The organism is Nocardia carnea (assembly GCF_029868325.1).
Lineage (GTDB): Bacteria > Actinomycetota > Actinomycetes > Mycobacteriales > Mycobacteriaceae > Nocardia > Nocardia carnea_C.
Genome location: NZ_JARWNW010000273.1, coordinates 1 through 57,671, shown reverse-complemented (window position 1 = coordinate 57,671; position 57,671 = coordinate 1). Strand labels below are relative to the sequence as shown.

General features: G+C 66.6%; 45 protein-coding genes and 3 tRNA genes (1 of these 48 running past the window's edge). 20 read left to right on the top strand and 28 right to left on the bottom strand.

The annotated features are described in order from the left end of the window. The 6 genes from rsmG to rpmH all read right to left on the bottom strand — a co-directional run. A protein-coding gene (gene rsmG / locus QH196_RS26820; protein ID WP_432279564.1) for a 16S rRNA (guanine(527)-N(7))-methyltransferase RsmG crosses the window boundary here: on the bottom strand, positions 1 to 714 show its 5' portion. Its footprint begins 36 nt before the window's first position; only the first 714 of its 750 coding nucleotides appear in the window; the start codon lies at positions 712 to 714; its stop codon lies off the left edge, out of view. 182 nt (positions 715 to 896) lie between these two features. Further along, entirely contained in the window at positions 897 to 1,448 is a 552-nt protein-coding gene (locus QH196_RS26815) for a protein jag (RefSeq protein ID WP_280418615.1), read from the bottom strand. An 80-nt stretch (positions 1,449 to 1,528) separates the two neighbouring features. Then, entirely contained in the window at positions 1,529 to 2,623 is a 1,095-nt protein-coding gene (gene yidC / locus QH196_RS26810; RefSeq protein ID WP_280418622.1) for a membrane protein insertase YidC, read from the bottom strand. Between the two features lie 4 nt (positions 2,624 to 2,627). Continuing rightward, positions 2,628 to 2,975 carry a membrane protein insertion efficiency factor YidD gene (gene yidD, locus QH196_RS26805; RefSeq protein WP_280418614.1) on the bottom strand — a complete coding sequence of 116 codons (348 nt, stop codon included), beginning with the start codon at positions 2,973 to 2,975 and terminating at the stop codon, positions 2,628 to 2,630. Further along, the gene (gene rnpA, locus QH196_RS26800) at positions 2,972 to 3,367 is read right to left on the bottom strand and encodes a ribonuclease P protein component (RefSeq protein WP_280418613.1); all 396 of its coding nucleotides are present in this window, start codon (positions 3,365 to 3,367) and stop codon (positions 2,972 to 2,974) included. Before rnpA ends, yidD begins: the two co-directional genes overlap by 4 nt. Positions 3,368 to 3,472: 105 nt before the next feature. Further along, on the bottom strand, positions 3,473 to 3,616 hold the full coding sequence (gene rpmH / locus QH196_RS26795; protein WP_084492389.1) for a 50S ribosomal protein L34: 144 nt from the start codon (positions 3,614 to 3,616) through the stop codon (positions 3,473 to 3,475). Between the two features lie 567 nt (positions 3,617 to 4,183). Between rpmH and dnaA the strand changes: the two genes are divergently transcribed. The 8 genes from dnaA (at position 4,184) to QH196_RS26755 (ending at position 17,916) form a co-directional block, all read left to right on the top strand. Then, the gene (dnaA, locus tag QH196_RS26790) at positions 4,184 to 6,451 is read left to right on the top strand and encodes a chromosomal replication initiator protein DnaA (protein ID WP_280418612.1); all 2,268 of its coding nucleotides are present in this window, start codon (positions 4,184 to 4,186) and stop codon (positions 6,449 to 6,451) included. A 1,686-nt stretch (positions 6,452 to 8,137) separates the two neighbouring features. Beyond that, positions 8,138 to 9,313 (top strand): DNA polymerase III subunit beta, encoded by a 1,176-nt coding sequence (gene dnaN, locus QH196_RS26785; protein WP_280418611.1) that lies wholly within the window; start codon positions 8,138 to 8,140, stop codon positions 9,311 to 9,313. Between the two features lie 187 nt (positions 9,314 to 9,500). Next, complete coding sequence (gene recF, locus QH196_RS26780; protein ID WP_280418610.1) at positions 9,501 to 10,733, top strand: DNA replication/repair protein RecF; 1,233 nt, start codon at positions 9,501 to 9,503, stop codon at positions 10,731 to 10,733. A gap of 343 nt (positions 10,734 to 11,076) precedes the next feature. Further along, positions 11,077 to 11,643, top strand: coding sequence for a DUF721 family protein (locus QH196_RS26775; protein WP_280418609.1), 567 nt, complete (start codon positions 11,077 to 11,079; stop codon positions 11,641 to 11,643). A 305-nt stretch (positions 11,644 to 11,948) separates the two neighbouring features. Next, positions 11,949 to 13,994, top strand: a complete 2,046-nt coding sequence (gyrB, locus tag QH196_RS26770) for a DNA topoisomerase (ATP-hydrolyzing) subunit B (RefSeq protein WP_280418608.1) — start codon at positions 11,949 to 11,951, stop codon at positions 13,992 to 13,994. 72 nt (positions 13,995 to 14,066) lie between these two features. After that, a complete protein-coding gene (gyrA, locus tag QH196_RS26765) occupies positions 14,067 to 16,568 on the top strand; it encodes a DNA gyrase subunit A (protein ID WP_280418607.1) in 2,502 nt (833 codons plus the stop codon). Positions 16,569 to 16,607: 39 nt separating this feature from the next. Next, positions 16,608 to 17,669, top strand: a complete 1,062-nt coding sequence (locus QH196_RS26760) for a DUF3566 domain-containing protein (protein WP_280418606.1) — start codon at positions 16,608 to 16,610, stop codon at positions 17,667 to 17,669. A 173-nt stretch (positions 17,670 to 17,842) separates the two neighbouring features. Next, a tRNA-Ile gene (locus QH196_RS26755) sits at positions 17,843 to 17,916 on the top strand. A 282-nt stretch (positions 17,917 to 18,198) separates the two neighbouring features. On the opposite strand, the gene QH196_RS26750 is transcribed toward QH196_RS26755, so the two are convergent. After that, entirely contained in the window at positions 18,199 to 18,870 is a 672-nt protein-coding gene (locus QH196_RS26750; RefSeq protein WP_280418605.1) for a TetR/AcrR family transcriptional regulator, read from the bottom strand. Positions 18,871 to 19,111: 241 nt separating this feature from the next. Between QH196_RS26750 and QH196_RS26745 the strand changes: the two genes are divergently transcribed. Further along, positions 19,112 to 20,389, top strand: a complete 1,278-nt coding sequence (locus QH196_RS26745) for an oxygenase MpaB family protein (protein WP_280418604.1) — start codon at positions 19,112 to 19,114, stop codon at positions 20,387 to 20,389. Between the two features lie 93 nt (positions 20,390 to 20,482). After that, positions 20,483 to 20,555 (top strand) — tRNA-Ala (locus QH196_RS26740). Positions 20,556 to 20,684: 129 nt separating this feature from the next. Here the strand turns inward: QH196_RS26740 and QH196_RS26735 are convergent. Continuing rightward, positions 20,685 to 20,990, bottom strand: a complete 306-nt coding sequence (locus QH196_RS26735) for a winged helix-turn-helix transcriptional regulator (protein WP_280418621.1) — start codon at positions 20,988 to 20,990, stop codon at positions 20,685 to 20,687. A 178-nt stretch (positions 20,991 to 21,168) separates the two neighbouring features. Between QH196_RS26735 and QH196_RS26730 the strand changes: the two genes are divergently transcribed. Beyond that, complete coding sequence (locus tag QH196_RS26730; RefSeq protein WP_280418603.1) at positions 21,169 to 22,047, top strand: NAD(P)-dependent oxidoreductase; 879 nt, start codon at positions 21,169 to 21,171, stop codon at positions 22,045 to 22,047. Between the two features lie 65 nt (positions 22,048 to 22,112). Here the strand turns inward: QH196_RS26730 and QH196_RS26725 are convergent, their stop codons facing one another. Together QH196_RS26725 and QH196_RS26720 are read right to left on the bottom strand one after the other, a co-directional pair. Next, the gene (locus QH196_RS26725; protein ID WP_280418602.1) at positions 22,113 to 22,634 is read right to left on the bottom strand and encodes a helix-turn-helix domain-containing protein; all 522 of its coding nucleotides are present in this window, start codon (positions 22,632 to 22,634) and stop codon (positions 22,113 to 22,115) included. A 154-nt stretch (positions 22,635 to 22,788) separates the two neighbouring features. Further along, positions 22,789 to 23,430, bottom strand: coding sequence for a class I SAM-dependent methyltransferase (locus QH196_RS26720; RefSeq protein WP_280418601.1), 642 nt, complete (start codon positions 23,428 to 23,430; stop codon positions 22,789 to 22,791). Positions 23,431 to 23,447: 17 nt separating this feature from the next. Between QH196_RS26720 and QH196_RS26715 the strand changes: the two genes are divergently transcribed. Next, the gene (locus QH196_RS26715) at positions 23,448 to 23,825 is read left to right on the top strand and encodes a cold-shock protein (protein WP_280418600.1); all 378 of its coding nucleotides are present in this window, start codon (positions 23,448 to 23,450) and stop codon (positions 23,823 to 23,825) included. Between the two features lie 16 nt (positions 23,826 to 23,841). On the opposite strand, the gene QH196_RS26710 is transcribed toward QH196_RS26715, so the two are convergent. Next, the gene (locus QH196_RS26710) at positions 23,842 to 24,354 is read right to left on the bottom strand and encodes a thioesterase family protein (protein ID WP_280418599.1); all 513 of its coding nucleotides are present in this window, start codon (positions 24,352 to 24,354) and stop codon (positions 23,842 to 23,844) included. 97 nt (positions 24,355 to 24,451) lie between these two features. Next, positions 24,452 to 25,363, bottom strand: coding sequence for an oxygenase MpaB family protein (locus QH196_RS26705; protein WP_280418598.1), 912 nt, complete (start codon positions 25,361 to 25,363; stop codon positions 24,452 to 24,454). Between the two features lie 910 nt (positions 25,364 to 26,273). Between QH196_RS26705 and QH196_RS26700 the strand changes: the two genes are divergently transcribed. Together QH196_RS26700 and QH196_RS26695 are read left to right on the top strand one after the other, a co-directional pair. Further along, positions 26,274 to 27,338 (top strand): ATP-binding cassette domain-containing protein, encoded by a 1,065-nt coding sequence (locus QH196_RS26700; protein WP_280418597.1) that lies wholly within the window; start codon positions 26,274 to 26,276, stop codon positions 27,336 to 27,338. Between the two features lie 41 nt (positions 27,339 to 27,379). After that, on the top strand, positions 27,380 to 28,192 hold the full coding sequence (locus QH196_RS26695; RefSeq protein ID WP_280418620.1) for an ABC transporter permease: 813 nt from the start codon (positions 27,380 to 27,382) through the stop codon (positions 28,190 to 28,192). Between the two features lie 9 nt (positions 28,193 to 28,201). On the opposite strand, the gene QH196_RS26690 is transcribed toward QH196_RS26695, so the two are convergent. After that, positions 28,202 to 28,414 carry a hypothetical protein gene (locus tag QH196_RS26690; RefSeq protein ID WP_280418596.1) on the bottom strand — a complete coding sequence of 71 codons (213 nt, stop codon included), beginning with the start codon at positions 28,412 to 28,414 and terminating at the stop codon, positions 28,202 to 28,204. Between the two features lie 193 nt (positions 28,415 to 28,607). Between QH196_RS26690 and QH196_RS26685 the strand changes: the two genes are divergently transcribed. Beyond that, positions 28,608 to 29,486: a rhomboid family intramembrane serine protease gene (locus tag QH196_RS26685; RefSeq protein ID WP_280418595.1), complete on the top strand. Its 879-nt coding sequence runs from the start codon at positions 28,608 to 28,610 to the stop codon at positions 29,484 to 29,486. 117 nt (positions 29,487 to 29,603) lie between these two features. Here QH196_RS26685 and QH196_RS26680 read toward each other — a convergent pair whose 3' ends face one another. Further along, positions 29,604 to 30,065 (bottom strand): PH domain-containing protein, encoded by a 462-nt coding sequence (locus tag QH196_RS26680; protein WP_280418594.1) that lies wholly within the window; start codon positions 30,063 to 30,065, stop codon positions 29,604 to 29,606. Between the two features lie 82 nt (positions 30,066 to 30,147). Further along, on the bottom strand, positions 30,148 to 30,414 hold the full coding sequence (gene crgA, locus QH196_RS26675) for a cell division protein CrgA (protein WP_280418593.1): 267 nt from the start codon (positions 30,412 to 30,414) through the stop codon (positions 30,148 to 30,150). Between the two features lie 103 nt (positions 30,415 to 30,517). Here crgA and QH196_RS26670 point away from each other — a divergent pair, with 103 nt between their 5' ends. Further along, positions 30,518 to 31,162, top strand: a complete 645-nt coding sequence (locus QH196_RS26670) for an aminodeoxychorismate/anthranilate synthase component II (RefSeq protein ID WP_280418592.1) — start codon at positions 30,518 to 30,520, stop codon at positions 31,160 to 31,162. 324 nt (positions 31,163 to 31,486) lie between these two features. Here QH196_RS26670 and pknB read toward each other — a convergent pair whose 3' ends face one another. The 7 genes from pknB to QH196_RS26635 form a co-directional block, all read right to left on the bottom strand. Beyond that, a complete protein-coding gene (gene pknB, locus QH196_RS26665; protein ID WP_280418591.1) occupies positions 31,487 to 33,385 on the bottom strand; it encodes a Stk1 family PASTA domain-containing Ser/Thr kinase in 1,899 nt (632 codons plus the stop codon). Continuing rightward, entirely contained in the window at positions 33,382 to 34,881 is a 1,500-nt protein-coding gene (locus QH196_RS26660) for a protein kinase domain-containing protein (RefSeq protein WP_280418590.1), read from the bottom strand. The genes pknB and QH196_RS26660 overlap by 4 nt, the downstream gene beginning before the upstream one ends. Positions 34,882 to 34,918: 37 nt before the next feature. Next, on the bottom strand, positions 34,919 to 36,385 hold the full coding sequence (locus tag QH196_RS26655) for a peptidoglycan D,D-transpeptidase FtsI family protein (protein WP_280418589.1): 1,467 nt from the start codon (positions 36,383 to 36,385) through the stop codon (positions 34,919 to 34,921). Continuing rightward, positions 36,382 to 37,860, bottom strand: coding sequence for an FtsW/RodA/SpoVE family cell cycle protein (locus QH196_RS26650; RefSeq protein WP_280418588.1), 1,479 nt, complete (start codon positions 37,858 to 37,860; stop codon positions 36,382 to 36,384). Before QH196_RS26650 ends, QH196_RS26655 begins: the two co-directional genes overlap by 4 nt. Beyond that, entirely contained in the window at positions 37,860 to 39,350 is a 1,491-nt protein-coding gene (locus tag QH196_RS26645; RefSeq protein ID WP_280418587.1) for a PP2C family protein-serine/threonine phosphatase, read from the bottom strand. Before QH196_RS26645 ends, QH196_RS26650 begins: the two co-directional genes overlap by 1 nt. Then, positions 39,347 to 39,814, bottom strand: coding sequence for an FHA domain-containing protein FhaB/FipA (locus tag QH196_RS26640; RefSeq protein WP_033243787.1), 468 nt, complete (start codon positions 39,812 to 39,814; stop codon positions 39,347 to 39,349). Before QH196_RS26640 ends, QH196_RS26645 begins: the two co-directional genes overlap by 4 nt. A gap of 200 nt (positions 39,815 to 40,014) precedes the next feature. Then, positions 40,015 to 41,382, bottom strand: a complete 1,368-nt coding sequence (locus QH196_RS26635) for an FhaA domain-containing protein (protein WP_280418586.1) — start codon at positions 41,380 to 41,382, stop codon at positions 40,015 to 40,017. Between the two features lie 249 nt (positions 41,383 to 41,631). On the opposite strand from QH196_RS26635, the gene QH196_RS26630 reads away from it, so the two are divergent. Then, positions 41,632 to 41,714, top strand: a tRNA-Leu gene (locus QH196_RS26630). Positions 41,715 to 42,525: 811 nt separating this feature from the next. On the opposite strand, the gene QH196_RS26625 is transcribed toward QH196_RS26630, so the two are convergent. Beyond that, positions 42,526 to 43,521: a stage II sporulation protein M gene (locus QH196_RS26625; RefSeq protein ID WP_280418585.1), complete on the bottom strand. Its 996-nt coding sequence runs from the start codon at positions 43,519 to 43,521 to the stop codon at positions 42,526 to 42,528. A gap of 106 nt (positions 43,522 to 43,627) precedes the next feature. Here QH196_RS26625 and QH196_RS26620 point away from each other — a divergent pair, with 106 nt between their 5' ends. Next, entirely contained in the window at positions 43,628 to 44,398 is a 771-nt protein-coding gene (locus tag QH196_RS26620; protein ID WP_280418584.1) for an RDD family protein, read from the top strand. Here QH196_RS26620 and QH196_RS26615 read toward each other — a convergent pair. From QH196_RS26615 to QH196_RS26595, 5 genes are all read right to left on the bottom strand, one after another. Next, positions 44,376 to 45,671 (bottom strand): DUF58 domain-containing protein, encoded by a 1,296-nt coding sequence (locus QH196_RS26615; protein WP_280418583.1) that lies wholly within the window; start codon positions 45,669 to 45,671, stop codon positions 44,376 to 44,378. The two genes, QH196_RS26620 and QH196_RS26615, sit on opposite strands and share 23 nt — an antisense overlap. A gap of 3 nt (positions 45,672 to 45,674) precedes the next feature. Further along, positions 45,675 to 46,679: an AAA family ATPase gene (locus tag QH196_RS26610; protein WP_280418582.1), complete on the bottom strand. Its 1,005-nt coding sequence runs from the start codon at positions 46,677 to 46,679 to the stop codon at positions 45,675 to 45,677. Continuing rightward, positions 46,676 to 47,701 carry a DUF4129 domain-containing protein gene (locus QH196_RS26605; protein WP_280418581.1) on the bottom strand — a complete coding sequence of 342 codons (1,026 nt, stop codon included), beginning with the start codon at positions 47,699 to 47,701 and terminating at the stop codon, positions 46,676 to 46,678. The genes QH196_RS26610 and QH196_RS26605 overlap by 4 nt, the downstream gene beginning before the upstream one ends. After that, the gene (locus tag QH196_RS26600) at positions 47,698 to 48,534 is read right to left on the bottom strand and encodes a hypothetical protein (RefSeq protein ID WP_280418580.1); all 837 of its coding nucleotides are present in this window, start codon (positions 48,532 to 48,534) and stop codon (positions 47,698 to 47,700) included. The genes QH196_RS26605 and QH196_RS26600 overlap by 4 nt, the downstream gene beginning before the upstream one ends. Positions 48,535 to 48,798: 264 nt before the next feature. After that, positions 48,799 to 50,472: a DUF4407 domain-containing protein gene (locus QH196_RS26595; protein ID WP_280418579.1), complete on the bottom strand. Its 1,674-nt coding sequence runs from the start codon at positions 50,470 to 50,472 to the stop codon at positions 48,799 to 48,801. A gap of 923 nt (positions 50,473 to 51,395) precedes the next feature. Here QH196_RS26595 and gltB point away from each other — a divergent pair. Both gltB and QH196_RS26585 read left to right on the top strand, forming a co-directional pair. Beyond that, positions 51,396 to 56,048 (top strand): glutamate synthase large subunit, encoded by a 4,653-nt coding sequence (gene gltB, locus QH196_RS26590; protein WP_280418578.1) that lies wholly within the window; start codon positions 51,396 to 51,398, stop codon positions 56,046 to 56,048. Next, on the top strand, positions 56,041 to 57,510 hold the full coding sequence (locus tag QH196_RS26585; protein ID WP_280418577.1) for a glutamate synthase subunit beta: 1,470 nt from the start codon (positions 56,041 to 56,043) through the stop codon (positions 57,508 to 57,510). Before gltB ends, QH196_RS26585 begins: the two co-directional genes overlap by 8 nt. Positions 57,511 to 57,671 lie beyond the last annotated feature (161 nt).

Genomic DNA, 57,671 nt, shown 5'->3' with positions numbered 1-57,671 from the left:
GGTGCGTCTCTTCGGCCGCTTGGAGGGCCGCTCCGAACGCCGCAGGCGTTCGGCGGAGAGAACGACTGTGGGGGGATCGATGATCCCGGCACCGCATTCCAGCACGGCGAAGTTACCGGCCCCCACTCGTTCCACTGCCGCGCGATCGCGTTCCAGCTCTTCGGCGACACTCGATCCCTTGAGCGCGAGCATATGTCCGTGCTCATGCAGTAGCGGGACCGACCACTCCGCCAGCTTCGCCAACGGCGCGACGGCTCGGGAGGTCACGACATCGGCTCCGCCCGCTTCTTGGATCACCCCGGGCTGCTCCGCGCGACCCCGCACCACAGTGATATCGAGTCCCGCCGCGTCGATGAATTCCTTGAGGAAAACCGTTCGGCGCAGTAGCGGCTCCACGAGGGTGATCCGAAGGTCCGGCCGAGCGAGGGCCAGTGGGATTCCGGGCAACCCCGCACCGCTACCGATATCGACCACCGAGGCTCCCTCGCCGATCAGCTCGCCGACGACCGCGCAGTTGAGGATATGCCGTTCCCAGAGGCGGGGCACTTCTCGCGGGCCGATCAGTCCGCGCTCCACGCCGGCGGTGGCGAGAGCGGTCCAGTAGTCACACGCCGATCCCACGCGCTCGCCGAAGACGGATTCCGCTTCCGCCGGCGGCAGCGACTGCGACACCACGGCCGCCGAATCGCCGGGTTCTGGTTCCACGTGAAACACCCTTCTGTTCGATCGTGATCGACGAGCTCGAGCGGATAGACCCACTTCGTTCTCTCACCGTAGCCCCCTACCACCGGACCGTTCTCGACCAGCCGGACCTGGACACACGAAGGGCCCGAGTGCCTGCGACTCGGGCCCTTCGTATCCGCCGCTCTTTCGGCTACTCGGCCGGTGCGGGGGACTCAGTCCGGTATGACGACAACGCGCCGGTTCGGCTCCACGCCCTCGCTCTCGCTGGCGACCCCGTCGATCGCGGCGACCGCGTCGTGCACGATCTTGCGTTCGAACGGAGTCATCGGGGCGAGCTGCTCCGGCGAGCCGGTGTCCAGGACACGCTGCGCGGCCGCCGCGCCCAGTGCGCTCAGGTCCGCGCGCCGCTTCGCTCGCCAGCCCGCCACATCGAGCATCAACCGGCTACGCACGCCGGTCGCCTGTTGCACGGCGAGCCGGGTCAGTTCCTGGAGCGCGTCGAGTACCTCACCGCTGTGCCCGACCAGTTTCGACAGATCCTTACCGCCATCGATACTGACCACCGCGCGATCACCTTCGACGTCGAGGTCGATATCACCGTCGAAGTCGAGCACATCGAGAAGTTGTTCGAGATAGTCGCCCGCGATCTCGCCCTCTTCGATGAGCGCTTCCTCGGCGTCGCCCGCGGAATCCACGGCGTCCGGCTCGACCACGGTCGAGGATGCGCTGGCGGTGGTGTCGCCACCTTCGGTCTCGAGTGTCATATGTTTCCTTTATCTGCTCGCCGGGACACCGACCACCCGTCGGCCGCATGTCCCGATCACAAGGGGGCTGCGGGGAAGGGTCAGCGACGCCGCTTCTGGTTGGCGCGGCCCCGGTTGCCGGACCGCTTCTGACCACCCGGGCGGCGCTGGCCCGACTGTTTGGGTTTGGCGTTCGTCTTGGCAGGACTCGAACCGTTCGCCTCGGCCGTACCGTCGGCGGCCGCATCCACAGAACCTTCTGCCGGTTTGGCCGGCTGCTTCTTCCGGGTGTCGACAGGCTTCGCGCCGGGCTTGGGGGCGTTCTGCGCCTGCTTCTCCATTTTCGCCTGCTTCTTGGCCTCTTCTTCCTTGGCCATCCGGCCGAAGACGAGATGCTGCTGGCCGTAGGTCCAGATGTTGTTGGACACCCAGTACAGCAGGACGGCGATAGGCAGGAACGGACCACCGATCAGGACACCGAACGGGAAAACCCACAGCGCCAGCTTGTTCATGATGGCGGCCTGCGGGTTGGCCGCCGCCTCGGCGCTCTGCCGGGCGACCGACGCGCGTGCGTTGAAATGAGTCGCGACCGCGGCGATCACCATGAGCGGGATCGCGACCGCGGCGATACTGACCCGGCTCGGGGTACCGCCGTAATCGGCGAAAGCCTGCAACTCTTCATACGGTGCGGTGATGAACGCGGAGATCGGTGCACCGAAGATACGGGCGCTCAGGAACGACTGGACATCGTCGACATTGAAGACGTAGTTCGGCGTATGTGCGTTGGTGTACGGATCCATACCGAGCTGGCCGAACCCGGTGCCGGTGCGGTTGAACGAACGCAATACGTGGAACAGACCGAGGAAGACCGGCACCTGAGCCAGGATCGGCAGGCAGCCCATGAGCGGGTTGAAGCCGTGGTCCTTCTGGAGCTTCTGCATCTCCAGCGCCATCTTCTGGCGGTCGTTCTTGTACTTCTTCTGCAGCTCCTTGATCTGCGGCTGCAGTTCCTGCATCTGTTTGGTGGTACGGACCTGCCTCACGAACGGCTTGTAGAGCACCAGACGCAGCGTGAAGACGAGGAAAACCACGGACAGCGCCCAGGACAGGCCGTTATCGGCCCCGAACGCGAAGCCGAATACCCGATGCCAGAACCAGAGGATCCAGGACACCGGGTAGTAGATGAAATCGAGCACGGCTCTATGCACTCCCGTCGGTAGTGTCACCGATCACCGCGTGCGGTGATCGCTTACAAGCTTCGGTCCGCGGGTCGTCGTGGCCGACACTGCGCTGCCGCTCCGGCACGGGATCCCATCCACCAGGGTGCCAGGGCGCGCATTTGGCCAATCGCACGACCGTCAGTCCGACGCCGACAATGAGTCCACGGGTGCGCAGGGCGGTCACCGCGTACTCGCTACAGGTGGGGGTGAACCGGCAGACCGGCATCCGGGTGGGGGAGACGTAGGTCCGGTACAGCTCGATCGAGAAGATCAGAATATTTGCCGGCCATCGGGCGACGGCGGCCATCGGTGAGGTACGGGCGCTCATAGCGGGGTGCCCGCATCGGCCGCCGCCGGGAGGTCGAGCCTGCGTAATCCGCTACGCAGCTGGCGGCGTAGCTCATCGCTGTCGGCGCCGGCGGCGCCGGGGAGAGCGCGAATCACGATATCCACCTCGGCGGAGATATCCGCGGTCAGTTCGGCACAGATATGACGCAGGCGGCGGGCCACGCGGTGCCGGACAACCGCGGGACCCACCGCCTTGCTGACGATCAGCCCGAATCGCGGGCCACCGAACCGGACCCGGACGCCGGAATCTCCCGGATCCGGGTGGTCCACCAGAACATGGACGACCAGGTCACGCTTTCCCGCGCGCCGACCGCGCCGTACCGTCCGGGAGAAATCGGCACGCTGATGCAGCCGATGCGGCTCAGGAAGCACCCGGGCACCCGGACATCATCGAAGCCGCCGGACCGGCAGCGTTACCGGCGGCGTAGGCCACGGGATTCGGCGGACCGGCCATCGGGCACCGAGCTCGGTCGGAAATCAGGCGGTGAGGCTGGCGCGGCCCTTACGGCGCCGCCCGGAGACGATGGCGCGGCCCGCACGGGTCCGCATCCGGAGACGGAAACCGTGGACCCGCGCCCGACGACGGTTGTTCGGCTGGAACGTCCGCTTGCCCTTGGCCACGGTCAACACTCCTCGAATTGGTGGGCACCCGACGGCGCCCGAAGCTTTCGGAATTCTCTCGATGTCGGTTCGGCGTCACCGCCCTGGAAGGTGGTCAGCACAGGACGGTCACCACGCCGAGGGTGACTGTACGAGGGTACTTATCCAGTTCTACCGGGTCAAACTCACCCCCCAGGGGGCGATCGCCGGCGCGCGCGACCATCCGACCGGCGACCGTCGGCGGTGGCGATAGTCACCCTCGGGCCCTGTGCCCGGAGACGGGCCGCAGGTCGAGCACCCGCACCCGGTCCGGCGCAGCGCGCGACCGCAACGGCGGTCCCGGGAGATTGTCCACATCTGTGGATAATTGTGTGGAAATACCCTGTGAATGGCATATTCGTAGGGCCGACGGTGCCACGCCGCAGCCGGAAGAGGGGGTTCCGGGCCGCGCCCCGGGCGCCGTATCCGTCGGATGCGGCAGCTCCGGTGAGCGACGTATGCGGTGTCACTGGAACGAACCAGTACAGTAGACGCACCGCGAGCCCCGGACGTCTGCGCCGAGCAACCGACTCCCGGGGAGGACACTGGATGGACGACGAGCAGAACGTACTGGCCACCGTGTGGCCGGAGGTGGTCACCGAGTTGACCACCGGTTCGCCCGACGGTGCCATCGGCGCGGTGACCCGAGCCCAGCAGGCCTGGCTCAAATTGGTGAAACCGCTGATGGTGGTCCAGGGTTTCGCCCTGCTCTCGGTTCCGTCCTCGATCGCCCAGGAAGCCATCGAGCGCGATCTGCGTGAACCCATCCTGCGCTCGCTGGGCCGCCGGCTCGGTCCCCAGGTGGAGGGTCTCGGCGTTCGGATCGCCGCACCGTTACCCACCGCCGGATCCGAACCCGGGCCGCCGCGGCATGCCCGGATGACCAGCCGCCCCGAGCCCGTCAACCCCCGGCCGGAGACGTTCGGCGGTAACGGGCCGGGGCGGGCGCCCACCGGTTTCACCCCCGCGGCGACCGAACCTCCGTGGCGGCCCGAACCGATCCGGGATCCCGAGGCCGGCACTTATCCCGCGCGCGGGCTCGTGCGCGGTCACGGTCCCGATTTCCCGGGTGGGCCGAGGCAGCCCGACGAGCCACGCCTGCAGGCCGCGGATTTCTCACACGAAGCCGAATTACCGTTGACCGGCGAACTGCCCCGTAACCCCGCCCGCCCGCGCGGCACGGAACCGGCCGGCGCCGATCCGGTGCGGCGCTCGACCCTGCCCGAGTTGCCGCACGGCGCGGAATCCGTTCCGGGCACCGAGTTCCGCACGCACGACAACGACTTCGCGCGCGCCGAATCACATGAGACCGACCCGCCGACCGTGGAAACCTATGCCACGCCCCGGGCCTATCCCCGCGACTATCCACCGGCGGCCGAGTACACCCGGGAACCGGAGTACGACCGGGACCGCGAGTATCCGCGCGCCGACTATCCCGACAGCTACCCGCCCGGCCGCACCGACCTCGGCGAAACGGTGGGCAACGGCCGCGAACCGGGCGTTGTGGCCCGGGAGCCGGTCGCCGATCTCGACCCGAACCTGCCGCCACGCCGGACCGCCCGCCCGGCCCAGGAAACACTTTTCGCACCCGATATTCCGGCTGCCGATACCGCGCCGCGGGATCCGCTGCGCGACCCCGACCGGGACAGTCTGCGCGAAAGCGTCCGCGATTCGGGTATCGATCCGGCACCGGACAGCCACCGCGACGACGAGACTGTGGTCAACGTCCGGGATTCCTGGCCGACCTTCTTCGCCAAGAGCTCCGATTCCGGTGATACGGCCAAACCGTCGGCGAGCCTGAACGCCAAGTACACCTTCGAAACCTTCGTCATCGGTGCGTCGAACCGCTTCGCCCACGCCGCGGCGGTTGCCATCGCCGAGGCGCCCGCCCGCGCCTACAACCCGTTGTTCGTCTGGGGTGCCTCCGGCTTGGGTAAGACCCACCTGCTGCATGCCGCCGGCCACTACGCACAGCGGTTGTTCCCGGGGATGCGGGTCAAGTACGTCTCCACCGAGGAATTCACCAACGACTTCATCAACAGTCTCCGTGACGACCGGAAGGTGGCGTTCAAACGCCGCTACCGCGAAACCGACATCCTGCTGGTCGACGATATCCAGTTCATCGAGGGCAAGGAAGGTATACAGGAGGAGTTCTTCCATACCTTCAACACGCTGCACAACGCGAACAAGCAGATCGTGGTGTCCTCGGATCGGCCGCCGAAGCAGCTGGCCACCCTGGAGGAGCGGCTGCGGACCCGGTTCGAATGGGGGCTGATCACCGATGTGCAGCCACCGGAGCTGGAAACCCGGATCGCGATCCTGCGCAAGAAGGCGCGGATGGATCGCCTGGATGTACCGCACGATGTGCTGGAGTTGATCGCCAGCCGGGTGGAGCGCAATATCCGCGAACTCGAGGGCGCGTTGATCCGGGTCACCGCGTTCGCGTCGTTGAACGGCCAGCCGCTGGATCAGTCGGTGGCCGAGGTGGTGCTGCGCGACCTGATGCCCGAATCGCAGGACGTCGAGATCACCGCGTCGACGATCATGGGCGTCACCGCCGAGTACTTCAATACGTCGATGGAGGAGCTGACCGGGCCGGGTAAGGCTCGTCCGCTGGCTCAGGCCCGCCAGATCGCCATGTATCTGTGCCGGGAACTCACCGATCTCTCGCTGCCGAAGATCGGTCAGGCGTTCGGCCGTGACCATACAACGGTCATGTACGCGGAGAAGAAGGTCCGCAAGGAGATGTCGGAGCGGCGCCGGGTCTACGACCAGGTTCAGGAACTCACCGCCCGTATCAAACAGCGCTCCCGCTGATTCTCCGGCCGGGGCGGTAAGCGAGTCCATCCGCCCGCACACAGGTACCCGACAGATCACACCTGTCCGAATGCGCTGTGGCGCTACCGCCCGGTTCGCCGGGCCCCGAAACCACAACGCTTTCCCATAGGCCAGGACGACCGGCATCGTCGCCATCGTGGCGCCGAACCACCGGCCCGCCCGGTGAGCATCGACGAACCCGAGCCTGTGCCCGCCGGTGCTGTTCCGCGGCATTGCGGATGGAAGTGGCGTGGTCGCCGGTCGGTGTAGCCAAGAACTGAGTCCAGCCCTCTGCAGGCGGAAATGAGCGGCATGTCGAGGCGACGCCCCAGACATCGGCCGACTCGGCCCGGGACTGCGCCACCGGAGCCTTCCTCCGGGGCGCGCGATCCCCCCGGCGGCGACCTCGGTGAGCATCCGGTATGTGGCTCTGGCCGAGCCGCATACCCATCCCCGCCCTCGGTTGCCGACCGCCGTGGGAGGCGGCGGTGGAAGTTCTGCTGCCGCAAGTGGCTTCGCGAAGTCGTGCCGGGAGCGTCCGCCGGTGCTGCGGTGACGGTACGTGCGCATCGTGGGCGTGTCGGAAGTATTCACAGGTGTGTCGCTAACACCCTGTTAAGGCTTTGACCAGGCATTTTGGGATGCACTCGGCTGTGGAATCCACAGGTTATCCACCAGTCCATCCACAGCTTCGGGACGCTCGGGCGCGCAGGTTGTCCACAGCCTGTTTATCCACAGTTTCCACAGGCGATTTCATCCACACCCACTGAGCTGCGCACTTCCGGTCAGAGGCCTGGGGACAGCCTGTGGATTCCTCGAGGAATCCTCGAGGAATCCACAGGTTATCCACCGATTCGTACACAGTGTGCACAACTGCCCGGATTCTGGGGACCAACGTGGGGATGAACTGTGGATGCTGTGTGGACAACAAAACCTGTCCACAGGCTGCCCCGATTCATCCTCGAGTTATCCCACGCCAGTCCACAGGCGGACACGCCGTACGAACTGGGGAAATAGCGGAAATCCACAGTTTCCACAGGGCCTATTACTACCCCTGTTCTTCATCTAGAAAATTTCTCTTGAAAACAGGCTGTGTGGACAAGTCTCGAACGCACCGCACGAAGCGAAGAGGCCCGGGAACCACACAAGGACGGGCGGACGCAGACTTCGCGGACACCCGCCGCGTCCGTCGCAGCCTCCACGCGGCCCGTGACCGTCGCGGTCTGAAAGGCACTCGGGTCCGAGGACAGAGCTGCACGGACCGGTCGCCCCGTGGCAGGTCCGCACGCGCCCATCACGCACCCCGTCCATCTCCGTCAGCCGTGGGCAGACCGCATGCTCCAGAGTTGTTCACAGCTTTCTTCCGGGATACCTGTGGACGGACCCTCGCCTCGCCGATCCGCGGACTGCCCACAGATAGGCACCGCACGCCCGCGAGCTACCCGGGACCTTTGTGTGGGCTGGTCCGGCGCCGGTGCGACGACGTATCCTCCACACGGAGGGGCGGCCGATCCGGTGCGGCGAAACGGGGTACGGTCTTAGGTCGGTCGCTGTGCCAGAATTCTTCGGCGGTCGGCCGGCGCCGCGGCCGCCGTAACATCGCCGTGCGGCGGAATCGGCGCGGCGGGATATGCGGGGGCAGCACAGCCACCGATCCACACTGAACGGGAGAGGACACCTCGGGCGATGGACCTTGCAGGCATGAAGTTTCGGGTCGCGCGTGAGGATTTCGCGGAATCGGTCGCCTGGGTGGCGCGCAGTCTGCCGTCTCGCCCGCCGGTCCCGGTTCTCGGCGGAGTCCTGCTGGTCGCGGACGACGACGGGCTGACCGTCTCCGGATTCGACTACGAGGTATCGGCTCAGATGCGGGTGGCCGCCGAGGTCGCCGGACCGGGCAAGGTGCTGGTCTCCGGCAAGCTGCTGGCCGATATCACCAAGGCACTGTCGAACAAGCCGGTGGACGTCTCCGTCGACGGCAGCCGCGTGCTGATCCAGTGCGGTAGCGCCAAGTTCTCCCTGCCGACGATGCCGGTCGAGGATTATCCCCAGTTGCCCGAGGTTCCGCAGTCCAGCGGGCAGCTCGTTGTGGATGTGTTCGCCGAGGCCGTGGGCCAGGTCGCCGTCGCGGCCGGGCGCGACGATACGTTGCCCATGCTGACCGGTATCCGGGTGGAGATCGAGGGCCCGCAGGTGGTGCTGGCGGCGACCGACCGGTTCCGGCTCGCCGTACGCCATATCCAGTGGCAGCCCGCACGTACCGATATCGAAACCGCGGTGCTGATCCCCGCCCGCACCCTCTCCGAATCCGCCAAGACGCTCGGCGCCTCGGACCAGCCCGTCCAGCTCTCGCTCGGCTCCGGTGCGGGCGCAGACGGCCTCCTGGGCATCGTCAACGGCGGCCGCCGGACCACCACCCGGCTGCTCGATGCCGAGTTCCCGAAGTTCCGGCAGCTGCTGCCCAAGGAGCACACATCGATCGCCACCTTGGAGGTGGCCACGCTCACCGAGGCGATCAAACGTGTCGCGCTGGTGGCCGAGCGCGGCGCCCAGGTGCGGCTGGAGTTCTCCGCCGAGGGATTGCAGCTGTCGGCGGGTGGCGACGATGCCGGGCGCGCCGAGGAGTGGCTGACCGCCGACTTCCGGGGTGAGCCGTTGACCATCGCGTTCAACCCCGGATATCTCATCGACGGTCTGTCCGCGTTGCATTCGGACCGGGTCACCTTCGGGTTCACCACGCCGAGCCGTCCCGCTGTGCTGCTCCCGGCCGGCGAGGAAGAGCCGGAACCGCTCGAGAGTGGTGCGTATCCGGCCCTGGACAGCGACTACATCTACCTGCTGATGCCGGTCCGGCTGCCGGGCTGAGCGGGCGTGGGTTCGGTAGCGCTGTGCCGGCGCCGATCCACGCCGGCCGCCGGGGTTCCCGTTGCCACCGTGACAGCGGGACCCGGACAGAGCGATATCTCCGCAAACCCGCGCCGCGACCTGCGCCGACGTAAGTTATCCACAGCTGTGGATAACTTCGCGGACGGCTGTTGGACGGTGTGAATCGGTGCATATTCGTGCTCTGACCTTGCATGATTTCCGTTCCTGGGAACGCGCTGAGATCGAGTTATCCACAGGGCCTACGGTTTTCCTGGGGGCGAACGGTAACGGCAAGACCAACCTCCTGGAGGCCCTCGGCTATCTGTCGACGCTCGGCTCCCACCGCGTCTCCGCCGATACCCCGCTCATCCGAACCGGTGCCGAACGGGCCCGGATCGGGGCCAATGTGATCAACCTGGGCCGTGAGCTCCGTATCGATGTGGAACTCAACCGCGGCGCCGCGAACCGGGCGCAGATCAACCGGTCACCGGTGCGCCGGCCACGCGAAATCCTCGGAATCCTGCATACGGTGCTGTTCGCGCCCGAGGACCTGGCGCTGGTGCGCGGCGACCCGGGGGAGCGGCGCCGCTTCCTCGACGAGTTGTGCACCGCCCGCCGCCCCGGCCTGGCCGGTGTCCGCGCCGATTACGACCGGGTGCTACGGCAACGGTCGGCGTTGCTGAAGACCGCGGGCCGGTCCGGGCGGGCCGATCTCGGCACACTCGATGTGTGGGACGGCCACCTGGCCGGTCATGCCTCGGTTCTGCTCGCCGAACGGCTGCGCCTGGTGCACGACCTGCACCCGTACGTCACTCGCGCCTATGCCGCACTGGCCCCCGAATCGCGCCCGGCGACCGTGGGGTACCGCAGTGCCGCGCTGCCGGCCGAACTCCTCGATCCGGAGCGTGAACCGCGCTCGGATGATCCCGCGGCACTCGAACAGGTGCTGCTCTCCGAGATCGCCCGGGCACGTCCCAAAGAACTCGACCGAGGCGTCTGCCTGGTCGGCCCGCACCGCGACGACCTGGACCTCATGCTCGGGGAGACCGCGGCCAAGGGATTCGCCAGTCACGGAGAGTCCTGGTCTTTCGCGCTGGCTCTGCGCCTTGCGGCGTTCGAACTGCTGCGGGCCGGTGGATCCGAACCCGTCCTGCTGCTCGACGACGTCTTCGCCGAACTCGACCGCCGCCGCCGGACCGCCCTCGCCGCGGTCGCGGCCGATGCGGAGCAGGTACTGATCACCGCCGCCGTGCCCGAGGATGTGCCCGGCGAGCTGGCGGGGACCACCCTGCGGGTGACAACCACCGGTGACCCCGAACACCGGGTCTCCGCGCTCGCCGGGGAGCCGTCGGCGGAATCTGCGCAGCCTGGCGGGGAGAACCCGCCGCAGCCCATTGCCGGCGAACGGTCAGCAGGGTGAACACGCAGCGGCCGGTACCTTGCACCCGGGCCGCGGCATTCGTAGAGTGAGCCGATGCGCCGGGCCTTATCCCCCGTCCGGCTCCCCGTGCACAGTTATCCACAGCCTGTGGATAACTTATCGGCCCAGGTCGTCGGCCCGCACCCGGGTATTGACCCGGTGCGATCGGTGGCAACCTGCGCCGGCAGCCGAAATATCTGCCCTGAACAGGGGTTATTCCCTGAAGTGGGGTGTACGTCCGATGATGGATAGTCGATCCCGAGATATCACCTCCGGATGTGTACAACTCGAACAGATGCCGGCCGACCCTGGGGATAACTCGGCTGGTGAGCGGAGCGCGACGATGACCGATCGGCCCGGAACACCCGGTGGCGCCGTACCGCCGGGCGAACCGGAGTTACGCGGAATCGACCTGGCCCGCCGCGCACTCGAAGAGGCACGCGCGGCCGCGCGAGCGAGCGGCAAATCCGTGGGTCAGGGGCGATCGTCCCCCCGCCGGAGCTCCCGGAGCGGAGCCCGCCGGCGGAGTGGTTGGTCGGGGCCGCGACCCGACGAGCGCGATCCGCAGCCGCTGTCCAAGCTCGCCACTTCCATCGCGCGTAGCCGTGGCTGGTCCACCAAGGTCGCCGAGGGAACGGTATTCGGGCACTGGTCCGGCGTGGTCGGTGAGGATATCGCCGCGCACGCGAAACCGGTGAAGCTCGAGAACGGTGTGCTGAGCGTGGCGGCCGAGTCCACGGCCTGGGCCACCCAGCTGCGGTTACTGCAGGCACAGCTGCTCGCGAAGATCACCGCGGCCGTCGGGCCCGGAGTGGTCCGCTCGTTGCGTATCTCGGGGCCGACCGCACCGAGTTGGCGTAAGGGGGAACGGCATATCCGCGGCCGCGGGCCGCGGGACACCTACGGGTAGCCCCCGTTTCGCCTGCATCGCGAGGCCATGCGGGCCGGCTGCCTTCAGGGAACTCTCAGGACGAATCTGATGGTCCGAAAACGGTCGCATCGCGAGGGGACCCGTGCCGGTCCGATTTCTCCCATCCTGGGAGCCGTCAGGGGTGTCGCAGATGCACTGTAAGTTGGGCTGCGAAGTAAGATGGAAACGTAAATCAGCGGCGATACCTTCGGCGCGTTGTGTGCAGCCCTCTTATCTGTCCCGGGCCCACGTGCGCTGTCCCACCGCCGTCCCGGGGAACAGCAAGTAAGGAGAGCTACCGACCAGTGGCTGCCAAAGACTCCAAAGCATCAGGTTCGAGCGCATCGAACAAAAAAGATTACGGTGCCTCCTCCATCAAGGTCCTGGAAGGCCTCGAGGCGGTGCGGCTGCGCCCGGGCATGTACATCGGTTCCACCGGCGAGCGTGGCCTGCACCACCTGATCTGGGAGGTTGTGGACAACTCGGTCGACGAGGCGATGGCCGGCCACGCCACCAAGGTCGAGGTCACTCTCCTCGCCGACGGTGGTGTCCAGGTCGTCGACGACGGCCGCGGTATCCCGGTGGCCATGCACGACCAGGGCATCCCGACCGTCGAAGTCGTCATGACCCAGCTGCATGCGGGCGGTAAGTTCGACTCCGATTCCTACGCCGTTTCCGGTGGTCTGCACGGTGTCGGCATCTCGGTGGTCAACGCCCTGTCGAGCCGGCTCGAAGCCGAGATCGATACCGACGGCTACCACTGGAGCCAGACCTACAAGGATGCCGTCCCGGGCCAGCTGGTCCAGGGGGAGGCCACCAAGGCCACGGGCACCACGATCCGGTTCTGGGCCGATCCCGCAGTATTCGAGACCACCACCTACAACTTCGAGACGGTGTCGCGGCGGCTGCAGGAGATGGCCTTCCTGAACAAGGGCCTGACCATCGTGCTCACCGATGAGCGGGTCAGCGCCACCGAGGTCACCGACGAAGTGGTCAGCGAGACCGCGGAAGCACCCAAGCACGACGAGGGCGGCGAAAAGCCCACGCTCGAGCACAAGGTGAAGACCCGGACATACCACTATCCGGGGGGCCTGGAAGATTTCGTCCGGCATATCAACCGGACGAAGCAGCCGATTCACAACTCGGTCGTCGCGTTCAACGGTAAGGGCCCCGGTCACGAGCTCGAGGTGGCGCTGCAGTGGAACTCCGGTTACTCCGAATCGGTCCACACCTTCGCCAACACCATCAACACCCACGAGGGTGGCACGCACGAAGAAGGTTTCCGTGCGGCGCTGACCACCGTCGTCAACCGGTATGCCAAGGAGAAGAAGCTCCTCAAGGACAAGGACGGCAACCTCACCGGTGACGATATCCGGGAAGGCCTGGCCGCGATTGTCAGCGTGAAGGTGAGTGAGCCGCAGTTCGAGGGCCAGACGAAGACCAAGCTGGGTAATACCGAGGTCAAGTCGTTCGTGCAGCGTGCCTGCAACGAACACCTTGCGCACTGGTTCGAGGCCAACCCGGCCGATGCCAAGACCATCGTGAACAAGGCGGTGTCCTCGGCGCAGGCCCGCCTCGCCGCCCGGAAGGCGCGGGAGCTGGTGCGGCGCAAGAGCGCCACCGATATCGGTGGCCTGCCGGGCAAGCTGGCCGACTGCCGGTCCAAGGATCCGAGCAAATCCGAGATCTACATCGTCGAGGGTGATTCCGCCGGTGGGTCGGCCAAATCCGGCCGCGATTCGATGTATCAGGCGATCCTGCCGCTGCGCGGCAAGATCATCAATGTCGAGAAGGCCCGGATCGACAAGGTGCTCAAGAATGCCGAGGTCCAGGCAATCATCACCGCCTTCGGCACCGGTATCCACGACGAATTCGATATCGCGAAACTGCGCTATCACAAGATCGTGCTGATGGCCGATGCCGATGTCGACGGCCAGCATATTTCGACGCTGCTGCTGACTCTGCTGTTCCGCTTCATGCGCCCGCTGATCGAACAGGGACATGTGTACTTGGCCCAGCCGCCGCTGTACAAGCTGAAATGGCAGCGCTCCGACCCCGAATTCGCGTACTCGGACCGGGAACGCGACGGTTTGGTCGAAGCGGGACTGGCGGCCGGTAAGAAGATCAACAAAGACGACGGTATCCAGCGATACAAAGGTCTCGGCGAGATGAACCCGAAGGAGCTGTGGGAAACCACCATGGACCCGTCGGTCCGGGTCCTGCGCCAGGTCACGCTGGACGACGCGGCTGCCGCCGACGAGCTGTTCAGCGTCCTGATGGGTGAGGATGTCGCCGCTCGCCGCAGCTTCATCACTCGTAATGCCAAGGACGTCCGCTTCCTCGACGTGTAGGCCCGGCGGTTACGCCCGCAGCGCATACCACGCGCGGCTTCCGCCGTTTATCGCCAGTACCTAGGAGATCGAATGACCGATACAACATTGCCGCCGGAGAGCGCGGGCGACCGGATCGAGCCGGTCGATATCCAGCAGGAGATGCAGAACAGCTATATCGATTACGCGATGAGCGTGATCGTGGGCCGCGCTCTGCCCGAGGTCCGCGACGGCCTGAAACCGGTGCACCGCCGGATCCTGTACGCGATGCACGACAACGGATACCGGCCCGACCGTAGTTACGTGAAATCCGCCCGCCCGGTCGCCGACACCATGGGTAATTACCATCCGCACGGCGACTCGGCCATCTACGACACCCTGGTGCGGATGGCGCAGCCGTGGGCGATGCGGTACCCGCTGGTCGACGGCCAGGGCAACTTCGGCAGCCGCGGTAACGACGGTGCGGCCGCCATGCGCTACACCGAGTGCCGGCTCACCCCGCTCGCGATGGAACTGCTGCGCGAAATCGATCACGACACCGTCGATTTCATCGCGAACTACGACGGTAAGACGCAGGAACCGGTCGTTCTGCCCAGCCGTGTGCCGAATATGCTGATGAACGGCAGCAACGGTATTGCGGTCGGTATGGCGACCAATATCCCGCCGCACAACCTCAACGAGCTGGCCGAGGCCATCTATTGGGCGCTGGACAACCACGAAGCCGACGAGGAAGCCACGCTCGCGGCCTGTATGGAGCGGGTGAAGGGGCCGGACTTCCCGACCTCCGGCCTGATCGTCGGTACGCAGGGCATCCACGACGCCTACACCACCGGACGCGGTTCCATCCGGATGCGCGGTGTGGTGGAGATCGAAGAGGACGCCCGCGGCCGCACCACCATCGTCATCACCGAGCTGCCGTACCAGGTCAACACCGATAACTTCATCAACGCGATCGCCGAGCAGGTCAAGGACGGCCGGATCGCGGGGGTATCCGATATCCACGACGAATCGTCGGATCGGGCCGGTCTGCGCATCGTGGTCACCGTCAAACGGGACGCGATCGCAAAGGTCGTGCTGAACAACCTGTACAAGCACACCCAGCTGCAGACCAGTTTCGGTGCGAATATGCTCTCCATCGTCGAGGGCGTGCCCCGTACGCTGCGGCTGGACCAGATGATCCGGCTGTATGTCGCCCACCAGCTCGAAGTCATCATCCGGCGCACCCGCTACCTGCTGCGTAAGGCCGAGGAACGGGCGCATATCCTGCGTGGCCTGGTCAAGGCGCTGGATCAGCTCGACGCCGTGATCGCGCTGATCCGCCGGTCGGCCAATACCGAGACCGCGCGTACCGGCCTGATGGAACTGCTGGATATCGACGAAACCCAGGCGACCGCCATCCTGGATATGCAGCTGCGGCGGCTGTCCGCGCTGGAACGGCAGAAGATCGTCGACGAACTGGCCAAGCTCGAGGCCGAAATCGCCGATCTGAAGGACATTCTGGAAAAGCCCGAGCGTCAGCGCGCGATCGTCCGGGACGAACTGGCCGAGATCGTCGAACGCTACGGCGACGAACGCCGGACACAGATCGTCTCCGCCGACGGTGATGTGGCCGACGAGGACCTGATCGCCCGTGAAGACGTGGTCGTCACCATCACCGAAACCGGGTACGCAAAACGCACGAAGACCGATCTGTACCGCAGCCAGAAGCGTGGCGGCAAGGGTGTGCAGGGCGCGGGCCTGAAACAGGACGATATCGTCCGGCACTTCTTCGTGACCTCGACCCACGACTGGTTGTTGTTCTTCACCAACAAAGGCCGGGTGTACCGGGCCAAAGCCTATGAACTGCCGGAGGCCAACCGCACGGCACGCGGGCAGCACGTGGCGAACCTGCTGGCTTTCCAGCCGGACGAGAAGATCGCCCAGGTGATTCGGATCAAGTCCTATGAAGACGCGGCCTATCTGGTGCTGGCCACGGAGAAGGGTTTGGTCAAGAAGTCGCGGCTGGTGGACTTCGATTCCAACCGCAGCGGCGGCATCGTCGCGGTGAATCTGCGCGATAACGACGAATTGGTCGGCGCCGTACTGTGTTCCGCCGAGGACGATCTGCTGCTGGTATCGGCACAGGGGCAGTCGATCCGTTTCTCCGCCACCGACGAGGCATTGCGTCCGATGGGCCGCGCCACCTCGGGGGTACAGGGTATGCGGTTCAATGCCGATGACGCGCTGCTGTCGCTGAATGTGGTCCGCGACGGGACATACCTGCTGGTCGCGACGTCCGGTGGTTATGCCAAGCGCACCGCCATCGAGGAGTACACGGCGCAGGGACGCGGCGGAAAAGGTGTATTGACCATCCAGTTCGACGCCCGGCGTGGCACCCTGGTGGGAGCGCTCATCGTCGACGACGACGACGAGTTGTATGCGATCACGTCCAGCGGTGGGGTTATCCGCACTGCCGCCCGGCAGGTGCGTAAGGCCGGTAGGCAGACAAAGGGCGTGCGATTGATGAACCTCGGCGAGGGCGATACCTTGCTTGCGATCGCACGTAACGCCGACGAGCCCGAGCAGATCGACGGTGGCGGTTCCCCCGAGCAGTAAATCCATATCGGCGGCAAAGAACGGATCCGAGGATTCCCATTGACCACTCCGAAACAGCCGAGCGACGAGCGGCAGCAGACGAACGGTGTGACCGAGAGGGTCACTCCGTCCCCGATTTCGCCGCGCCCGAACCAGCGGGCGGGCGATGCCGCGGACAATGACCAGGCGGGGGGCGGGCAGCCGGGCGGTAATGCGTCCGGCGGCGCGCCCACCGACGGTCCCGCGCCCGAAAATCAGGAGCAGCAGGGCGAATTCGCGTCCGAATCGCGTAATGCCGGATCGCCGAACCCCGGTCCTCAGGGATCCGGCGATCAGAAGCAGCAGTCCGGTGGCGGTAACGGTAGCGACCAGGGCCGGTTCCAGGAGGGCTGGTCGCAGTTGCCGCAGCGCGAGCCCCAGTCCAATCTGCCGCGGCCCGGGCATACGCCGGTCGGCGGGGCCCAGTCGCGTTCGGTCGGGCTGAGCGGCGGGGTCACCAATGCCCGCACCACCAGCGATCTGGCGGCCAAGGCGGCCCGTAAGGAAGCCGCCATGGCCAAATCCGTTGGCCTGGACGGACCTACCCGCAGTATCGCCCGGCCCGAGCTGGCAAAGGATATGCCCGATCTCTCCGAGATCCGGCATCCGCTGCCGCCCGAGCAGCACACCCCACCGCCGGCCTACACCCCGCCGGCGTCGTCGTCGGGGCCGACGGGTCCGGCGGCGGCTCCCAGGGGCCTACCGCAGGCGGTGCTCGGTGGCGAACCGTTGCGGGCCACGGTCCAGGTCCGGCGGATCGATCCGTGGTCGACACTGAAGATCACCCTGGTGATCAGTATCGCCATGTTCTTCGTCTGGATGATCGCGGTCGCGCTGCTGTACATGGTCCTGGCGGGGATGGGTGTCTGGGAACGGCTCAACAGCACCTTCACCGATATGGTGTCGCCGGACAGCGGCTCGGTCGGGCTCATCGACGCCGGGACGGTCTTCGGCTATGCCGGAGTGATCGGGCTGATCAACGTGGTGCTGTTCACCGCGCTGGCGACCGTCGGGACGTTCATCTACAACCAGTGCTGCGATATGGTCGGCGGTATCCAGGTCACCCTGGCCGATCCCGACTGAATCCGGTCGGCGCGGCGGCCGGTGCCCGGACGAGGGCACCGGCTGTTGCGCGGGAGGTCGAATACCTCCGGGCGATGACCAGCGGTTTTGGTTGTATGGCGGTCGTTCGGGTAGTCTCTGTTCTCGGCCGGGTCCGGTAGGAAAAGTCACCTTCTATCGGCGGTCGAAACCACGGGTCTATAGCTCAGGCGGTTAGAGCGCTTCGCTGATAACGAAGAGGTCGGAGGTTCAAGTCCTCCTAGACCCACTCCCTGCAATATATCGACGACCTCCACCGGAAACGGTTCGGAGGTCGTTTGCTTTTCCCTCCGAAACCGGCTCGTCCGCGGTACCGGAACCACCGGTCCTGGATAAGCCGGCGCCGTCCCACAGAGTTAGGCTGAAGAAATGAAATACGTTCTCACCATCGGAATTGTCGCTGCGGTTCTCATCGGTATCAGCAAGCTGCGCAAGCGGGATGAGGCCGATACGTGGCACGAGGTCACCACTCGCTGACGCAGTCTCCGGCGGGCCGGTAGCCCGCCATTGATCACGGCCGGGCCAGCAGTTCGATGACCGAGGACACCTGTGCGGTGGACGGCGTCGGCAGATTGTCCCGGCCGTGGATCAATCCGAGTCCGATATAGACCATCGCGCCCGCCCTTATCCCGGCCTGGTTCTCATCGAACCCCAGATCGAGCATGGTGCGTTTGACGGTGTCGAAAACGCGCTGATCCAGGTTTCGCACCGCGGCCGCCACCTTCGGGTTGCTGCGTGACCATTCCCGCACGCTCGTCTCCACGATCCAGTGGCGTTGATCCACCAACATGGCCGCCATTTTCTCGATCCGTTCCTCCACCGGGATCTCCGCGAACGCGGCGAGATCGCGTACGGTTCGGCTCTGTATTGCGCTCCAACGGTCGGCCATGGCCGTCATGAGTTGCTCGATATCGTCGAAATGCCAGTAGAAGCTGCCCTTCGTGACACCCAGTTCCTGGCACAACCGCTGGATCTTGATCGCTCCTATACCTTCGCGCGAGAGCAGATTCAGGGCGCCGTCGACCCAGTCGTCGTAGGAGAGCCGGGCGGTGCGCCGGCGTTGCCGCTGTTGCGCCTGGGCTTTTTTCGATTTGGGCCGGCGCGGCGTGGTCCGAGCGGCGGGCGGTTCCGCGGCGTCGGAGCCCGCCGTTATCTTCTCCGACTGTTCGCCGCTGAGTCCCATACACCGATGGTAGGGGAGTCGTTGGGCGGGCTCGGAGGATCGGGTGATCCGGACCGGCGCCGGTAGTTCACCGCAGGTTGCCCAGGGATGGGCCGGGACCGTCTCGCGAAGACATGATCTTCCGGCATTCCATACTTACAAGTACTGTTACTCCATACATTGAAGTATGGTTCGTGGTGGGAGCCGGCTCGTGACATCGGCCAGGGCGCTGCTGCGGGCCGGCTCGGCAGGGAGGACAGTGATGTCGATACCAGTGGTGACACCGGATACCGAAGATCCGGCCGTTCGATGCCCCGAGAGCTTTCGCTACTGGCAGGCCCGGGCCGATCCGCGGGTACAGGCGGTCGAACGGCTGATACGCGCCGTGACCGGCAGCGACCTCTTCCCGGCCGACGAACAGGCGAAGGCGCTGTGCGCGGATATGTTCGCCGGGGATCCCGTGGCGGAACGGTTCGTCGCCGAGGTGATGCGCGCCGGCGAGGGCCGCGAGAACGGGCGGCGGTTGCTGGAGACCGCCCTACGCGACGGTATCGACAGCATCGCCGATCCACCGCCGTCGATGCGCGCGCTGTTCGACGAATTCGAAACCGTCCCCGACTGGGTGGATCCCGAACTGGTCGAACGCGGGGCAGCGGTCTGGCGCCGGTGGGGCACCATGCTGTTCAGCTTCGCTGGTGCGGAGACGCTGGAAATGTACACCGAAGCCGCCGTAGCCACCCCGCTGTCACTGGCCGGTGGCTACGCCGGTGACAGTGCGTTGCGCCGGTTCCTGGAAACCTGCCGGTTCTGGATGGACGTATCCCAGCCCGGCGCGCTGCTGACCCCCGGATCGCAGGGGCGGGCCACCGCCTTGAAGGTGCGCATCATGCACGTTTCGGTGCGCGCCGGGGTCGCGCGGCACCCCGAATGGGATACCGAACGGTGGGGTCTGCCGATCAGCCAGACCTATCAATTGCTGACGCTGATCGCCGGCAGCACCATCCCCGGATTGGGGTTGTGGGCTCTCGGTTACCAAACCGGTCCGGCGGAGTTCCGGGCGCTACTGCACTTCCAGAAGTACATGGGCTACCTGCTCGGTGTCCGGCTCACCTGGCATCCGGAAACCGTGCCCGACACCCTGCGGGTCATGGCGATGACCCTGATCGCCCGTGCCCACGACTCCGGCGAGCAGGGCGCCGAACTCATCGAGTCCTATCCGGCTGCCTTCGCGCCCCGGCCTGAGCAACGCGGTCTGGCCCGGCTGCGAGCGCACTACAACTATCGGATCAACTCCGCCTACTCGGCCCTGTACATGCTGCCCACCACACGCCGGAAGTACCGGATGCCGGCGGCGTTGCCCTGGGTATTGCTGCCGATCGCCCGGATTCCACTGGTCACCGCGGTGGAACTGGCCCGCCGAGTACCACCGATCGGTCGCCTGCACGAAAAGCTGATGCTCTGGCATCGGGAGAACTGGTACCGCGAACAGATGCAGGGCCGCGAGGCGGAATTCGAGGCCACCGGCGCCCTGCGCAGGTGAGCGACCCATTCTGGCCGGGTAGGCTTGTTTGACGGTGTACGTGCCGGAACGCTACTGTTTCGCAGGCGACACACCGCGGTCGTACATCTGTCCGGGGCCTTAGCTCAATTGGCAGAGCACTGCCTTTGCAAGGCAGGGGTTAGGGGTTCGATTCCCCTAGGCTCCACAAAACGCTCCCCACCTGTGCGTCAGGTGGGGAGCGTTGACGTTTCCGAGGCGGAACCGTCGAACCCCTTTACCGTGCGCATCGGTGCGGGTACCCGGCCGTTGTGGCGCAACGCCATTGCGGTGTACGTCAGCAGGCGACGCCCATCAGATGACTGCGGTGCCGATCGCCCCATTCCTCCAGTGGGCGCAGGGCGCGCGCGAGATCTTCACCCAGTGCGGTGAGCGAGTATTCGACCCGGGGCGGGACCTCCGGATACACCTCGCGGTGCACGATTCCGGCTGCCTCCATTTGCCGGAGGTTCTCGGTCAGCACCTTTTCGCTGACCCCCGTCAGTGCGCGGTGGATCTCCCCGAAGCGCCGCGGGCCCGCGCCCAGGACCCACATCAGATGCAGTTTCCACTTACCGCCGACGACGTCGATCGCCACCGACATACCGCACACATCATGATCTGCATCACTCACACCGGTCACCGCGACCTCCCGACCTCGTTACGGACCTCGAGGTGAGCAACCCCACCCGAACGTACGTTCTTGTCCACACTACCTGCGGGAACGAGTATCGGTTGCGGCGCCGACAAGCAGTTCGACCACTGATGGAAGAGGGAATCCGATGTCTCAGCAGAACACTCGGTCGGTCAGCGTGATCGGCTTGGGCCCGATGGGGCAGGCCATGGTGCGGGCTTTCCTGGCGGCAGGTGTCGAGGTCACCGTCTGGAACCGCAGCTCCGAGAAGGCCGACGCCATGGTCGAAGCGGGTGCGCGCCGGGCCGCGACGGTGGCCGAGGCGCTGGCCGCAGCCGAGGTGACCGTCCTCAGCTTGACGCATTACGCCGCGATGTACGACGTACTCGGCCAGGCGACCGGCGCGTTGCGGGGGAAGGTGATCGTGAATCTGTCGTCGGATTCACCGGAGAACGCCCGCAAGGGCGGGCAGTGGGTGCGCTCGCACGGGGCGCAGTTTCTCTCCGGGGGCTTCATGTCGGCGGGGGACAATATCGCCCACCCGGCGTCGTACATCTTCTACAGCGGGCCGCAGGACGTTTTCGATGCCCACGCCGAATTGTTGCGGCCACTGAGTCCGCAGGAGTATCTGGGGGAGGATGACGGGTTGGCGCAGGTGTTCTACCAGGCGCTGCTGATCGTCTTCCATCCGTGGATGCTCGCCTTCGATCAGGCTCTCGCCTTGATCCAGCGCTCCGGCAACGATATCGACCGATTTCTGCCGTATGCGCTGCGGTCCGCCGAGGCCTATCCGTTTTTCATGGCCGAGTACGCGGCGGCCGCCCAGAAGGGTGGGTGGGGCGATCTCGCAGCCTTCGCGATGATGGATGCCGGCGCGCAGCACATCATCGATGCCAGCGAGGAGGCCGGTGTGGACGCCACCCTGTCTCGTACCGCGCAGGGGCTTTGGCGTCGGGCGCGGGCGGCCAGTTCCGAAGCCGGGCGTCCGGTCTCGGTTTTCGAGTTGATGGCGGGTTCGACCTCCTGAAGCCGGGCTCGGTACACGGATTCGGCCCGCCACGATTGCTGGGTACTCGGCTGCGAGATCGGGTATCAGCGGCTGTCGTTGCCGTCGGCTCGTCGTGCCTTCTGCGCGATCTCCGCGGCGTATTCCTGATGGCCGACCCCGGGGAGCTGCTCGAGGGTGAGACCTTCGATATCCCACCGGGGTCGGGCGTCGGCGATGAAACGGATGGCATCGCGTACGAACCGCCGGCCGGCCGGCTTGCCGATATGCGCGGACGGGGTGTGCAGGCGGAACCAGCCGAGAAGATCCCCGGCGGTGCCGTCGATTCCGGTGGCGGTGACAGGGTCGTCCGAATCGCCGGTGTCGGGGAGCAGAAGACTGGTGGGGGAGACGCCGAGTGCGACCGCGAGCGCCATCAGGTCGTCCACATCGACCCGGCGCTCGCCACGCTCGATCCGCGACAGCCCCAGTACCGGGATGGGCCGGCCGAGGGCCTCGAGCCTGCGCGCGAGATCGGCATACCCCAGGTTCATCAGAGTGCGGTAGCGGAGGACGTTCTCCCGGACAGTATCCCCTGTCGGGCCGAGCGGGTTCTTCTTGTACACCACCTGACCAGGGTTATCTATCGAAATGATCGCGTCAAGAATCAATTCGATAGGTGACTCGATCGGTGCCCGGATGCCGGCGGTTCGGTGTCCCCATCACTTCGATCGCATCGAAATGATGGGGCTCGAGATCCTTTCGATAGTGTCGAAACCTCCGTCAACTCGGGCGGGTCAGCAGCAGAGCTGCCTGTGGGGTCGGCTCGGTTCCGGCGGGTGCCCGGACGAAACGCATATCGACGGTGAAACCGGCGGCTTCGGCGGTTGCCGCCACCTCCTCGGGGGCAATGCGGTGGAAATCCAGCGAGACCGCAAACCCGAATCCCTCGTCGTAATGCTTCACCTCGGTACCGGCCTGGAACCCGAGCAGCACACGTCCGCCCGGCCGCAATACACGGTGGAATTCGGCCAGGACCCCGGGGCGCGCGGCAGGCGGAATATGGATCAGGGAGTACCAGGCGACCACGGCCGCCAGCGAGCCGTCGGTCATTTCGAGCGCGGTCATGGAACCCACATCGAATCGGATATCGGGATGGTGGCGCCGGGCCAGCTCCACCATGGCCGGGGACAGGTCGATTCCCCGTATCGACAGACCGTGGCCGGAAAGAAAACCGGTGACCCGGCCGGGGCCACAGCCGATATCGATAACCGGTTCGCCCGGGCCGATCACTTCGGCGAAGGCGACGAGTATCGCCCGCTGCCAAGGGCTGGAGTCGAGTTCGCCGGCGTAAGTTTCGTCGTACGCCGCTGCGATGGCGTTGTATCCGGCGCGGGTGTCGGTCAGGAAGGATGCTTCTGGCACAGAGGCACCGTACCGACGTGCCGCTGACACCGTTCGTGACGCCAACGGGCACTCGGCGTACGTTTGATGGTGTCGACCAAGACATCACGAGTGGAGAAGACCTGGTAATGACCCCTTCGGAGTCTGCCGCGCCCGGCATCGACCGATCGGATTGGAGACGGGGGAGAGTCTTCTGGTTCGACTCCGAGAAAGGGTTCGGCTATATCAAGCCCGACGACGGGACCGAACAGGTCTTCGTGGAGTACCGGTGCATCGAAACCGACGGCTACCGGACTTTGCACGCCGGGCAACCGGTGATGTTCGTCAGCACGGCCCGGCCCCGCGGCCATGAAGCGGTGACGGTTCGCCCGGCGGCCGGCCGGTCCGATCCCGCTGTCGGAGCCGAACCGGCTTGATCTCGCCGGCTCGCGCTCAGCGGCGTATCCCCATGGCACCGCAGACCGGAACGGGCCAATCCGCCACATCGGCTGCGAGTTCACGATCGATGGCGGCGGCAATATCGGCCGCGAACGATGTGGCCGCCCGAGTGCGCAGATCCACATGGATCGCGGTGATCTCGAGTGTGCAGCTGAGGCGCCGGGTGGTGTCGTTCACCAGCATGGCGACCACATGCACCACCTTCTCGGATCGATCCACGCCCCGCACGTAGACCGAAATCTCCTCACCGATGCGGGTTTCGGCGTAGTAGCGGATGTGATGCTCGGCGGTGAAGAATCCGGTGCCGCGGCTCGCGCGGTATTCGTCGGTGATCCCGATGCGGTCGAAAACCTGCCCACCGGCTTCGACGCACAGGTCGAAGTAGTGCCTGATGTTCATATGGTCGTTCTCGTCCCGGAAGCTTTCGGGGACGGTGATCGGGCCGAGTTCACGCGGCAGCCGGACCACTTGTTCGTAGTCGGGAAGTGTGGTCGTACTGCTGGTCACGGTCGGTACTCCTGTCGAACTCGGCTCGTCCGAAGTGTATCGATGCAGATGAAGGCCCCCGGACGAGGTTCTCCTCCGGGGGCCGTTCGCCGGTCGATCAGAGCGGCCGGATATCGATGACCTTGCGCAGCCGGGCCTTATCGCGTTCGAGTTTGCGGGCTTCATAGGCGATCGGGAAATAGCGCAACCGTTCCGGCAGCAACGGGACCAGCCGGGCGACGAACCAGCCCAGGACCCGCAGTTTGCGCTCATCGGATTCGGTCCAGGTGAGTCCCAGTTTTCGCCGTGCCGCTTCAGGGGTGGTGCCGACGGTGACGAAGTGCTGCATCCGGCCGAACGGCCCGGTCACCGCACGCCACAGCGGATGCAGAGCGCGCGGCAGCTGAGTGGGCGGGGCGATCGTCCGGATGACCTTCAGGTAGTCCTTCGCGGTCTGAGTGGCTTCCAGATGGTTTTCCACCTGCTCCGCGAAGAACTTCTCGAAGTCGGCATAGGACGCGGGCAGCTCCTTGGGCGGTACATAGAAGTTCCGCATCAGCTGCAGTGTCTCGCGGTAGTAGTCTTCCTTCTCCGCGGTGGTCAGCGGCCGTTTCGCAAAGTATTCGGCGTTCTCGGCAAAGGCGAAGGTGCCGGTGTGCAGTACCCAGGCCCAGGGGCCGCTGGACAGGGCGGTGTGCCGTTTCCCGTCGGCGTCGGTGGTGTTGAGAGTGGCGTGCATTTTGCGCAACCGGTCGGTTTCGCCGAGTGATTCCTCGCCACCGTAGGTCCACATCATCACCGCGGACAGGCTGCGCAGAGCGCGGCCGATGGGGTCGGTGCGGAAGGTGGAGTGAGCATCGACCACCGCGGAGATCGAGGGCTCCATGGTCTGCAACAGGAAGGCCGAGCCCGCGGTCAGCGAAAAGGTGATCAGTCCGACTTCTTCCCAGGTTCGGGTGCCGGGACCGAATGGCCGGCGCTCGACCGGAGTGTGGGTGTCGATGGCTGCGACGTCTACGGACGCGGTCATGCGGATCTCCCTTGATCTACTGCATCGATCTGATGAGACGATGATACTCCAAATCTCTCACCATTGCGGCGCGGGCGGATGCGGGGATGCGCACGGGAGCGTGCGGCGGGAAGCGGATTCTTTCCGGAAGCCCCCGTCACGCGGTATGGCCACGGGTCCGGACATGAGAGCGGGCCTCGGCGAAGGGGGGGAGTTAGCCGAGGCCCGCGTATGGTCGGCCCGGGGGGGAGGGGCCGACGCGTTCGATCCTACGCGATGATCCACCTTTGCGCGTACAAGAGGCCTAGTAGTTTCCGACTTTTTTTGGTGCAGATCACAAGCTTCCCAGCGGCGGTGATGTGGCGCCCCCGCGGATCGTGGCGCGGTACACCGGAAGTTGCCGAAAGTGCTGCTGTGCAGTGCTTTGCGGTGGCCACGGCAGTGCCGGGCGACCAACCGATCCGGCCGGCCGCCTGCCGTGGCGCGACCGCCGGAGTCGCCGGACTTGTCGGAGGTCGATGTCACTATGCGGCTGTGACTGCCGGCCGTGACCCTCGACACCCCCACTGCTTCGCCGGCGCCGCGCGGATCCGAGTACCGCTGCCCGCCGAATCGGGTAGTCCGCTACGCACGACCGGGCCGACCGGCGCGACGAGTATAGAAACCGGTCGCACCCCGTACCGGCTACCCCGAGCACAGTCGGGCCGGGGTGCGGCCCTCTTTCTGTGTGGGCACCGCCGATTCGGGTCCGGACATCACCGGACCTCGGGCGCCACCGGGCAACCGGATAAATCGGATGAAAACCCCGCCGACCGCGACAATACTGGCCCGATATACGGCCGTTCGCGGCATGCGCTCCGGTCGATGGCCCGCTGCCGCCATCGGCGATATACCGACTTCGCTCCGCATAATCACTCGAATCAGGAGAATCATGCCCGACGCAATCGTCGCCGAGGGTCTCGTCAAACACTACGGGCCCCAGGTCCGCGCCCTGGACGGCCTCGACCTGACGGTGCCCGAAGGTACGGTGACCGCTCTGCTGGGGCCCAACGGCGCCGGGAAGACCACCACCGTCCGGGTACTCACCACCCTGCTCGTGCCCGACGCCGGACGGGCGACGGTGGCCGGGATCGATGTACTCGCCCAGCCGCGGGCACTGCGCTCCCGGATCGGCGCGTCGGGTCAGTACGCGGCCGTCGACGAGTATCTGACCGGTTTCGAAAACCTCGAAATGGTCGGGCGGCTCTATCACATGGGTACGCGGCGCAGTAAGGAACGCGCCCGTGAACTGCTGGAACGATTCCGGCTCAGCGAGGCCGCCGATCGGCCGGTGCGCGGCTACTCCGGGGGTATGCGCCGGCGACTGGACCTGGCCGGTGCCCTGGTCGCCAACCCGCCGGTGCTGTTCCTCGACGAACCGACCACGGGCCTCGATCCGCGGGCCCGACTGGATCTGTGGGATGTCATCGAGGAATTGGTCGCCGCCGGCACCACGCTGTTGCTGACCACCCAGTACATGGAGGAGGCCGACCGGCTGGCCGATGCCATCGCGGTGATCGACCGCGGTCAGGTGATCGCCCGCGGTACGGCGGATGAATTGAAGAGCATGGTCGGCGGCGACCGGATCGAACTGACGGTCGACCATATCGACAATCTCGCGGTCGCCCAGCAGGCTTTGAGTCCGCTGGCCGACGGGGATATCCACATCGAGCCGGGCCTGCGACGCGTGGTGGTGCCGGTCAGTGACGGGTCGCAGGCGCTGGTGGCCGCCATCGGCAGGCTCACCGAGCAGGGGGTGAGGATCCAGGATGTCGGATTGCGCCGCCCTTCGCTCGACGATGTCTTCCTCTCACTCACCGGTCACGAGGCCGGCGAGCCGAGCGAGACGGATGCGGAATCCGGCGACCGGAAAGACGACCTCGGCTCCTCGAGCTCGGCGCCAGGCATATCGCGGGATACCGGTGAACTCGAAGTCATGGAAGGAAAAACCAGATGACCGCGGTGGCAACGGCCGGCGCTCCGGCGGAATCACTCGGTATGGGTGAGCGACTGTCCATGGTGGTCAGCGACAGCCTGACCGTTACCAAGCGCAATGTGATCAAGATAAAGCGAGTGCCCGATGTGCTGATCTTCAGCACGCTCTCGCCGATCATGTTCGTCCTGTTGTTCGCCTATATCTTCGGTACCGCGATCAAAGTTCCGGGCCTCGAGGGCGGCTACCGGGAATTCCTCATCGCGGGCATCTTCGTGCAGACCGTGGTGTTCGGATCCACGTTCACCGGTCTCAGCCTTGCCGAGGATATGCAGAAAGGCATCATCGACCGGTTCCGCTCGTTGCCGATGGCACCGTCGTCAGTGCTGATCGGGCGCACCGTCAGCGATGTGGTGATCAATGTGGTGAGCCTGGTGGTCATGTCGCTGACCGGCCTGGTGGTCGGCTGGCGCATCCGCGGATCGCTACTGGACGCCGTACTGGCCTATGCGCTCCTGCTGCTTTTCGCGTACGCGATCTCGTGGATCATGGCCGTGGTCGGCCTCCTGGTGCACACGCCCGAGGTGTTCAACAACGCGAGCTTCATGGTGATCTTCCCGCTCACCTTCCTCGCCAACACCTTCGTACCGCTGCAGGATCTGCCGGCACCGCTGCGGATCTTCGCCGAATGGAATCCGGTATCGGCGCTGGCCCAGGCCACCCGCGACCTGTTCGGTAACTCCTCGCCGGTGGTCGACGAGTCGAACGCGTGGTCGCTGCAGCATCCGGTGGCGACGACCCTGATCTGGGTCGTGATCATCCTCGCGGTTTTCGTCCCGCTCGCGCTGCGGCAGTACCGCAAGACCGTCAGCCGCTGACGGCGCGGTTCAGCTCTCCGGGGTCGCGGTGGCACCGTTCGTGGTGGCCGCTGCGGCGCCGGTACGGGTCTGGCCGATACGCGGCGGAGCAGGAGCCGGCTCGGGCGGCTGCGGGCGTTTGGCGCGCACCAGCCATGCGGTACCGCCTGCCGCGGCTACCGCGGCGGCGGCGAGCAGCCGATAGCGCGAACGACCGGACGGACGCAGTGGGTTCGAGCTCATGGCTCAACTCTGGCACAGCCGCGCCTGCCGTGCAGACCGGCAGGTCAACGGGCCGGCCGGCGTCGGCGTGAGCTCGGCGGTAGGCACCGGACAAAAGGGGCACATGGCACGATGGGTAGGTGAGCGCGACACGTCGTACCGGGCCGGAAGTACTCGGCCGGACCCTTCAGCCGTCCTCGGACCGGGATTTCCGGTGAACCCGCAGCCACCCTCGCCACCGGCACAGGTATGCGTGCGGCATACCGACCGCCCCACCGGTCTGGCCTGCACTCGCTGCGGCCGCCCGGCCTGCCCGGAGTGCCTGCGTCCCGCGTCGGTCGGTCAGCATTGTGTCGACTGTGTCCGCGCCGATCAGCGCAGTACACGCAAGGTCCGCACCGCGTCGGGAGCGGTGGCCACCCGCTCGGCGACGCCGTTCGTCACCTATGCGCTGATCGCGCTCAACGTCGTGGTGTACGCGATCACCGCGGCACAGTCGCGCAGCCTGACGGCCAATGAGCAGGGATCGGCCCTGTTCGTCAACTGGGTCATGTATCCGCCGGCGGTTGCCGCCGGGGAATGGTTCCGCGTGCTCGGCTCGGGCTTCCTGCACTTCGGCCTGATCCATCTGTTGGTGAACATGTTCACGCTCTACGTCCTGGGACGGGATGTCGAACTGGTCCTGGGCCGGGTGCGCTACCTCGCGGTGTATTCGATCTCGTTGCTCGGTGGATCGGCCGCGGTGATGCTGCTCGCGCAGGACAGCCTGACCGCCGGCGCCTCCGGGGCTGTCTACGGACTGTTCGGAGCCATCGCGGTGATACTCATCCGGCTGCGGCAGAGTCCGAACAGCATCCTGATCGTGATCGGGATCAATGTGTTCATCAGTTTCTCGCTGCCCGGTATCTCGCTGGCGGGACATCTCGGTGGGCTGGCCGCGGGCACGCTCGCGACGCTGGGTGTGATGTTTCTGCCCGAATGGCTGCGGGCTCGGACTCCGGAACAGGCTCGGTCGATCGGTGTGATCGCCCTCGTGGTTGTGGCGGTGGCGGCATTGGCGGTGATCGGAGTCGCGACGGCGTCGCTGCGCTGATCCACGGCGCTATCGGTCGGTGCCCGGGACAGGGCCTGCCACTGGCTCGACGAAGACTGGCTTGGATGTTTTACGTGAAACATCTACCAGGATGGAAATCAGCAGGGCCGGAGTGGTTCAGCGGGCCGATTCGCCGCGCAGGCGCAGTTCCGAACGCAGTGTTTCGTAGACATCTTCCGGGCTGGTCCCCAGATCCCACCGGCCGAAGATCAGCAATCGCTCGGTGCCCAGATGGTCGACATCGATTTCCAGCATGGGCGATTTGCGGCCGAGGCGGCGGTACCCCACGATCCGTGCCCGCATTATCCGGTCCCGCGTGTATTCGGTCGCGCCGGTGAGACCGCGCACGACCAGCCGCGGCTGCTCACCCGGGACAACCGACAACCGCGGTCGCTGCCGGATACCCAGTACGGCCAGGGCCAGGAGCACCAGGGCGGCGACACCGAGCAGGAATTTACCGGGCACCTCGACGGTCAGTAGCGCCGCGACCGCGAGAACCACACCCCCGATCGCGACCGCGACCAGCGCGGGCAGCGGGGTCGACCAGGCCAGGCGTGGTTGTGTGCTCTCGGGCTGCACGCGGTGTTCCCCAATCCGTCTCGAGAGTTATCCACAGGTTTATCCACAGGTGTGCATTAATTACACCCGTGTAATCCCCTGGTCAGCGCCACCGCATGGTCATGATGAGCCCGACCACCATCAGCCCGAATCCGATGAGGAAGTTCCAGGCATTGAGATCGCTCATCCAGCTGATCTGGTCGGCCGCCAGGTAGTAGACCAGCAGCCAGACCAGCCCGGCCAGCATGAAGCCGAGCATGATGGTGACGTACCAGACGGGCGATGGACCCGCTGCCTTCACCTTCACCGGCGTGCGGCTGGCGGGGTTGATCGTGTAGTCGGTCTTCTTGCGGACCTTCGACTTGGGCATGATGTCCTCGTATTCAGCGTGCAGGTCGTGTTCCAAGGCTATCCCACCAGGTGATCAGGGGGGATGTCCCCGTATCCGGTGATCGGCCACGTAGTCTTTGTGCATGCGAGTTCTGGTCGTCGACAACTACGACAGCTTCGTGTTCAACCTGGTCCAGTACCTGGGTCAGCTCGGCGTCGAGGCGGTCGTCTGGCGCAACGACGATCCGGAACTCACCGATACCGACGCGGTCGCCCGGGATTTCGACGGAATCCTCATCAGCCCCGGCCCCGGCACGCCGGACCGGGCGGGTAAGAGCATCGATATCGTGCGTTCCTGCGCCGAACAGGCCACCCCGCTCCTCGGCGTCTGCCTCGGCCACCAAGCGATCGGCGCGGCGTTCGGTGCCACCGTGACACGGGCGCCCGAACTGCTGCACGGTAAGACGAGTTCGGTTTTCCATATCGGCACTGGTGTCCTGGCTGGATTGCCCGACCCGTTCACCGCCACCCGCTACCATTCGCTGACCGTCGTGGAGAGTACGTTGCCGGCCGGTTTCGATGTGATCGGGCGTACCGAGAGCGGCATCGTGATGGCGCTTCGCCATCACGAACTGCCGATCCACGGTGTGCAGTTCCATCCGGAATCGGTGCTGACCCAGGGCGGGCACCGGATGCTCGCCAACTGGCTGGAAATCTGCGGGGAGCGGCCCGCCGAGGGCCTTGTGGAGATGCTCGAGGCGGAAGTCGCGGGACTTTCGGTCCACTGAGACCGCTGCACGGCTCCACCACTGAGCATTCTGCCGGTGGGTGCGCCCGTACCCAGCGAAAGTCCGGTAGAAGGCGGGCGCCTGTCGGAACCCGGTCGACCCCCTCCGGGCATCTGAACACCAGCATGGCGACAACGCCTCTCGGGCAGGCCGTTGCCGCTTCGGGAGGTTGGTACGGCATCGCAGGCCGGGGCGGTCCGTAGAACGCGCACTGCTGGTGGGTGGCGACAGCGTGGTGTCCGGTATCGCTCGCCGCATCACACAGGCCCCTCACCAGCAATGTGGTGAGGGGCCTGCGGAAGCGTCAGCCGGATCCGGCAGATATCAGCCGAGCGGTAGGACGCCCGTGTTGACCGTGACCGTCGTCGACGAGGGCACGGTGGTCCCGGCCGACGGCTGCTGGCTGAGCACCTTGCCCGCCTGCTCGGAGTTCAGCGTGATCTGGGTGATCTGGCGGACCTGGTTGACGCTGCCCTGCCAGCCGCTTTCCCGCAGTGTGTCCACGACCTCGCCCGGAGTGAGACCGACGAGGTTCGGCATGGAGATCCGATCACTCTGCGCGACCTGCACGGTGATGGTCGACCCCTTGTCGGCGTTCGAACCGCCGGCGGGGCTGGTGGAGAGCACCTCGCCCCGTGGCCGCGCGGATTGCACCTCGCGGATCTCGATCTTGAACCCGGCGCCCTCCAGATTCGGCTGGGCACGGTCGATCAGTTGACCGACGACATCGGGCACGAACACCTGCTCCGGGCCGGCGCCGAGGGTCAACGTGACCTGACTGCCCGCATCCAGTTCGAATCCGGGGGACGGATCCTGGGCGATCACCTTGTCCTTGTCCTCGGGACTGGACGGGCCGCGCTTGACATCCGGATGGACCTGCAGCCCGGCATTGGTGAGCTCTTGCGCGGCTTCCTGCTGGCTCAGCCCGACCACGCGCGGGATCGGCACCTGCTGCGGGCCCGTGGAAACCTGCATGGTGATTGTGCTGCCCTCGTCGGCCCGCGACCCGCCGAGTGGCTGCGTCGCGATGACGTTACCGGCGCTGATCCGGCCGTCGGGCTTCTCCTGGATGGCGACATCGAAGCCGAGCGAATCCAGTTTCTGCTCCGCTTCGCTGGCCGAGAGGTTCGACAGGTCCGGTACCGCGACCTGGTCGGGCCGGCTCCCCGGACCGAGCAGCATCCAGAACAGGCCGAAGGCCACAGCCACCGCGGCCACCACACCGGCGGCAATATATGCCCGGCGGCGATTACCACCGGATCCATCGCCGTAGTCGTCGATATCGTCGTCGTCCAGGCGGTGATAGCCCCGCGCCGCTGGTTGCGCCGGACCCAGCATGGTGGTGCGGTCCTCGTCGGTCATCACCATGGGTGCCCCGGGCTTCTGGCCGCCGAGCACCCGGATCAGGTCAGCGCGCATTTCTGCCGCGCTCTGATAACGGTTGGCCGGGTTCTTGGCCATGGCCTCGAGCACGACCGAATCCAGCTCCCGCGGAACACCGTCGTGTACGAGTGAAGGCAGCCGCGGATCCTCGCGCACATGCTGGTAGGCGACCGCGACCGGGGAATCACCGGTGAACGGCGGTTCTCCGGTGAGGATTTCGAACAGGACACAACCGACCGAGTAGACGTCCGATCGCGCGTCCACGGTTTCACCGCGCGCCTGCTCCGGCGACAGATACTGGGCGGTGCCGATCACCGCGGCGGTCGCGGTCATCGGATTGGCCGCATCGGCGATCGCCCGGGCGATACCGAAATCCATCACCTTCACCGCGCCCGCGCGGTTGATCATGATGTTGGCGGGTTTCATATCCCGGTGCACGATCCCGGCCTGATGGCTGAAATCGAGCGCCGCGCACACATCGGCGATGACTTCCATCGCCCGTCGCGGCGGCAGGGGGCCCTCATTGCGCACGATATCGCGCAACGTATCGCCGTCCACGTACTCCATCACGATGAACGGCAGCGGTCCGCCGTCCACCTCGGCCTCACCCGTGTCGTACACCGCCACGATCGCGGGATGGTTCAGGGCCGCTGCGTTCTGGGCTTCGCGTTTGAAGCGCAGGTAGAACGTGGGATCGCGCGCCAGATCGGCCCGCAGCACCTTGATCGCGACATCGCGGTTGAGCCGGAGGTCGCGTGCCCGGTGGACTTCGGACATACCACCGAATCCGATGATCTCGCCCAGCTCGTAGCGAGAGGAGAGATTCTTCGGGGTCGTCATGGCTGTCCTTGATGGTGGCTCGGCACGTCGGGAGAGCTGTCGTCGTCACGGGAGCTGTCGCCGATCCCCGGCAGATCGATATCCGGTACCGGGAAAGACCGTGTAGTGGTGGCCGTTTCCTCACTGCCCGTCGATTCCGTGGTGGTCGGCGGAGCAGTGGTGGTCTCGGTGGTGGTGGTCGGCGGCTGGGTCGTGGTGGTCGGTGCGGGTGGCTCGGTAGTGGTGGTCACCGGCGGCTGGGTGGTGGTGTACTCCTGCGTGGGTGTCCAGACAGGAGGCTCGGTCACCTCGTACGTGGTGGTGATCGGGGGCGGCGCCGGTCGGGTGGTCGGAGCCGTCGACGAGGTCTCGCCGGGGGTGCTCGCCGGATTGGTATCGCCACCGAAGAGCAGCCACAGCACGGCCCCACCGAGTACCAGCGCGCCGATACCCAGCGCGATCATCCACTTCTGGTTCTTCCCGAGACCACCACCACCGTTACCGTCGCGGTAGTCGCCGGGGTCGGCCTCGTGCGCGCCGTGGTGGTCCATCGCCGTCGCCGGCCCGGCCATAGCGGTGGCCGGAGTGGTGTATCGGACGGTCGCCGGATCGTCGTAAGCCGGCTGCGGCGCCGCGATAACACTGGTGGCACCGGTCGCGGCGAGGTTACGCGGTGGCGGTGGGCGCCGGCCCGACCGCACCGCGGCGACCGCTTCGGCGAACTCGCCGCCGTCGGTGTACCGGTGGTTCGGGTCCTTGGCCAGAGTCACCTCGACGAGTTCGCGCACATTCGGCGGGAGATCCGTCGGCATCGGCGGCGGTACGTCGCGCACATGTTTCATCGCGACGGTGAGGGCGCCGTCACCGGTGAACGGGCGCTGACCGGCAAGGGCCTCGTAGCCGACCACGCCGAGCGAATACACGTCACTGGCCGCCGTGGCGTCCTCACCGACGGCCTGCTCCGGCGCGATGTACTGGGCGGTGCCCATCACCATCCCGGTCTTGGTGACCGGTGAGGCATCGACCGCCTTCGCGATACCGAAATCGGTGATCTTCACCTGTCCGGTGGGTGTGACCAGGATATTTCCCGGTTTCACATCGCGGTGCACCACACCGGCCCGATGCGCCACCTGCAGGGCGCGACCGGTTTGCTCCAGCAGATCCAGACCCTGCACGACCGATAGGCGGCCGAGCCGGTTCAGCACGGTGTTGAGCGGCTCGCCCTGCACCAGTTCCATCACCAGGTAGGCGGTTTCGCCGCCCTGCGGATCGTAGGTTTCGCCGTAGTCGTAGATTCCCGCGATACCGGGATGGTTGAGCTGCGCGGTGGTCTTGGCCTCGGTGCGGAACCGGTGCCGGAATGTGGGATCGGCGGAGAACTCCGATTTGAGTACCTTCACCGCCACCCGGCGATCGAGCCGGGTGTCCAGGGCTTCCCAGACCTGACCCATCCCACCGGTGGCGATCAGGCGCTGCAGCCGGTAGCGGTCCGCGATCATCGCGCCGTTTGTCAGCATCGGGTTCCCCGCAGATTCACTCGCATATCCATCTCGTTCACCGACCTCGCAGACCCGCGTCCAGAACCGCCCGGGCAACCGGCGCGGCGACCGATCCACCGGTCGCCGCCAGCGCGCGGTCGCCGCCGTTCTCCACGATGACCGCGATGGCGATCTTCGGGTTCTCGGCCGGCGCGAACGCGATGTACCAGGCGTGCGGTGGTGTGTTGCGCGGATCGGCGCCGTGTTCGGCGGTACCGGTCTTGGACGCGATCCGATAGCCCGACCCGCCGCTGCCCGCGGTGTTCTCCTCCGAGGCGACCATCAGATCGGTCAGGGTAGACGCTACATCGGCGCTCACGGCCTGCCCCACGGACACCGGCTCGGTGGTGGACAGCTCGCTGAGGTCCGGGTTCTGCAACTGATCGACCAGATACGGTTCCATCCGCACACCGCCGTTGGCCACGGTAGCCGCGATTACGGCATTGTCGAGGGGGGTGAGCGCCACATCACGCTGGCCGATACTGCTCTGCGCGAGCGCCGCGTCGTCGGGGATGTTGCCGATGGTGCTCTCGGCGACCGGCATCGGGATTCCACGATGCGGGCCGATACCGAACGCGGCCGCCTCGTCCTCCAGCGCCGCCGCGCCGACATCGACCCCGAGTTCGACGAACGCGGTGTTACACGATCGGCGGAACGCCTCGTGCAGGGTCGCGGTGGCGCCGGACCCGCAGTTGGTGCCGTTGTAGTTCTCCAGGGTGGTGCTGGTACCGGGCAATGTGATGTTCGGTGCCGCGGTGAACTGGGACTGCGGGTCGGCCACGCCGTTGGACAGTGCGGCCGCGGTGACCACGACCTTGAAGGTGGAACCCGGCGGGTAGGTCTGCGAGATCGCCCGGTTGAGCATCGGCTGGTTCTCGTCCGCGCTCAGACTCTCCCAGGCCTGGGTGCCCTGGGCGCCGTCGTGCCCGGACAGCTGGTTCGGGTCGTAGCTGGGCGTGGACACCATGGTGAGAATCTTGCCCGTACTGGGTTCGATGGCCACGACGGAGCCGGTGTAGCCCTTGCTGGTGAGCTCGTTGTAGGCCACCTGCTGCATCATCGGGTCGATCGTGGTGACGACGTTGCCGCCGCGCGGGTCGCGCCCGGAGACCAGATCGACCAGCCGGCTGCCGAACAGTTGCGCATCCGAACCGTTGAGGACCGGATCCTCCGCACGTTCGAGCCCGGTACTGCCGTACTGCATCGAATAGAAGCCGGTGACCGGCGCGAATGCGGCCGGGTCGGTGGGGTAGACGCGCAGATACTTGTACCGGTCGTCGGTTTCGACGGAACTGGCCAGCACGGCACCGCCCGCGGAGATCTGCCCGCGCTGACGAGAGTATTCGTCGAGCAGCACCCGGGAGTTGCGTGGATCGGCGCGGTAGTCGTCGGCCTTGATCACCTGGATATAGGTGGCATTGAGCAGCAGGGCCACGATCATCGCCATGACCGCCATGGCCACTCGGCGTAGAGGTGTATTCATCGCTGCTGACCCCCTTGCCGTCGTGACACCATCACCGTCTGCGCTTCCGCCAGCGGTGCGGGCGCCGGTTCCCGGCGCCGGGCCGGGGCGGGTGCGCGTGCCGCATCGGAGATCTTGATGAGCAGGGCCAGGAGAATGTAGTTGGCCAGCAGCGAGGAACCGCCGTAGGAGACGAACGGCGTGGTGAGGCCGGTGAGCGGGATCAGTTTCGTCACCCCGCCGACGACCACGAAGATCTGGATGGCGAGGGTGAACGCCAGCCCGGCAGCGAGCAGTTTGCCGAAACTGTCACGGATCGCCAGGGCGGTCCGCATACCGCGCAGGATGAGCATCAGGAACAGGAGCAGGACGGCGGTCAGGCCGATGAGCCCGAGTTCCTCGCCGATGGTGGTGACGACGAAGTCTGTTTTCGCGAACGGCACCTGCGAAGGCCGGCCGCTGCCCAGTCCGGTACCGGCCAGCCCGCCCGTGGCCAGGCCGAACAGCGACTGCACGATCTGGTAACCGGTGTTGTTGTAGTCGTCGAAGGGGTGCAGCCAGGTCTCGACCCGGACCCGCACATGCCCGAACATCTGGTACGCGAAGAAGAATCCGACCATGAGCAGGCCGCCGCCGATCAGCAACCAGCCCACCCGCTCGGTGGCGATGTAGAGCATCACCAGCACGGTGCCGAAGATGAGCAGCGAGGTACCGAGATCCTTCTCGAAGACCAGTACGCCGATGCAGACGATCCAGACCGCGAGGATCGGGCCCAGATCCCGGGCGCGCGGAAATTCCATCCCGAGAAAGTGCCGGCCGGCCGCGGTGAACAACTCCCGCTTGGACACGAGGACCGAGGCGAAGAAGATGATCAGCAGGATCTTGGCGAACTCGCCGGGCTGCAGGCTCACACCGGGCAACCGGATCCAGATCTTGGCGCCGTTGACCTCGGAGAGCGAGCTGGGCAGCAGTGCCGGGATCGCCAGCGCGACCAGCCCCACGAGCCCGAGTGTGTAGGCGTACTTGGCCAGGGTCCGGTAATCGCGCAGCCCCACCAGGATCCCGACGAACAGCACGATTCCCAGAGCGGTCCACAGAATCTGGGAATTGGCGTCGGGGGAGGGGATATCCCAGGAGTTGTAGGCGGCGGTCTGCTGATCGGCGAGGTCCAGCCGGTGGATGAGTACCAGGCCGAGCCCGTTGAGCAGCGCCACGATCGGCAGCAACAGGGGATCGGTGTAGGGCGCGAACCGCCGGACCGCCAGGTGCGCTACGGCGAACAGACCCAGATAGGCGAGCCCGTACTTCGCGATATCCCAGGTCACGGACTGTTCCTGGCTGACTTCCACCAGGAACAACGCCGCCGTGGTGATCAACGCCGCGAAACCGAGCAACAGGAGCTCGGTATTGCGCCGCGATGTCGGTGGCGGCGTTGCCGCGAAACCGCCCGGGGGACTCGGAAAAGCCCCGGCGGACGGTGCTGCCGGTGCGGACATCAGTCCGTCACCCGGCAGTTCTCCCCCGGCGTCTGGGGCACAGCGGTGGTGGTCGGCGCCGGCGCGGAGGTGGTCGGCGGCGCCGGCGGTGCCGGATTCTCACCGTTGGGGCCGGGTGCTTGGGTGGCGGGCGCCGGCGGTGCTGCTTCGGTGGGCATGGGCGGGGCCGGTGCCGGCGGCGGTGCGGGCGTGGTGGTCACGACGCCCGGCTGGGCGGCGGAACCGTTCTTCTTGCACACCGGCAGCAGTTCGCGGTCGGCCAGGACACGCATCTGCTCCCGTGCCTTGTCCAGAGTGCCCGGCGGCAGGCCGCGCTCGACCTGATCACGTCCGGTCTGCTCGAGATCGCTGACCTTCAAGGGACTGCAGCCCGCCGGCAGGGGAGCGCCGTTGTCGGCGAGAGTGAGCTCGCCCTCGGCGGTGACGCAGCCGACCAGGTTCACCTCGTGGATGGAGTAACCCAGAATCGACCCCGGCAGGCCCTGCATGACCACGACACTGTCGTTGTCCGCGCCCACGTAGTAGTTGGACCGGATCATCTTGTAGCCCACGACCAGCCCGACGACCACGGCGAACACCAGCGCCACCGCGAGCAGCAACCAACGCAGTTTGTGTGATTTCTTCGGCGGTGGCTCGGGCTCGCTGGCGGTACGGCGCGGCGCGGCGGCCGGTGGGCGCATGGCGGCGGCGCGACCGGCGGCAGTATTCGGCGGCGGATTGTCCTCGGCCTCACCGGAGGCGGCGCCCGCGACGATCGGATGGCTCTGGCCGTAGTCGAGATCGATCACATCGGCGACGACGACGGTCACATTGTCCGGGCCACCGCTGCGCAGCGCCAGTTCGATGAGCCGGTCGGCGCATTCGTCGGTACTGCCCTCACGCATGGTGTTGGCGATGGTCTCGTCGCTGACCACATCGGAGAGACCGTCCGAGCACAGCAGATAGCGGTCCCCGGCGCGCGCCTCCCGCATCACCAGCGTGGGCTCGATCTCGTTGCCGGTGAGGGCACGCATGATCAGCGAACGCTGTGGATGGGTATGCGCCTGTTCCGGGGTGATCCGGCCTTCGTCGACCAGCGATTGGACGAAGGTATCGTCGCGGGTGATCTGGGCCAGTTCGCTGTCGCGCAGCATGTAGGCGCGCGAATCGCCGATATGGACCATGCCGAGTTTCTTGCCCGCGAACAGGATCGCGGTGAGCGTGGTGCCCATCCCGTCCAGTTCGGGTTCTTCCTCGACCTGTTCGGCGATCGCGGAATTACCGGCATGGGTGGCCCGGTTCAGTTTGCCCAGCAGATCTTCGCCGGGCTCGTCATCGTCCAGATGCGCCAATGCGGCGATCATCAGCTGGGACGCGACCTCACCGGCGGCATGCCCGCCCATACCGTCGGCAAGTGCCAGCAACCGGGCACCCGCGTAGACGGAATCTTCGTTGTTTGCGCGGACCAGGCCGCGGTCGCTGCGCGCTGCGTAGCGGAGAACAAGTGTCACGATCGGAGCTCGATCACTGTCTTGCCGACCCGGACAGGTGTGCCGAGCGGAACGCGGACTGCGGTGGTGACTTTGGCGCGATCGAGGTAGGTACCGTTGGTCGAGCCGAGGTCTTCGACGTACCAGTCGTCACCGCGTAGGGACAGCCGGGCATGTCGGGTGGAGGCGTAATCGTCGGTAAGGACCAGCGTCGAATCGTCCGCACGGCCGATCAATACCGGTTGGGTACCCAGTGTGATACGGGTACCGGCAAGAGAACCTTGAGTCACCACAAGATATTTGGCGCCCTTCTGGCCTCGGCGCATCGACGGCAGTACCGCGGAACCGCGCGGTCCCCGGTTCTGGAGCCGTATGCCGGAGGCCGCGTAGATATCACTGCGGAGGGTACGCAGGATTGCCCACACGAACAGCCACAACAGCAGGAGGAACCCGGCACGGGTCAACTGCAGAACCAATCCCTGCACGGCGCTCCACCTCCTGTTCGACCGTGTGCCGGTGCCGTCGGCGTGGTGACCCACCCCTTGGCCGTGCTCGTCCCGGCGGCCCGCCTCGCGGCGCCGCGCGTGTGTCGGCACATCATAGGACCGTCGGACGAGACCGATCACGATTGGACCGCCCTATTATGCGAGAGCCGTCCCGTGATCCGCACGGCGAGCCTACGGCATCAGACAATACGGATGAGGATCTCGGAATGCCCGGCACGGATCACATCGCCGTCGGCCAACTGCCAGTCCTGTACCGGTGAACCGTTGACGAGGGTTCCGTTGGTGGAGCCCAGGTCGGAGAGCATCGCGGTCTGGCCGTCCCAGCGCACCTCGATATGGCGGCGGGAGACACCGGTGTCCGGGAGCCGGAAATGGGCGTCCTGGCCGCGGCCGATGATATTGCTGCCTTCGCGGAGCTGGTAGGTGCGGCCGCTGCCGTCGTCGAGCGCCAGCGTGGCGGAGAATCCGGGGCCGGCCGCCGGTGCGTACCCGCCCTGGGCGCCGTAGGGGGCCTGCTGGGCGCCCGGCGGGTACCCTTGCGCGCCTTGCTGGGCATAACCCTGCTGGTCGTACCCCTGGTCATAGCCCGGCTGCGCGTAGCCCTGCTGGTCATAACCTTGGTCGTAGCCGGGCTGTGCGTAGCCCTGCTGGTCGTAACCGCCCTGCTGGGCATAGCCCTGCTGGTCGTAACCCTGGTCGTAGCCCGGTTGGCCCTGGTAGCCCTGGTCGTAGCCCGGCTGGGCATACCCGCCCTGGTCGTAGCCGGGCTGCTGGGCGTACCCCTGCTGGTCGTAGCCGGGCTGGGCATAGCCCTGCTGGTCGTACCCCTGGTCGTAGCCGGGCTGCTGGGCGTACCCGCCCTGGTCATAACCCTGCTGACCGCCGTACCCCTGCTGGTCGTAGGCGGCGCCGCCCTGCTGGTATTCGTAGCCGTTCTGATAGTCGGGGGCGCCGTTGTACTGCGCGCCGGGACCGTAGTCCTCGGGGTACGCGCCGTTCTGCGGCCCGCGTCCCGCGGGTCCGGGAGCGTACCCGCGATTGCGTGGATCGGACTCCGCGTGCTCACGGCTCGGGTCGTAGCCAGAGTTCTGCGTCATGGGGCCAGCTCCTGGTTGCGGGTTAGCGGGTCGTTGTAGCGGTTCCGGGCGGTGAGCCGAGGCAGCTCCACGGCCGGCGTCGGGGTCGACGCGGCCGCTCGTCCTGAACATTCCGGTGTGCAGCGTAGGGGATGCCTCGAAGACCACGTGTACTTCGCCGTAGGTCTGCCATCCTTGTTCACGGATGTAATCCTGCAGATGTTTGGCGAATGCGCGGGTCGTGAGGTCGTGATCGGCATCGAATTGCCGGTGGTCCGACGAGTTGATGGTGATCACATAACTGTTGGGTGCGAGCAGATGCCCACCGCCGAGATCTTGGACACTATCGGCGGCCTCACGCTGCAGCGCGGCCTCGACTTCCTGCGGAACGACGTTCCCGCCGAAGACCCTGGCAAAGACGTCACCGACGGCGCCCTGGAGGCGGCGCTCGAATCTCGAGACGATCCCCATCTGGGCCCTCCCTTCGGTGAGTCTCTCCTCATTCTTTACGACGACACGCGAATGCGGCGTGTCGTTCTACGAGCACGTTCTCTGCATGATATCCACGATCGGCTATACCTGTAACTACCGTAATGGCGACGGAGTTCCCCGCGCGTGTGAACGGGCCTCGAAATCCTCGTCACAGGACCGTCCAGCAAGCCTGTGACCACGTGATTTCGCCCCGTGGTCTTCTCCGTGCTAGTGTCTTTTCCGTCGCTCGGGCGAGTGGCGGAATGGCAGACGCGCTGGCTTCAGGTGCCAGTGTCCTTCGGGACGTGGGGGTTCAAGTCCCCCTTCGCCCACTGAAAAGCCGTGGACCACGTCCACGGCTTTTTTCGTTTCCGATGCCGGATGCGCGCCGCATCCGGGATGGGCGATGCCGCCTCTGTGGGGCAGGCGGGCCGAGCCGGGTGGAATGGGCCGAGTCGCGGCCGCTTCGAGTCCCTGTGCCGGACATATGCCGTAATGAGACCAAGGTCACACAACCAATTTTCGGTTGCGGCCGCAGTGCTGAGGCTTGCCTAATTCGGAGGCGTCGGTGACCCAGTTCACGTCCTGGAACCATGCTGGTTAACAATGCGCAGGTCTTCCCTGGGGGTGAATACGGGGTTCGTGAAGGTTTGAGGCGAATAAACCGACTTGGGGTCTCTTTTGTCTCGGCGACCCGCCCGACGGGCGTGTTAATCCTTCGCGAATGCCCTGGTCGCCGATGGGTCGGTCGAGTTAACCGCGGTTCGTGCTGTGGTTGCCGCGGGCTGCTTTCCGGTTGCGTGGAACCCCGGTAACGGATATGGCCGTGACCAGTAAAAACCAAATGTACTTGCAAATGAAAGCACCGCTGTAAGGCCGCGCAGGACTGCTGAAAGTTAGCTGGACTGGGGTCTCATGGGGGTTGTCTGCGAGTTTGCTGGGTTCGAACTTATACCTGTGACCTCTTACGCAATGGGTTGCGTAGGCATAACGATTGTGTAGAGTCGACGGTAACGCTGGCCGCAGCTAGAGCGGCGACTCGCTGCGGCCAGCGGAATTCAATGGGGGAATTCGCACTGATCACCGAAGTCACGTTGCTGCCACCTCACAAAGCGGTGTCCGCTGTTGTGTGCTCGGCGTTGTCTATCCGTAGTTCCGAGGTCCGCCGATGGTCGGCCCGGCGTCAACGGTCTCGGATTCGGCGCTCGCCCTGCGCCCGGCGGTGAAGATATAGACGAGGAACAGTGTCTCGGCGAGCAGGCCGCAGGCGATCCGCACGGGTGTGGGCAATGCGCTCGGCGTGACGAAACCTTCCAGCAGACCCGCTACCAGCAGCGTCGGAACCAGGCCCAGGGCGATGATGGCGGTGGTGCGGCCCTGCCGGGCCACCGCTCCGGCGCGGCTCGCACGTCCCGGATCGATGAGGGTCCAGCCGAGTTTCAGGCCGGCGCCACCGGCGATGAAAATCGCTGTCAACTCCAGCATGCCGTGGGGCAGGAGAAAGCCGAACAGTGAATCCAGCCGGCCGGCGTCGGCCATCAGGCCGGCTGTGACGCCGATATTCAGCGCGTTCATGAACAGTAGGTACAGCACCGGCAGGATCAGGATGCCGAGAAACAGCGCCAGGGCGGAGACCCAGGCATTGTTGGTCCAGACCAATGCGGCAAATGCGTCGTTCGGATGTTCGGTGTAATAGGTTTCGAAGGCCCCGCCGGGAGCGGTGAGTGCCCGGGTGTCCTCTTGCAGCCCAAGGCTTCTACGCGCCGAGGGGGCCGCCGAGATCCACGTTGTGAAGCCCGCCACCACGGTGAGAAATACGACGGCCACGGCGAGCCACCAACCGCATGCCCCGTAGACAGCGGCCGGGAACCGATGGGTGAAGAATCGCCGGATCTCGGTCCAGGTATCGGGCGAGCTCCCGACGATTCTGCCGCGTGCCCGGGCCAGCACGGCACTCAATCCGGCGACGAGTTCGGGTTCGGGACTGTGTGTCTGCAACCGAGCCAGCTGCTGGGACGTCTGCCGGTAGAGCAGCACGAGTTCATCGGCCTCGGCACCGGTCAAGGTCCGCCGACCGGTCAGGTAGTTCAGCCTGGACCAGGCCTGGCGATGACTTGTGCTGTAGGCGTCCACATCCATCGGCTTACCTCCCGCTCCGCCGTTCCGTCGCTGCGCCCGGTGATGTACCCCCGCGTTCGGCGAAGCCGGTTACCACCCCGGTCGCCGTGAAAGAATGCTATGCGATATGGCTGAATTCACGACGGGGGAAGCGGTGGCGCTCCAGCTGCCGGTCGCCCGGATCCCGACCCGCACCGCGGCGTTCGTGCTCGATCTGATTCTGCAGATTGTGCTCGGGATCGTGCTGCTCATCGTGGTGATGCTCGTGACGCGCGGGGACGACAGCAGCCCCTGGTTCGCCGCACTGATGTTGGTTTCGCTGGTCACTGTGCTGGTCGGCTATCCCGTGTTCTGGGAAACCGTGCTGCGCGGTGCGACTCCGGGCAAACTCGCGCTCGGTCTGCGGGTGGTGCGGGCCGATGGCGGTCCCGTGGATTTCCGCCATGCGCTCACCCGCGGCCTGACCGGCGCGATCGTCGATTTCTGGATGCTCGGACTCTTCGGCCTGATCGCGGTGGCGAGTTCGGTGTGCTCTCCCGATGCGCGCCGGGTCGGCGATGTCCTGGCCGGAACGGTGGTCGTGCATATCAGGCAGCAGTTGTCGCTACCGGCGCTGGCGATACCACCGGCTTGGCTCACCGGATGGTCGGCCGGACTCGATCTCACCGGGTTGCCCGAGGACCTCGCGCTCGCCGTGCGCCAGTACCTGACCCGCATCGACACGCTCACCCCGGGCGCGCAGCACGAGATCGGTCAGGCGCTGGTTACGGCGGTCTGCGCCCGGATCGGGGCCGCGGCGCCGAGCGGTTATCCGCCCGTGCAGATACTCGGCAGTGTGATCGCCGAACGTCAGCGGCGTTCGCTGCATGCTCGGATTACAGGGCTGCCGATCGTTTGAGCTCCAGGTATTCGTCCGCCAGCGCACCCGGCAGGTCCGGTCCGGCGGCGGCGATCACGGCGATACCCATCCGGCGCAGCGATTCCTGGACAACCGCCTGTTCGGCGAGCCGGGACTCGGCGGCCGCCGCGCGGTAGAGCGCGCGCAGATCACTGCGGTCGGCGGCCGCGGCGGTGATCTCCGGATCGGTGACCGAGACGATCAGGACCCGGTGGCGTTCGGCCAGCACCGGCAGTACCGGAAGCAGGTTCTCGGTCACCGCCGCGCTGTCCAGGCCGGTGAACCAGACGATGAGACTGCGGCGGCGGGCCCGGTGGATCGCGGCCCGCACCAGGCCTTCGGAATCGGTATCGACCAATGCCGGGGTGACTCCGGCCAGCGCGTGCATGAGTTTCGGCTGCACACCCCGTCCGACTCCGATGCGTACCTCGGCGCGTACCTCGCGGTCGTAGGCGAGCAGGCCGACCATATCGCCGGCCGTGGCGGCCAGACTGCCCAGTAGCAAGGCCGCCTCGATCGCATTGTCGAGGCGAGTGCCGCCGCCCACCCGGGCAGCGCTGATCCGGCCTGTGTCCAGCAGCATCAGCACTTGCCGGTTGCGTTCCGGGCGCCAGGTTCGCACCAGCACATCGGTGGCCCGCGCGGTCGCCCGCCAGTCGATGGTGCGGACATCATCGCCCGGCACGTATTCGCGGAACGAATCGAATTCGGTGCCCTGGCCGCGTAGATCCGCGGCATTCCGGCCTTCCAGATGGTGCAATCGCTTGATCTTGCCGCCGAGCAATCGTTCGCTGTGGAACGGCGGCAGCGCCCGGACCCGCGCAGGCACAACCCGCTGGAACTGGTGACCGGCCAGCCCCAGCGGGCCGAACAGGCGCACGGTGACCGGGCCGGCGGCGCGATCACCGCGGCGGGTGGGCGTGAGTGTGGTGCGCACGCGGACACGGTGGCCGGGTGGGAGGTTCAGCCGGTGTTCCCGGCCGGCGGCACCGGTGCTGCCGGGCCAGTCGTCCCACAACCGGCCACGGACCGCGCGGGGACCCGTATTGGTTACCGCGATCTCGATCTCGGCCGCGGCACCCAATCGCAGAACCGTGAGTTCCGTCCGCTCCAGCACCACGTCCGCGCTATCGGCGGTGAGAGCGCGATCGGTCGCGGCCAGCGCGCACAGTAGTGCGGTCGTCAAGAGAACTCCGAACCACGACGGCGACACCACCGTGACGAAAACCGCCGCCGCGACCGCGGTTCCGAACAACCGGCCCGTGACGACCACGGATTACACCGGAACCGGAACGGATTGCAGCAGGCCGGCCAGCACCTGCTCGCCGGTGATCCCATCGATCTCGGCCTCGGGACGCAGCTGCAGCCGGTGCCGCAGGACGGCCACCGCAACGGTTTTCACATCGTCGGGGGTCACGAAACCTCGTCCGTTCAACCAGGCCAGAGCCCTGGCTGCGGCCATGAGGGAGGTCGCACCGCGGGTGGAGGCGCCGTGCGCGACGGCCGTCGCGGTCCGGGTGGCGCGGCAGAGGTCGACAATGTAGGCGAGCACTTCGGGACGGATCGCGACTTCCGCGATCGCGGCCCGGGCCGCGGCGATATGCGCGGGACCGGCCACCGGGCGCAATCCGGCGGCGGCGAGGTCGCGGGGATCGAAGCCCTGGGCATGCCGCTGCAGGATGCGGAATTCGTCGTCGCGTTCGGGCAGGTGGATATCCACCTTGAACAGGAAACGGTCCAGCTGGGCCTCGGGTAGCGGGTAGGTGCCCTCTTGCTCGATCGGGTTCTGCGTGGCGACCACCACGAAGGGGTCGGGCAGGGGGCGGGGCCGTCCGTCGACCGAGACCTGGCGTTCTTCCATCGATTCCAGAAGCGCGGACTGGGTTTTCGGTGGCGTGCGGTTGATTTCGTCGGCCAGCAGCAGGTTGGTGAAAACCGGGCCGTCGCGGAAGGTGAACTCGGCCGAATGCGGGTCGTAGATCTGTGAGCCGGTGACATCGCCGGGCATCAGGTCGGGCGTGAACTGGACCCGGCTGTGGTCGAGTTCCAGGGCGGTGGCCAGCGCCCGGACCAGTAGCGTTTTCGCCACCCCGGGCACGCCCTCGAGCAGTACATGGCCGCGGCACAGCAGGGCGAGTACGAGATACATGACCGCGTTGTCGTTGCCGACGACCGCCTTCCCGATCTCGGTGCGCAGAGCGGCGAACGCCGCCGCGGCCGCACCGGCCGTGGGCGCTGCCGGGCCGCCGGGACCGTCCTTACTGGTGTCAATGCTGGTCATCCGACCTCCGCTTCGATCCATTCGAGTTGCGCGGCAACGAGTTCCAGGCTCGATGCATCCGGTACGTATCCGTAGAGTGCGGCGCCGACAGTGTCCGGGTCGGCCCCTGTCCTGGCGGCCACCGCGGCCACCAGGGCATCCGGGGAGATACCGGCGTCGATGCCGAGGGCACGGCGCAGGCGGCGCAGCGTGGCAGCCCGCAGGACACCGGCGATATGCGCGTGGTCGCCGGAGCGGCGGTACAGGCCGGCCTGTCCGGACAGTAGTTCGCCGGCGGCCACCTCCACCGGCCGGGGTTCGGCGACCACCGCGCCGCGGCGGCGCGCGCGCCACCACACGAGTACTGCGCCGGCGATCAGGAATTGCAGGATCCCGAAGACCAGCCGGGCCGGGCCGGCGAATACGGAATCGTCACCGGTCGGGCGGGGAAGGTCGGGATCGTAGTCGTCCGGTGGGTCGATCGGCGGTGGGTCGATGGGCGGAGTATCCGGTGCGCTGGGACCGCTGCAGCCCTGCAGTATCGCGTAGAGCACCAGCAGCGCGACCGCCGTCGATGCCAGCGTCGCCCAGAAGCGGGGGTCGCGCAGTATCGCGGGGAGCTCCCGGCTGCCGCGCCGCGACCGGGAGCTGCGCGCGGCGGCCTCGATTTCCACCGGATCGGCTGCCGGGGGCGGCGCGGCGGCGGAGAACCGATCGGCCCGGGCCAGCCGATGGTATTCGTCGGCCCCCGCGGGTCGGCCGCCGTAGACGACCTCGTCGAACGCTCCGGCGGCCGGGGGGATTTCGCCGGAGAGCTCGGACGGTAGCGCCGCCGCGACCTCATGGGAAGTCTCGCGGGCAGTGCGGGAACGACGCACTTCGAGTACGCCGCGCTGCTCCAGCCCGCGCAGCACCGCGCGAAATCGCTCGCGCAGTGCGGTGTCGTAATCGCCCTGTGCCGCGGCGTGTTCGGCGGCGGCGCGGTGGGTGTCCGCGGTACCGAGATACGGCCGTTCCGGGACGGTGTGATGCGGATCGGTCACCGAGGACCTCTGCTCGCGACGGGAATCCGGATATCCATACCCTCACGGCGGCAGCGGAGATCGAGGTAGCCGACTACCCGGGCGCCGGATTCCACGATCTCGGTGAAGGCCGCCAGCAGCAGCCCGGTACCGGTGCTCAGGACGAGGAAGGGCCAGCGATGGGTGCCGGAGATATCGCTGACGAACAGCGCGAGGCCCAGTAGGGGAGCTGTCAGCACCGCGTAGACCAGCTGCCGGCAGATCCAGACACCGGTTCGCTGCATTCGCAGCGTGCCGGTGAGCACCCCGGCGCGCGCGAGCGCCGCGCGGGCCGGGGCGTTTTCGGCGAAAAGAACCGGTGCCGCCACCAGATGCCGCGCTCGTAACCACGCCAGGCCGAACCAGCAGAAGGGGTAGACGAGCAGGAACCAGACGATGCCGAGGAAACCGAACGGGAGGAACAGCACGCTCGGCGCGAGCACGGCGAGACCGATCGCGGTGTACGACACCTGGGTCAGCAGCAACGGACCCAGGCGGTGCCCGGTCTGCCACACGGCCGCCCGCGCCCCGATCGGAGCGCCGCCCGCGCGGGCGAGGCCCGTCGTCACGGTGACCCCGCGCAGCACGGTCCGGATGATCCAGGCGGCGACGAGTGTCGCGCACAGTGCGGCGAGCGCGGTGCCGACGTCGGATCCGCCGGTCAGGTGGGAGACGAGTCCGATGATCGCCACCACCACCGATCCACCGGCCACCAGCAGCGGCGCGGCGCATCCGGCAATCACCCGGATATCGGCCTGCAGCAGCGCGAACGGCTCATCGAGCAGTTCCCGGAAACTCAGCGGACGGATCGGCACCGTCGTTTTCCGGGCTCGGTGTTCCGGATCTGCTCCCGCCCCGACGGAGCCGGCCGTTGGGGCGGCAGGCTGCACGCGGCCGAGTCTAACCGGTAGGCGGGGTGCGGGCCGGGGATGATTCGGCCGCACTTGCGTACCGGGCCGGCCACAGTCCCGATTCGGCCCCCGGGGTGCCTGTGGGGTGGCGCGGGTCGTCGAACCGGTTGCGCCGCGCTCTGCGGCGCAACCCCTGTGGACTCCGTCCGGATCCGCGCGGGACGCCGTTCAAGTGCCGGGAGGCAGTTCCCGAGAGGTGCGCCCTTCCGGCAGTTCTCCCGCTGTGCGTCCCGGCAGTGCGGTACCGGTCGCGGGTTCCAGCCGGGTTGTCGACGAGACGATCGCATCGGGATCCAGGGTCAGCTCGGCGTCCACCACAGTGTTGCGTGGCGACGCGCTGTCGCGTGACCGGTCGCGTCCGGTCCGTGCTTCCGCGGCCACGTCGCCGACCGTGACGTTGCGGGCCCGGCGCAGGGTGAAGGTGATCTCCTCGGCTTCGGTGAAGACGTGGCGGGCGGTTCGCAGTGGCCGGCTCGCGGTGTCGAGCGCGTCTTCGATCGCCGAGCTCACGAAGCCCGGTACCAGCGGGCCGATCCAGCGGGCTGCGGTATCGGTGAACGGAACCGCGCCGACCAGCGGGAGTTCCAGGCCGCGGGACGGCCGGGCGGGGCTTTTCTCGGGCGGTACCGGCAGGCCCGACCCCGTCCCGGCCGGCAGCGCCGTCTGTTCGGCCGGTTCGGGGGTGCGCTCGGTGACCCCGATCTCCAGCCCACCGAGCGCGGCGATCACCCGGGTCCGCTGGCGTTCCCGGTCGATCGCGGTATCGGCCTCGGCTTCGAGCCGTGCCGCGGCCAGCTGCCGGTCTGCCTGCACGGCGGCGGTTTCGGCGCGGACCTCTGCCTCTTTCTCCGCGATGGCCGCGTCGGCGGCACGTTCGGCACGGTCGGCCACCGCCGCGGCCGCGCGGCGTCGCTCCTGCATGGTCTCCCCGCGCCACCGGCGCAGGATCAGCGGGAGGCCGGCCAGCAGCACGAAGACGGCCCAAGTGAGTAGTCGTAACAGGAATGCGCCGGTCTGACCGGTGGTGTGCTCGTGCATGGCCGCCCAGCGGGCTCCGATACCGCGATCGCTCTCGGCCGTGGCCACTGTTCGTGCGTCGTCCAGCGCGGTTCGTGCGTCGTCCACGCGCGTGTCCAGCGGAGCGATACGGCTCTGCGCGGCCGACAGGGCGGTGCGCGCATCGTCGAGCATGTCGTTGGCGGTATGTGCCTCCGGACCCCGGCCCGGTACCCCGGTGATCTTCGTCTGCGGGCAGCCCGGGCCGGGATTGAACTCACATCGGGCGACGATGAGCGCACTGTCGATATCGGCCGAGGCTTCGGCGATATCGCGGTCCAGTGCGGTCCGGTCGGCGACAGCGCGGTCCAGTTCGTCCTGGGCAGCGCGCACTGCCGGAGTGGTGGCGGCCGCGGCCACTGCGTGTTCGTCGAGGATCCGGTCGACCGAGCCGGCGAACAACACGGTGGTGGCCAGTTCGGCCACCATCAGGCCGGTCAGCGCGGTCACCCCGAGACGGGTCGCCACCGCCGCAATATCGGTGGTGCCCGCGGTCCGGTCGGGCCGGGCGGCGGGTTGGGCACCGGCCAGGGCGCGGCCCACCAGGCCCATGAGCAGCCCGGTGATCAATGCCGTGGGCAGCACCGCGCCGGCCGGCCACTCGCCGTACTCCAAGGCGGCTCCGGTGACTCCCGCGGAGACCAGCGCGAACAGCGCAACACCCGTGCCGGTGACGATATAGCCGGTGCGCTCATATCCGTCGGTGGTCTCGGTGGGCTGTCCGCCGCCGAGCCAGATGAACATGCCGGTGACGCTCATGGGACCCATAACCTCTGCAGCTGTCATCGATTCGTTGTCTCAGCGTGACAGGCGGCACGGCAGTGCATCGAGCCCTCGCGCGCTGGTGTGGTCATCTTCACAGGCGACGGTGAGCATGTCGTGCCGAGGACTGCCGGCCGGGTCCGGCGGAGTATATGGCCAGGCCGAATTGTGCGTTCCCGCAACGGGAAAGAGCCGCGATTGCCGTATGTAAATGTGGCGTAAACCACTCGAATGAGCGTTTGCTGACCGTGTGCTGTACCACTGGAAACGTAAAACAGTCCGGACGGTCGGATCATGTTCTGTGCTTGTCACGACGCTGTCACGAACATCTCATCGCGGTGTGTGACAGTTAGCCGCGGGCGGGTGGGTTTGCCGATGGCCGCCGCCGGGAATTCATCTTCGATGCAGGTGAGCGTGGGTTCGGCGGATGCGACGAGGCATCGGGAAATGCGCCGGACGGGTGGATCGCCGCTGTTCGGAGGGTCGATCCGGAATCGATTTCAGCCGGAACGCTGCTTTACACTAGAAAACGCGCATACGTGGAGGAATGAATGAAGAAGCCCAGCTCAAGGCCTGGCAGCCCAATTTATTAGGGGAGCCTTGGTTGGTTGGGTTCCGAGCCTGGCTTATCGTTTGCTCTTACGCCGCACATACCGATGTCCGGCCGAAAGCACGTTCGGGCAACCTATCGGCAAGGCCAGCCTAGCGGGCGAAACCCGTATCCGGGTTCCGAGCGCGTAAGCGCTTCGTTACCGGCGGGCACCGGCGCACAACCGCAGGTGGAAACAACTTCAGACGTGACTGCACGCCGAACACCATCAGCGCGGCTGGTGTCGGCCAACGTACGAACGCAGTCCTTTAGGGAGCGTTCGACAGTACCGGCGTTCGACAGGGCGTTCTCTCCAGGCCGCACCCACGTCGAGGTCGACTTTCTCGAAGGCAGAGGCATGACGCAACTACCTGGCCACAGGTCCCCCGGACCCATCGGGCTCTATGACCCGGCGCACGAGCACGACGCATGTGGCGTCGCGTTCGTCGGTGATATGCACGGCCGCCGCAGCCGTGACATCGTCGACAAGGCCATTACGGCCCTGTTGAACCTCGAGCACCGCGGCGCCGCGGGCGCCGAGCCGAACTCCGGCGACGGCGCGGGCATCCTGATCCAGGTTCCCGACCGCTTCTTCCGTGCAGTCGTCGATTTCGAGCTGCCGCCGGAGGGCTCCTACGCCACCGGTATCGCCTTCCTGCCGCAGGCCCGGCGCGAGGCGGCGCGGGCTTCCTACGGCGTCGAGAAGATCGTCAAGGAAGAGGGCCTGGCGGTCCTCGGCTGGCGCGAGGTACCGATCGACGAATCGTCGCTCGGCGCGCTCTCCCGTGATGCCATGCCGCTGTTCCGGCAGCTCTTCATCGGCTCGCCCGCAGGCGCCGACGAGCAGCTGACCGGGATGGACCTGGAACGGCGTGCCTATGTCATCCGCAAGCGGGTGGAGCACGAACTGGGCAAGGCCGGCGCGGGCGAGGGCGCGGTCGGTAAAGAATCGGTGTACTTCCCGAGCCTGTCCGGGCAGACCTTCGTCTACAAGGGCATGTTCACCACACCGCAGTTGCGTGCGTTCTACCTGGACCTGCAGGACGACCGGGTGGAAAGCGCCCTGGGCATCGTGCACTCCCGGTTCTCCACCAATACCTTCCCGTCGTGGCCGCTGGCCCATCCGTTCCGCCGGGTCGCGCACAACGGCGAGATCAACACCGTTGCCGGTAACGAGAACTGGATGCGGGCTCGCGAGGCGCTGCTGCGTTCGGATGTCTTCGGCAAAGATTCCGCTGGGAAGAACCGCCTGGAGAAGATCTTCCCGGTCTGCACCCCGGGCGCCAGCGATACCGCGCGCTTCGACGAGGTCCTCGAACTGCTGCACCTGGGTGGCCGTACCCTGCCGCACGCGGTGCTGATGATGATCCCCGAGGCCTGGGAACGCAACGAGAACATGGATCCGCAGCGCCGGGCGTTCTACGAGTACCACTCCATGCTCATGGAGCCGTGGGATGGCCCTGCCTCGGTGTGCTTCACCGACGGCACCGTCATCGGCGCCGTGCTGGACCGTAACGGTCTGCGCCCGAGCCGGATCTGGGTCACCGAGGACGGCCTGGTGGTCATGGCCTCCGAGGTCGGTGTGCTGGATATCGACCAGTCCAAGGTCGTGCGTAAGATCCGCCTGCAGCCGGGTCGTATGTTCCTGGTGGACACCGCGCAGGGCCGGATCGTCGACGACGAGGAGATCAAGGCGCAGCTGGCCGCCGAGCATCCGTACCGGGAATGGCTCGACGCCGGGATCAAGCACCTCTCCGATCTGCCCGACCGCCCGCATGTGCATATGTCGCACGACCGGGTGCTCATCCGGCAGCAGATCTTCGGGTACACCACCGAGGAACTGAACCTGCTCATCTCCCCGATGGCCAAAACCGGTGCCGAGGCGCTGGGCTCGATGGGTACCGATACCCCGATCGCCGTGCTCTCGGCGCGGCCGCGGTTGCTGTTCGACTACTTCTCCCAGCAGTTCGCGCAGGTCACCAACCCGCCGCTGGACGCCATCCGGGAAGAGGTCGTCACCAGCCTGCGCCGGCATATCGGCCCGGAGGCCGATCTGCTGCACCCGAGCCCGGAATCCTGCCGGCAGATCGCGATCCAGCAGCCGATCATCGATAACGACGAACTGTCGAAGCTGGTCCATATCAACGACGACGGCAGCCACCCTGGCCTGCGCTCGGTCGTTGTGCGCGGCCTGTACGAGGTCTCGGCCGGCGGTGACGGCCTGCGCCGCGCACTCGACGCCATCAACACCCAGGTCTCGGCCGCGATCGACGGCGGCGCCCGCATCATCGTGCTGTCGGACCGCGAATCCAACGAGAAGCTTGCGCCGATCCCGTCGCTGCTGCTCACCGCGTCGGTGCACCACCACCTGGTCCGGGAACGCACCCGGACCATGGTCGGTCTGGTGGTGGAGGCCGGTGACGCCCGCGAGGTGCACCATATGGCCACCCTCGTCGGTTTCGGTGCCGCCGCGATCAACCCGTACATGGCCTTCGAATCGATCGAGGACATGCTCGAGCGGGGCGCGCTGAGCGTTCCCGGCAGCACCGGCGACCTGGCGGCCGATTACCGCAAGGCGGTTGCGAACTACAACAAGGCCGCGAGCAAGGGCGTGCTGAAAGTGATGTCCAAGATGGGCATCTCCACGGTCGCCTCCTACAACGGTGCGCAGTTGTTCCAGGTGATCGGCCTGTCGCAGGACCTGGTGGACGAATACTTCACCGGTCTGCGGTCGCATCTGGGTGGTATCGGCCTGGACGAGATCGCCACCGATGTGGCAACCCGGCATTCGGTCGCGTTCCTGGAGAACCGCAACGAGCGCGCGCACCGCGAGCTCGAGGTCGGCGGCGAGTACCAGTGGCGGCGTGAGGGTGAATACCACCTGTTCAACCCGGATACGGTGTTCAAGCTCCAGCACGCCACCCGCAGCGGGCAGTACTCGATCTTCAAGGAGTACACCAAGCTGGTCGACGACCAGTCCGAGCGGCTGGCCTCGCTGCGCGGCCTGATCAAGTTCAAGAAGGGTGCGCGGTCGCCGATCTCGATCGAGGAGGTCGAGCCCGCTTCCGAGATCGTCAAGCGTTTCTCCACCGGTGCGATGAGCTACGGCTCGATTTCGGCCGAGGCGCACGAAACCCTGGCGATCGCGATGAACCGGCTGGGTGGCCGGTCCAATTCCGGTGAGGGCGGCGAATCGCCGGCCCGGTTCGAGCCGGAAGACAACGGCGACTGGCGGCGCAGCGCGATCAAGCAGGTCGCTTCGGGCCGGTTCGGTGTCACGGCGCATTACCTGACCAACTGCACCGATATCCAGATCAAGATGGCCCAGGGCGCCAAGCCGGGCGAGGGCGGCCAGCTGCCCGCGCACAAGGTGTATCCGTGGGTCGCCGAGGTCCGGCATTCGACGCCGGGCGTGGGCCTGATCTCGCCGCCGCCGCATCACGATATCTACTCGATCGAGGATCTGGCGCAGCTCATCCACGACCTGAAGAACGCGAACCCGCAGGCGCGGATTCACGTGAAACTTGTCGCCGAGCCCGGTGTCGGCACCGTCGCGGCGGGCGTGTCCAAGGCGCACGCCGATGTGGTGCTGATTTCCGGTCACGACGGTGGCACCGGTGCGTCGCCGCTCACCTCGCTCAAGCACGCGGGTGGGCCGTGGGAGCTCGGCCTGGCCGAAACCCAGCAGACCCTGCTGCTCAACGGCCTGCGCGACCGGATCGTGGTGCAGGTCGACGGCCAGATGAAGACCGGCCGCGATGTCGTGGTCGCCGCACTGCTCGGTGCCGAGGAGTACGGTTTCGCGACCGCGCCGCTGGTGGTTTCCGGCTGCATCATGATGCGGGTCTGCCACCTCGATACCTGCCCGGTGGGTGTGGCCACTCAGAATCCCGTGCTGCGCGACCGGTTCACCGGTAAGCCGGAGTTCGTCGAGAACTTCTTCATGTTCATCGCCGAAGAGGTCCGGGAACTGCTGGCCGAACTCGGTTTCCGCAGCCTGGACGAGGCTGTCGGCCGGGTCGATCTGCTCGACACCACCAAGGCCAAGCAGCATTGGAAGGCCAGCAAACTGGATCTGTCGCCGATCCTCGACGATGTCGAGACGGCGTTCATGTTCCAGGACCGCCGGCGCACCAAGGAGCAGGACCACGGCCTGGACAAGGCACTGGACAACGAGTTGATCGCGCAGAGCCGCGATGCGCTCGAGTTCGGTAAACCGGTCAAGATCGATACCAAGATCACGAACGTGAACCGGACGGTCGGCACCATGCTCGGCCACGAGGTGACCAAGCTCTACGGCGGCGCCGGTCTGCCCGACGACACCATCGACATCACGCTCACCGGTTCGGCCGGTAACAGCTTCGGTGCCTTCGTCCCGGCGGGTATCACCCTGCGGGTACAGGGTGACGCGAACGACTATGTCGGTAAGGGTCTTTCGGGTGGCCACCTGGTGGTGCGTCCGGCACCCAACGCCCCGGCGGAGTTCGTCGCCGAGGAGAACATCATCGCGGGCAACGTGATCCTGTTCGGCGCGACCAGCGGCCAGGCGTTCATCAACGGTGTGGTGGGCGAACGGTTCGCCGTGCGCAACTCCGGCGCGACCGCGGTGGTCGAGGGCGTGGGCGATCACGCCTGCGAATACATGACCGGTGGCCGCGTCGTGATCCTCGGCGATACCGGACGCAACTTCGGCGCCGGTATGTCCGGCGGTATCGCGTTCGTCTACGACCCCGACAACACGTTCAGCGGCCGGGTCAACCCGGAACAGGCGGACGCCATCGAGGCGCTGTCCGGTGACGATTTCACCTGGCTGCGCGATATTGTCGGCCGGCACCGGGAACAGACCGGTTCCGCTGTGGCCGAACGGATCCTGGGCGACTGGTCGCAGCAGGTGAACCACTTTGTGAAAGTCATGCCGCGCGAGTACAAGAAGGTGCTGCTCGCCATCTCCGAGGCCGAGAAGAGCGGTAAAGACGTCGACGAGGCGATTATGGAGGCCGCTCGTGGCTGACACCCAAGGTTTTCTGAAGCACACCTCACGGGAGCTGCCCGAACGTCGTCCGGTGCCGTTGCGCCTGATGGACTGGAAAGAGGTCTACCAGGAGGGTTTTCCGCACGAAACCCTGCAGCGGCAGGCCAGCCGCTGTATGGACTGCGGTATTCCGTTCTGCCACAACGGTTGCCCCCTGGGTAACCTGATCCCCGAGTGGAACGACCTGGTCTACCAGGACCGTTGGCGCGAGGGCATCGACCGGCTGCACGCCACGAACAACTTCCCGGAATTCACCGGGCGGCTGTGCCCGGCTCCGTGCGAGGCATCCTGCGTACTCGGTATCAACCAGGATCCGGTGACCATCAAGCAGGTCGAGGTCGAACTCATCGAGAACGCCTTCGACGAGGGCTGGGTCGCGCCGGTGTACCCGACCCGGCTCACCGGTAAAAAGGTCGCCGTTGTCGGTTCCGGGCCCGCGGGTCTGGCCGCCGCTCAGCAGCTCACCCGCGCCGGGCACACCGTGACCGTCTTCGAGCGCGCCGACCGGATCGGTGGCCTGATGCGGTACGGCATTCCGGAATTCAAGATGGAGAAGCGTTTCATCGACCGCCGGCTGGCGCAGATGGAGGCCGAGGGCACGATCTTCAAGGCCGGGGTGAACGTCGGTGTCGATATCACCGCCGACGAACTGCGCGAGCGGTACGACGCGGTGGTCCTCGCCGGTGGCGCCACCCAGGCCCGCGATCTGCCCATTCCGGGCCGTGAGCTGGACGGTATCCATCAGGCGATGGAGTTCCTGCCCTGGGCCAACCGGGTTCAGCAGGGCGATGACGTGACCGACGAGCAGGGACTGCCGCCGATCCACGCGCACGGCAAGAAGGTCGTCATCATCGGCGGCGGTGACACCGGCGCCGACTGCCTGGGCACCTCGCACCGCCAGGGCGCGGCCAGCGTGCACCAGTTCGAGATCATGCCGCGGCCGCCGGCCGAACGCGCCGGCTCCACCCCGTGGCCGACCTATCCGCTCATGTACCGGGTTTCCTCGGCGCACGAAGAGGGCGGCGAGCGGGTGTTCTCGGTGAACACCGAACGTTTCGTCGGTTCCGATGGCAAGGTGACCGGACTCGAAGCGCACGAGGTCAAGATGGTCAACGGCCGGTTCGAGAAGGTCGAGGGCACCGATTTCACCCTCGAGGCCGATCTCGTCCTGCTGGCCATGGGCTTCGTCGGGCCGGACAAGCCCGGGCTGCTCACCGATCTCGGTGTCGGCTACGACCAGCGCGGCAATGTCCAGCGGGACAAGAAGTGGGCCACCAATATCCCCGGCGTCTTCGTCGCCGGCGATATGGGCCGCGGCCAGTCACTGATCGTGTGGGCGATCGCCGAGGGTCGCGCGGCGGCTTCGGCGGTGGACGAGTACCTGGAGGGCGAAACCGCCCTGCCGGCGCCCATCCCGCCGACCGCGGTCGCGCAGCGCTGAGCTAGGCACCGAATACCCGACGGGGGGGGGGGGGGGGGGGGGGGGGGGGGGGGGGGGGGGGGGGGGGGGGGGGGGGGGGGGGGGGGGGGGGGGGGGGGGGGGGGGGGGGGGGGGGGGGGTGTTGTTTGGGGTGGTGGGGGGGGGGGCGGGGGGGGGGGGAG

What these genes read in the sequence shown, in the direction of transcription:
- QH196_RS26815 (WP_280418615.1), bottom strand. Translation starts at nt 1,448, where the DNA reads ATGACACTCGAGACCGAAGGTGGCGACACCACCGCCAGCGCATCCTCG.
- yidD (WP_280418614.1), bottom strand. Translation starts at nt 2,975, where the DNA reads ATGAGCGCCCGTACCTCACCGATGGCCGCCGTCGCCCGATGGCCGGCA.
- dnaA (WP_280418612.1), top strand. Translation starts at nt 4,184, where the DNA reads ATGGACGACGAGCAGAACGTACTGGCCACCGTGTGGCCGGAGGTGGTC.
- dnaN (WP_280418611.1), top strand. Translation starts at nt 8,138, where the DNA reads ATGGACCTTGCAGGCATGAAGTTTCGGGTCGCGCGTGAGGATTTCGCG.
- QH196_RS26775 (WP_280418609.1), top strand. Translation starts at nt 11,077, where the DNA reads ATGACCGATCGGCCCGGAACACCCGGTGGCGCCGTACCGCCGGGCGAA.
- gyrA (WP_280418607.1), top strand. Translation starts at nt 14,067, where the DNA reads ATGACCGATACAACATTGCCGCCGGAGAGCGCGGGCGACCGGATCGAG.
- QH196_RS26750 (WP_280418605.1), bottom strand. Translation starts at nt 18,870, where the DNA reads ATGGGACTCAGCGGCGAACAGTCGGAGAAGATAACGGCGGGCTCCGAC.
- QH196_RS26745 (WP_280418604.1), top strand. Translation starts at nt 19,112, where the DNA reads ATGTCGATACCAGTGGTGACACCGGATACCGAAGATCCGGCCGTTCGA.
- QH196_RS26735 (WP_280418621.1), bottom strand. Translation starts at nt 20,990, where the DNA reads ATGTCGGTGGCGATCGACGTCGTCGGCGGTAAGTGGAAACTGCATCTG.
- QH196_RS26730 (WP_280418603.1), top strand. Translation starts at nt 21,169, where the DNA reads ATGTCTCAGCAGAACACTCGGTCGGTCAGCGTGATCGGCTTGGGCCCG.
- QH196_RS26705 (WP_280418598.1), bottom strand. Translation starts at nt 25,363, where the DNA reads ATGACCGCGTCCGTAGACGTCGCAGCCATCGACACCCACACTCCGGTC.
- QH196_RS26700 (WP_280418597.1), top strand. Translation starts at nt 26,274, where the DNA reads ATGCCCGACGCAATCGTCGCCGAGGGTCTCGTCAAACACTACGGGCCC.
- QH196_RS26695 (WP_280418620.1), top strand. Translation starts at nt 27,380, where the DNA reads ATGGGTGAGCGACTGTCCATGGTGGTCAGCGACAGCCTGACCGTTACC.
- QH196_RS26690 (WP_280418596.1), bottom strand. Translation starts at nt 28,414, where the DNA reads ATGAGCTCGAACCCACTGCGTCCGTCCGGTCGTTCGCGCTATCGGCTG.
- crgA (WP_280418593.1), bottom strand. Translation starts at nt 30,414, where the DNA reads ATGCCCAAGTCGAAGGTCCGCAAGAAGACCGACTACACGATCAACCCC.
- QH196_RS26670 (WP_280418592.1), top strand. Translation starts at nt 30,518, where the DNA reads ATGCGAGTTCTGGTCGTCGACAACTACGACAGCTTCGTGTTCAACCTG.
- pknB (WP_280418591.1), bottom strand. Translation starts at nt 33,385, where the DNA reads ATGACGACCCCGAAGAATCTCTCCTCTCGCTACGAGCTGGGCGAGATC.
- QH196_RS26660 (WP_280418590.1), bottom strand. Translation starts at nt 34,881, where the DNA reads ATGCTGACAAACGGCGCGATGATCGCGGACCGCTACCGGCTGCAGCGC.
- QH196_RS26655 (WP_280418589.1), bottom strand. Translation starts at nt 36,385, where the DNA reads ATGAATACACCTCTACGCCGAGTGGCCATGGCGGTCATGGCGATGATC.
- QH196_RS26650 (WP_280418588.1), bottom strand. Translation starts at nt 37,860, where the DNA reads ATGTCCGCACCGGCAGCACCGTCCGCCGGGGCTTTTCCGAGTCCCCCG.
- QH196_RS26635 (WP_280418586.1), bottom strand. Translation starts at nt 41,382, where the DNA reads ATGGGGATCGTCTCGAGATTCGAGCGCCGCCTCCAGGGCGCCGTCGGT.
- QH196_RS26625 (WP_280418585.1), bottom strand. Translation starts at nt 43,521, where the DNA reads ATGGATGTGGACGCCTACAGCACAAGTCATCGCCAGGCCTGGTCCAGG.
- QH196_RS26620 (WP_280418584.1), top strand. Translation starts at nt 43,628, where the DNA reads ATGGCTGAATTCACGACGGGGGAAGCGGTGGCGCTCCAGCTGCCGGTC.
- QH196_RS26610 (WP_280418582.1), bottom strand. Translation starts at nt 46,679, where the DNA reads ATGACCAGCATTGACACCAGTAAGGACGGTCCCGGCGGCCCGGCAGCG.
- QH196_RS26595 (WP_280418579.1), bottom strand. Translation starts at nt 50,472, where the DNA reads ATGACAGCTGCAGAGGTTATGGGTCCCATGAGCGTCACCGGCATGTTC.
- gltB (WP_280418578.1), top strand. Translation starts at nt 51,396, where the DNA reads ATGACGCAACTACCTGGCCACAGGTCCCCCGGACCCATCGGGCTCTAT.